The sequence below is a fragment of the Allobosea spartocytisi genome (assembly GCF_014764685.1).
In the GTDB taxonomy this organism is placed as follows: Bacteria; Pseudomonadota; Alphaproteobacteria; order Rhizobiales; family Beijerinckiaceae; genus Allobosea; species Allobosea spartocytisi.
In genome coordinates this window covers 280,132-322,911 of record NZ_JACXWY010000006.1, presented here as the reverse complement: position 1 = coordinate 322,911, position 42,780 = coordinate 280,132, and the positions used below count along the sequence as shown (strand labels likewise).

At 66.9% G+C, this 42,780-nt stretch carries 37 protein-coding genes (1 of these 37 only partly in view); 18 read left to right on the top strand and 19 right to left on the bottom strand.

The annotated features are described in order from the left end of the window. A partial coding sequence (locus tag IED13_RS12930) for an integrase core domain-containing protein (RefSeq protein WP_191124392.1) occupies window positions 1–260 on the top strand: 260 nt, incomplete at its 5' end. 51 nt (window positions 261–311) lie between these two features. On the opposite strand, the gene IED13_RS12925 is transcribed toward IED13_RS12930, so the two are convergent. Then, the gene (locus tag IED13_RS12925; RefSeq protein WP_191124391.1) at window positions 312–752 is read right to left on the bottom strand and encodes a hypothetical protein; all 441 of its coding nucleotides are present in this window, start codon (window positions 750–752) and stop codon (window positions 312–314) included. A 222-nt stretch (window positions 753–974) separates the two neighbouring features. Continuing rightward, window positions 975–1,142, bottom strand: a complete 168-nt coding sequence (locus tag IED13_RS12920) for a hypothetical protein (protein WP_156116009.1) — start codon at window positions 1,140–1,142, stop codon at window positions 975–977. A gap of 322 nt (window positions 1,143–1,464) precedes the next feature. Between IED13_RS12920 and parE the strand changes: the two genes are divergently transcribed. The 3 genes from parE (at window position 1,465) to IED13_RS12905 (ending at window position 5,026) form a co-directional block, all read left to right on the top strand. Further along, a complete protein-coding gene (parE, locus tag IED13_RS12915) occupies window positions 1,465–3,546 on the top strand; it encodes a DNA topoisomerase IV subunit B (protein WP_112762265.1) in 2,082 nt (693 codons plus the stop codon). Window positions 3,547–3,711: 165 nt separating this feature from the next. Next, the gene (locus IED13_RS12910; RefSeq protein WP_191124390.1) at window positions 3,712–4,665 is read left to right on the top strand and encodes a LysR family transcriptional regulator; all 954 of its coding nucleotides are present in this window, start codon (window positions 3,712–3,714) and stop codon (window positions 4,663–4,665) included. 100 nt (window positions 4,666–4,765) lie between these two features. Continuing rightward, entirely contained in the window at window positions 4,766–5,026 is a 261-nt protein-coding gene (locus IED13_RS12905) for a hypothetical protein (RefSeq protein WP_112762267.1), read from the top strand. 2 nt (window positions 5,027–5,028) lie between these two features. Here IED13_RS12905 and IED13_RS12900 read toward each other — a convergent pair whose 3' ends face one another. Further along, window positions 5,029–5,724: an alpha/beta fold hydrolase gene (locus IED13_RS12900; protein WP_191124389.1), complete on the bottom strand. Its 696-nt coding sequence runs from the start codon at window positions 5,722–5,724 to the stop codon at window positions 5,029–5,031. Between the two features lie 161 nt (window positions 5,725–5,885). On the opposite strand from IED13_RS12900, the gene IED13_RS12895 reads away from it, so the two are divergent. Together IED13_RS12895 and IED13_RS12890 are read left to right on the top strand one after the other, a co-directional pair. Beyond that, the gene (locus IED13_RS12895; RefSeq protein WP_191124388.1) at window positions 5,886–7,370 is read left to right on the top strand and encodes a DEAD/DEAH box helicase; all 1,485 of its coding nucleotides are present in this window, start codon (window positions 5,886–5,888) and stop codon (window positions 7,368–7,370) included. Between the two features lie 182 nt (window positions 7,371–7,552). Then, window positions 7,553–8,605: a GGDEF domain-containing protein gene (locus IED13_RS12890; protein ID WP_038365768.1), complete on the top strand. Its 1,053-nt coding sequence runs from the start codon at window positions 7,553–7,555 to the stop codon at window positions 8,603–8,605. Between the two features lie 6 nt (window positions 8,606–8,611). Here the strand turns inward: IED13_RS12890 and IED13_RS12885 are convergent, their stop codons facing one another. Beyond that, window positions 8,612–9,001, bottom strand: coding sequence for a HesB/IscA family protein (locus IED13_RS12885; RefSeq protein ID WP_113252285.1), 390 nt, complete (start codon window positions 8,999–9,001; stop codon window positions 8,612–8,614). A 205-nt stretch (window positions 9,002–9,206) separates the two neighbouring features. On the opposite strand from IED13_RS12885, the gene IED13_RS12880 reads away from it, so the two are divergent. Together IED13_RS12880 and IED13_RS12875 are read left to right on the top strand one after the other, a co-directional pair. Continuing rightward, a complete protein-coding gene (locus IED13_RS12880; RefSeq protein WP_185747843.1) occupies window positions 9,207–10,274 on the top strand; it encodes a malate/lactate/ureidoglycolate dehydrogenase in 1,068 nt (355 codons plus the stop codon). Between the two features lie 7 nt (window positions 10,275–10,281). Then, window positions 10,282–10,638 carry an MmcQ/YjbR family DNA-binding protein gene (locus IED13_RS12875; RefSeq protein WP_133564315.1) on the top strand — a complete coding sequence of 119 codons (357 nt, stop codon included), beginning with the start codon at window positions 10,282–10,284 and terminating at the stop codon, window positions 10,636–10,638. On the opposite strand, the gene IED13_RS12870 is transcribed toward IED13_RS12875, so the two are convergent. From IED13_RS12870 to IED13_RS12835, 8 genes are all read right to left on the bottom strand, one after another. Further along, on the bottom strand, window positions 10,633–11,523 hold the full coding sequence (locus IED13_RS12870; protein WP_191124387.1) for a PhzF family phenazine biosynthesis protein: 891 nt from the start codon (window positions 11,521–11,523) through the stop codon (window positions 10,633–10,635). The two genes, IED13_RS12875 and IED13_RS12870, sit on opposite strands and share 6 nt — an antisense overlap. Window positions 11,524–11,626: 103 nt before the next feature. Beyond that, entirely contained in the window at window positions 11,627–11,932 is a 306-nt protein-coding gene (locus IED13_RS12865; protein ID WP_370955734.1) for an SUF system Fe-S cluster assembly protein, read from the bottom strand. Window positions 11,933–12,042: 110 nt separating this feature from the next. Continuing rightward, on the bottom strand, window positions 12,043–13,296 hold the full coding sequence (locus IED13_RS12860) for a cysteine desulfurase (RefSeq protein ID WP_133564319.1): 1,254 nt from the start codon (window positions 13,294–13,296) through the stop codon (window positions 12,043–12,045). 4 nt (window positions 13,297–13,300) lie between these two features. Then, the gene (locus IED13_RS12855) at window positions 13,301–13,507 is read right to left on the bottom strand and encodes a tautomerase family protein (RefSeq protein WP_038365758.1); all 207 of its coding nucleotides are present in this window, start codon (window positions 13,505–13,507) and stop codon (window positions 13,301–13,303) included. After that, a complete protein-coding gene (gene sufD, locus IED13_RS12850) occupies window positions 13,507–14,856 on the bottom strand; it encodes a Fe-S cluster assembly protein SufD (RefSeq protein ID WP_191124386.1) in 1,350 nt (449 codons plus the stop codon). The genes IED13_RS12855 and sufD overlap by 1 nt, the downstream gene beginning before the upstream one ends. Further along, window positions 14,856–15,608: a Fe-S cluster assembly ATPase SufC gene (gene sufC / locus IED13_RS12845; RefSeq protein ID WP_038365755.1), complete on the bottom strand. Its 753-nt coding sequence runs from the start codon at window positions 15,606–15,608 to the stop codon at window positions 14,856–14,858. Before sufC ends, sufD begins: the two co-directional genes overlap by 1 nt. Window positions 15,609–15,718: 110 nt before the next feature. Continuing rightward, window positions 15,719–17,191, bottom strand: a complete 1,473-nt coding sequence (sufB, locus tag IED13_RS12840; protein WP_038365754.1) for a Fe-S cluster assembly protein SufB — start codon at window positions 17,189–17,191, stop codon at window positions 15,719–15,721. Between the two features lie 62 nt (window positions 17,192–17,253). Beyond that, complete coding sequence (locus IED13_RS12835) at window positions 17,254–18,456, bottom strand: cysteine desulfurase family protein (RefSeq protein WP_191124385.1); 1,203 nt, start codon at window positions 18,454–18,456, stop codon at window positions 17,254–17,256. Window positions 18,457–18,767: 311 nt separating this feature from the next. On the opposite strand from IED13_RS12835, the gene IED13_RS12830 reads away from it, so the two are divergent. Further along, on the top strand, window positions 18,768–19,439 hold the full coding sequence (locus IED13_RS12830; RefSeq protein ID WP_038365751.1) for an alpha/beta hydrolase: 672 nt from the start codon (window positions 18,768–18,770) through the stop codon (window positions 19,437–19,439). Between the two features lie 9 nt (window positions 19,440–19,448). Here the strand turns inward: IED13_RS12830 and gcvA are convergent, their stop codons facing one another. Beyond that, window positions 19,449–20,405, bottom strand: a complete 957-nt coding sequence (gene gcvA, locus IED13_RS12825; RefSeq protein ID WP_191124384.1) for a transcriptional regulator GcvA — start codon at window positions 20,403–20,405, stop codon at window positions 19,449–19,451. A gap of 121 nt (window positions 20,406–20,526) precedes the next feature. On the opposite strand from gcvA, the gene IED13_RS12820 reads away from it, so the two are divergent. Next, a complete protein-coding gene (locus tag IED13_RS12820; RefSeq protein WP_038365749.1) occupies window positions 20,527–20,754 on the top strand; it encodes a DUF1127 domain-containing protein in 228 nt (75 codons plus the stop codon). Between the two features lie 95 nt (window positions 20,755–20,849). After that, window positions 20,850–22,103, top strand: coding sequence for a tyrosine--tRNA ligase (gene tyrS, locus IED13_RS12815; RefSeq protein WP_142021000.1), 1,254 nt, complete (start codon window positions 20,850–20,852; stop codon window positions 22,101–22,103). 181 nt (window positions 22,104–22,284) lie between these two features. Here the strand turns inward: tyrS and IED13_RS12810 are convergent, their stop codons facing one another. Continuing rightward, the gene (locus tag IED13_RS12810) at window positions 22,285–25,740 is read right to left on the bottom strand and encodes a YhdP family protein (protein WP_191124383.1); all 3,456 of its coding nucleotides are present in this window, start codon (window positions 25,738–25,740) and stop codon (window positions 22,285–22,287) included. Window positions 25,741–26,028: 288 nt separating this feature from the next. On the opposite strand from IED13_RS12810, the gene IED13_RS12805 reads away from it, so the two are divergent. Continuing rightward, window positions 26,029–26,493, top strand: coding sequence for a peroxiredoxin (locus IED13_RS12805; protein WP_038365745.1), 465 nt, complete (start codon window positions 26,029–26,031; stop codon window positions 26,491–26,493). 87 nt (window positions 26,494–26,580) lie between these two features. Then, on the top strand, window positions 26,581–27,891 hold the full coding sequence (locus IED13_RS12800; RefSeq protein WP_142021002.1) for a M23 family metallopeptidase: 1,311 nt from the start codon (window positions 26,581–26,583) through the stop codon (window positions 27,889–27,891). A 162-nt stretch (window positions 27,892–28,053) separates the two neighbouring features. Here the strand turns inward: IED13_RS12800 and prfB are convergent. From prfB to IED13_RS12785, 3 genes are all read right to left on the bottom strand, one after another. Beyond that, window positions 28,054–29,182 (bottom strand): peptide chain release factor 2 gene (gene prfB, locus IED13_RS12795; protein WP_112762279.1). Its coding sequence is split into 2 segments (ribosomal slippage): window positions 28,054–29,112 and window positions 29,114–29,182, totalling 1,128 coding nucleotides; the frame shifts between segments, so codons are not numbered across the junction. Between the two features lie 176 nt (window positions 29,183–29,358). Beyond that, window positions 29,359–31,803: a penicillin-binding protein 1A gene (locus IED13_RS12790; protein WP_038365742.1), complete on the bottom strand. Its 2,445-nt coding sequence runs from the start codon at window positions 31,801–31,803 to the stop codon at window positions 29,359–29,361. A gap of 141 nt (window positions 31,804–31,944) precedes the next feature. Further along, window positions 31,945–33,147, bottom strand: a complete 1,203-nt coding sequence (locus IED13_RS12785; RefSeq protein ID WP_191124382.1) for an N-acetylmuramoyl-L-alanine amidase — start codon at window positions 33,145–33,147, stop codon at window positions 31,945–31,947. A 718-nt stretch (window positions 33,148–33,865) separates the two neighbouring features. On the opposite strand from IED13_RS12785, the gene IED13_RS12780 reads away from it, so the two are divergent. Further along, complete coding sequence (locus tag IED13_RS12780) at window positions 33,866–36,658, top strand: ribonuclease E/G (RefSeq protein ID WP_191124381.1); 2,793 nt, start codon at window positions 33,866–33,868, stop codon at window positions 36,656–36,658. Window positions 36,659–36,795: 137 nt separating this feature from the next. Further along, the gene (locus tag IED13_RS12775) at window positions 36,796–37,149 is read left to right on the top strand and encodes a hypothetical protein (protein WP_191124380.1); all 354 of its coding nucleotides are present in this window, start codon (window positions 36,796–36,798) and stop codon (window positions 37,147–37,149) included. A 13-nt stretch (window positions 37,150–37,162) separates the two neighbouring features. Here IED13_RS12775 and IED13_RS12770 read toward each other — a convergent pair whose 3' ends face one another. Both IED13_RS12770 and IED13_RS12765 read right to left on the bottom strand, forming a co-directional pair. Then, window positions 37,163–39,466: a mechanosensitive ion channel family protein gene (locus IED13_RS12770; protein ID WP_191124379.1), complete on the bottom strand. Its 2,304-nt coding sequence runs from the start codon at window positions 39,464–39,466 to the stop codon at window positions 37,163–37,165. 83 nt (window positions 39,467–39,549) lie between these two features. After that, a complete protein-coding gene (locus IED13_RS12765; RefSeq protein WP_248312563.1) occupies window positions 39,550–40,740 on the bottom strand; it encodes a pyridoxal phosphate-dependent aminotransferase in 1,191 nt (396 codons plus the stop codon). 213 nt (window positions 40,741–40,953) lie between these two features. On the opposite strand from IED13_RS12765, the gene IED13_RS12760 reads away from it, so the two are divergent. The 3 genes from IED13_RS12760 to accC all read left to right on the top strand — a co-directional run. Further along, window positions 40,954–41,763 (top strand): DsbA family protein, encoded by an 810-nt coding sequence (locus tag IED13_RS12760; protein ID WP_191124377.1) that lies wholly within the window; start codon window positions 40,954–40,956, stop codon window positions 41,761–41,763. Between the two features lie 339 nt (window positions 41,764–42,102). After that, a complete protein-coding gene (gene accB / locus IED13_RS12755) occupies window positions 42,103–42,570 on the top strand; it encodes an acetyl-CoA carboxylase biotin carboxyl carrier protein (protein WP_038365739.1) in 468 nt (155 codons plus the stop codon). Between the two features lie 29 nt (window positions 42,571–42,599). Next, on the top strand, window positions 42,600–42,780 hold the start of the coding sequence (accC, locus tag IED13_RS12750) for an acetyl-CoA carboxylase biotin carboxylase subunit (protein ID WP_038366029.1). It continues 1,181 nt past the right edge of the window; only the first 181 of its 1,362 coding nucleotides appear in the window; its start codon is at window positions 42,600–42,602; its stop codon lies beyond the right edge, outside the window.

Sequence of the window (42,780 nt, the reverse complement as noted above, 5' to 3'; positions counted from 1 at the left end):
AGGGCAAGATCGAGCGCTGGCACCAGACCCTGAAGAACCGCATCCTGCTCGAGAATTACTACCTGCCGGAGGATCTCGAACGGCAGGTCGCAGCCTTCGTCGAGCATTACAACCAGGCCCGCTATCACGAGAGCCTCGGCAATCTGACGCCTGCCGACGTCTACTGTGGCCGCGGGCAAGCCATCCTCACCGAACGCGAAAGGATCAAGCGCCAGACCATCCAGACAAGACGCTTGCAGCACCACCTGCAAGCCGCATAGCCTTAAACCCAGATGAGCCAGAGCCTCCCTTCCTGAGGCCCGAAATCAGTCTCAAATCATCTGACGACGGACAAGGGCCTGCATCCAGGAGAACAGCCGGAAGGCGTGCCGGAAGCGCAGCATGGTGAGATGGATCTCGCTGCCGCCCTGCACGATCGCCGCGACCGCGCCGAGCCCCGCAACCGGTGCCGGCACGCCGCAGAACCAGGCGATCAGCGCACCGACGACGCAAAGGCCGCAACAGGCCAGGAATTCCGAGGTGATGGTTCCGCGCTCGGTCGCCTCGCTCTGCGCGTCGGGGCCGGGATAGAAGCGGCTGCAGGCGAAGCGAATCCACTCGAAGCAAGCGATCGCCCCGAACTGCACGACCGAGATGAACAGCGAATAGGCCGTGAACTCCGCCGCCGGCAGCCGGTGCGCGACAACGAGCAACAGCCCCAGCGCCAGAACGGCCTGGTAGATATAGGCTCCGAGCGCAGCGATCTTCGCCATCGCGGCCTCAGCCTGCGACAGTGGCGGCGACGCGGCCTGTCAGACCGGCACTGGCAATGATGGCACCGTTCACGCGCGAAACCCTCCACCGTCAGGCGTAGGGCCGAAAGGTTGATATTTCGCGTCGAGGGAGCACCGGACCGAACCACGAACCGGATGCCAGCGCCCGGGCATGGCGCCGGCACGATCCGGAAAGGGCGCTGCGCCCCCAGCCGTCAGTGATCAGGAGAAGTGCAGGACGGCGAAACCGGCGCCTGCCGCAACGGCAGCGAGCCACCAGAGCCCTCGCGAAGACGTCCAGTCCAGGCGCGGCGCTTCCGCCACGACGCGGGCATCCTCATAGCCGAAGGACTCGCCGGCCAGACGCGCAGCGCGCTGAAGCCCGGCCATTCTCGTCACAGGAAACGACTGACGCGACACCACGGCGACCTCCCCCTAGGCTGATCTTAGCGCATTGCGAATCGCCGCATAGGCCCGATCACGCACATCATCCTGGTCCGTGCCGCTTAACGCAGCCTGAATGAACCGGGTTCCAGCAGAGGTTCATGGCGATCCATGACCTGTCGATGACGGCGGGCGGCGCATGGCTCCTGACAGATGTGGAAGGCGAGGTTTTTATAGCGGCCGGCACGGTCTATAAGCGGCCGCGAAGCGCAGGACGGGTCGGAATGCGCTAGAGTTTAGCGTTGCGAATCAGGAAGCATTTGGCGCGATGGCGGAGAATGGCGATCTTTTCGGCTCGGACGCGGAGCGGCCGGTTGAGGCTGGCCCGAAGCCGGAACTGCGCGCACCCGCCGAGACTCCAAAAGCGCCGCGCAGCGGCGCGGGAGCTCCGCGCAACGGAACCCTGTCCGAGACCGGCTATGACGCCTCCGCCATCGAGGTGCTGGAGGGGCTCGAGCCCGTCCGCCGTCGGCCAGGCATGTATATCGGCGGCACCGACGAGCGCGCGCTGCACCACCTCTTCGCCGAGGTGATCGACAACGCCATGGACGAGGCCGTGGCCGGCCACGCCACCTTCATCGACGTCGAACTGTTCGAGGACGGCTCGATCGCGGTGACGGACAATGGCCGCGGTATCCCGGTCGACCCGCATCCGAAATTCCCCGGCAAGTCGGCGCTCGAAGTCATCATGACGACGCTGCATGCCGGCGGCAAATTCGACTCCAAGGCCTATGAGACCTCGGGCGGCCTGCATGGCGTCGGCGTCTCCGTCGTCAATGCGCTCTCCGACCGGCTGGAGGTCGAGGTCGCGCGTGGCAAGACGCTCTACCGGCAGGTTTTCTCGCGCGGCCTGCCGCAAGGCCCGCTTGAGACGGTCGGCGCGGTCGCCAACCGGCGCGGCACCAGGGTCCGCTTTCACCCGGATGCCCAGATCTTCGGCGAAGGCGCGCATTTCTCGCCTGCCCGCCTGTTCCGCATGGCGCGCTCCAAGGCCTATCTCTTCGGCGGCGTCGAGATCCGCTGGACCTGCGCGCCGGCGCTGCTGAAGCCGGAGGGCGATGTCGCAGCGGAAGCCGTGTTCCGCTTCCCCGGCGGCTTGCGCGACTATCTCGGTCGCGAGATCGAGGGCAAGGACCTCGTCGCCGAGCCGATCTTCTCCGGCAAGATCACGAAGGAAGGCGGCCACGGCTCGCTCGAATGGGCCATCGCCTGGCTCGCCACCGGCGAGGACGGCTTCTCCTCCTCCTATTGCAATACGATCCCGACTCCCGAAGGCGGTACCCATGAGCAGGGCCTGCGCATCGCCCTGCTGCGGGGCCTGCGCGACCATGCCGAGCGCATCGGCCAGTCGAAGCGCATGGCGCAGGTCACCTCCGACGACGTGATGGCGACCTGCGCCGCCATGCTCTCGGTCTTCATCCGCGAGCCGGAATTCCAGGGCCAGACCAAGGACAAGCTCGCGACGCTGGAAGCCTCCCGCATCGTCGAGAACGCCGTGCGCGACGCCTTCGACCACTGGCTTGCCGCCGCACCTCAGCAGGCGCTGCGCCTGCTCGACTGGTCGGTGGATCGCGCCGAGGAGCGGCTGCGCCGCCGCCTCGAGAAGGAGGTCTCGCGCAAGACCGCGACGCGCAAGCTGCGCCTGCCCGGCAAGCTCGCCGATTGCTCCAATGCCGGCGCGGCCGGCTCCGAGCTTTTCATCGTCGAGGGTGACTCGGCCGGCGGCTCTGCCAAGCAGGCGCGCAACCGCGCCAACCAGGCGATCCTGCCCTTGCGCGGCAAAATCCTCAACGTCGCCAACGCCACGCGCGAGAAGCTCAACCAGAACCAGCAGCTCGCCGACCTGATCCTGGCGCTCGGCTGCGGCATCGGCACGCAGTTCCGCGAGGACGACCTGCGCTACGAGAAGGTCATCGTGATGACGGACGCCGATGTCGACGGCGCCCATATCGCCTCCCTGCTCGTCACCTTCTTCTGGCGCCAGACGCCGAAGCTGATCGAGAAGGGCCATCTCTATCTCGCCGTGCCGCCGCTCTACCGGCTCCAGCACGGCGGCAAAAGCGTCTATGCCCGGAACGACGCTCACAAGGACGAGCTGATCGAGACCGTCTTCAAGGGCAAGAAGCCGGAGATCTCGCGCTTCAAGGGCCTGGGCGAGATGATGCCGCAGCAGCTCAAGGAAACCACCATGGACCCGGCCAAGCGCTTGCTGCTCAAGGTCATGGTGGACCATGAGGCGAGGGAAGAGACCTCCGATACGGTCGAGCGGCTGATGGGCAACAAGCCCGAGGCCCGCTTCATCTTCATCCAGGAGCGGGCGGCCTTCGCCGGCGAGCTGATCGACCTGTGATCGCCGGCGGCGAGCCCGGCATTTCTGCAAGGCTGCACCTCAGCGCCGCCGGGCTGCCCGCTTGCGAAAGGATTGGCAGGGTTCGCGCATGTCGAACCCCTTCCGCTTCCCGGACGATCATGATCGCAGAAGCCGCGCCCCGCTCGGCGAGCCGTCCCTGACGATATGGCCGAGCCTGCTCCACCTCCATCTCGACGCGACGGCGATCTGGCGGCGCCCGCCGGGAACGCCGCCGGGAACGCCTCCTGGGACGACATCCGGATCTTCAACGCCATCGCCAGCGGCGGGTCGATGGCCGTGGCGGCGGCGCGGCTGGGCTTAAGCGAGGCCACCGTCACGCGCAGGCTCAAGGCGCTGGAGAAGGATCTCGGCCTCCAGCTCTTCATCCGCGAGGCCAACCGCCTCGTTCCGACGGCGATCGGCATCGAGCTCGCGGCGGAAGCCGGTGAGGTCGAGGCGGCCACCCGGCGCTTCCTGTCGCGGGCGGATGCCGCTCGTCCGCTCGCCAATGCGCCGGTGCGCGTCACCGCGACGACCTCGATCAGCCTGTTCCTGACCATGCACGCCACCACGGTCTCCAGGGATGCCGGCGGCGTCGAAATCGTCATCATCAGCACGCGCGACCGGCTTAGCCTCGCCCGTGGGGAAGCCGACATCGCGCTGAGGATGAGCAACCCGCCAGCGGAACCGGGCTACTACGCGCAGAAGATCGGCCGGCTGATGCAGGCGCTCTACTGCCGCCACGATGTCGATCCGGCGACGGCGCCGATCATCTCGGTCAACCGCGAAACCTCCTCGCGCATCGACGATCATATCCTGCGTTTCGCGGCCGGCAGGCCGATTGCGGCCCGAGTCGGCGATTCCGCGGCACGCTATGAAAGCATCCGCTCGGCCGGCGCGCTGTCGATGGCGCCCTGCTTCATGGCCGATCTCGACCCAAGCCTGCGGCGCATCGCACCGCCGCCGGACGCGACCGGCGACGACATCTACCTGCTCTCGCATGACGTCTCGCGCCAGCGCGCCGGCGTCGGCGCCGTGCTGGCGGCGCTGCGCAAGCTCTTTCGCGAGCATCGGGCGCGCCTCGAAGGGCGATCGGCCGAGACCGGCCCCTCATCCTGAAAATGCCGCGCTTTCCGGAAAGATCCGGCTAACCAAGCTTTTACCGCTCTCGGTGCATGCTTGCGCCATACCCGTGCGGACACGGGACACGGAGAGCGCAATGCGCCTGATCCAACTGTTCTGGAAGAACAATCGCGGCACGGCGGCCATCGACATTGCCAAGGCCGCCGCGGCCATCGCCTTCCTGTCGGTCATCGCCGCCAATTTCGTCTCGAACCAGACGGCCGGCCTCGACAGGGACAAGCTGGCGCAGGCGAGCCTTGCCGCCGCGAAGCGCCAGCCGGTCGATCCGATGGTCACCGGCTCCATCGGCCAGACCGCGAACGCGACGAAGCTCGACCCTTGCGCCCTGCCCCGCTGATTTCAGGCCAGCCAGCGCGCCAGTTCCGCCGCCACCCGTTCCGGCTCCTCCAGCGTCGAGAGATGGCCGCAGCCCGGCAACGTCGCCAGCCTCGCCTTCGCGCCGGCAAGCCCGGCCATTTCCTGCGCCTCCGCCACCGGGGTGATCTCGTCCTCCTCGCCGACCAGCACCAATGTCGGGAGGGATAGGCCCGTCAGGACCGGTCGCGAATCCGGCCGCTGCATGATGGCCTTCTGCTGACGCACGAAACCGTCGGCTCCGATATCGTCGGCCATCCGGCGCACCAGCAGCCGCAACGGCTCGTCCGTCAGCCGGGCGGGCGCCACCAGGCGCTGCCAGAGCAGCGTCGTGACGTTGTCATAGGCCCCCTTCTCCGCGAGATCGATCATCTGGGCGCGGGGCTCATTGCTTTCGGGGGTCGCCGGCTTGGCGCTGGTGTCGAGCAGCGCCAGCCTCGTGACGCGCTCCGGTGCCCGGCGCAGCACCTCGAAGGCGACATAGCCGCCCATCGACAGCCCGCAGAGCGCAAAACGCGGCGGCGCGGCTGCCAGAAGACGCTCAGCGATGGCACCGAGGCTGTCGTCGCGGCTGTGTTCTGCGACCAGAACGAGGCGGCCATCGGCCAGCCGCGACCATTGCGGAGCATAGAGCGCGGCGGTGCAACTGAGGCCGGGGACGAGAACGAGCGGGTCCTTCATCGGGCAAAAATCGTCCTTTTCTGGCTACGTGATTGACTTTGCCGCGTTTTCTTTGCATTCCACACGGGTCCGAAGGCGCGCAGGAACTGTTGTCGCGCCAGCGTGGCGGTTGATGGACCCATCCCGCCGCGTGTCACCGACTCTGAAGAAGCGCCATACGCATGTCATTTGCCGAACTCGGCCTGAGTGAAAAGGTTCTGACGGCTGTCACGGCCGCCGGCTATAGCACACCGACTCCGATCCAGGCCCAGGCCATTCCGCATGTGCTGGCCCGCAAGGACGTTCTGGGCATCGCCCAGACCGGCACGGGCAAGACGGCGGCCTTCACCCTGCCGATGCTGACGATCCTGGAGACGGGCCGCGCCCGCGCCCGGATGCCGCGCACGCTGATCCTGGAGCCGACGCGCGAGCTTGCCGCGCAGGTCGAGGAGAACTTCACCCGCTACGGCGTCAATCAGAAGCTTTCGGTCGCGCTGCTGATCGGCGGCGTCTCCTTCGGCGATCAGGACGCCAAGATCACCCGCGGCGTCGACGTGCTGATCGCGACGCCCGGCCGCCTGCTCGACCATGTCGAGCGCGGCAAGCTGCTGCTCACCGGCGTCGAGCTTCTCGTCATCGACGAGGCCGACCGCATGCTCGACATGGGCTTCATCCCGGACATCGAGCGCGTCTGCAAGCTCGTGCCCTTCACCCGGCAAACGCTGTTCTTCACGGCGACCATGCCTCCCGAGATCACCCGGATCTCCGAGCAGTTCCTGCATAATCCGGTCCGTGTCGAGGTCTCGCGCCCCGCGACCGCAGCCACCACCATCACGCAGCGGCTGATCGCCTCCAACCCGCAGGATTTCGAGAAGCGCGAGACGCTGCGCAAGCTCATCAAGGGCGCAACCGATCTGCAGAACGCCATCGTCTTCTGCAACCGCAAGCGCGATGTCGCGACGCTGCACAAATCGCTGTTGCGCCACGGCTTCCCCGCCGTCGCCCTGCACGGCGACATGGACCAGTACGCGCGCATGGCGGCGCTCGAATCCTTCCGCACCGGCGAGAACCCGATCCTTGTCGCGAGCGACGTGGCCGCGCGCGGCCTCGACATCCCGGCCGTCAGCCACGTCTTCAACTTCGACGTGCCGACCCACGCCGAGGACTATGTCCACCGCATCGGCCGCACCGGCCGCGCCGGTCGCGAAGGCGCCTCCTTCACCATCGTCACCCGCCATGACGACAAGCTCGTCACCGCGATCGAGAAGCTGACCGGCCAGAGCATCGCCTATGAGGGAGCGGGTCTCGACGCCTTGCCGCCGGGAGCCCCCCGCGAGGAACGCCGCGGCAAGCGCGACGACAAGCGCCCGTCTTCCCGCGACCGCGGACGGGGCGAGCGCGACCGTGGACGCAGCGAACGCCGTCCGCGCGGCCATAGCGAAACGGAAGCCGCCCCCGCCGTCGTCGAGGCCGTCGAAGAGCGGCGCGACGCCGCCCGGCGCCCGCGTCCGCAGGTTGAAGCCGAGCAGCCCATCCGCCCCGGAACCCCGGAGCGCAAGGAGCGCGACGGGCGGCGGCGCAATCGCGACGACGATGACGGCCCGCAGGTGAAAGGCCTCGGCGATCATGTGCCGGCCTTCCTGCTGCGGCCGGTTCGCATCGGTTGACGCAGCGGCATAAACCCGATTTTAACGGCCTTTACTTGATATCTCCGTCGTCGCGGTGCGAAAGTCTCGCGATGGACGGGCGCATGCCGCCGTATATGCGGACAGGATGTCCCGCTTCGATTGAATGATCGAAGTCGACGTGGCCGAAAGCCGCGACCCGCTTCGCACGGGAATGGCATGATATGGACGAAGCCCCGGTTTCCGCCCATCACGACCTGGCCGAGCGCGTCGTCGCCGCCATGCGGCAGCATGATTCACCGAGCTATCCGCGCGCCTTCGAGGTCTGGTATGCCCATCTGAGCGGCGAGATGCCCGCGGTCAGCCTGGCACTGAACGCCATCCTCGCCGGCAGCGACGGCAAGGTCACGGCCGCCGATATCGACAGCCTCTATGAGCGCTTCATCAATACCGAGCGCTTCTCGCGGCAGGCGGAGCGCACCAGCCTGCAGGTGCTGGGCGAGATCGACAGCATGATGGCGCTGATCGACAAGGCGCTCGGCTCCAGCGAGCTCTATCACGGTAGGCTGGCGGCGATGTCGGAAGATGTCCCACCGATGACTGACCGGCAGAAGCTGCGCGAATGGGTCGAGGCGCTGGTCATGTCGACCCGCGAGGAAGTGACGCGCAAGACCCAGCTCGAAGCGGAGCTGCGCAACAGCTCTAACGAGATCCGCAACCTGCGCGAGGCGCTGGAATCGACGCGCGCCGAAGCCCTGACGGATCCGTTGACCGGCCTCGCCAACCGCCGCCATTTCGAGGAGATGCTGCAGAAGTCGATCGACCAGGCCACGCTTCGGCGCGAGCCCTTCGCGCTGGTGATGGCCGATATCGACTTCTTCAAGCGCTTCAACGACGCCCATGGACACCTGACGGGCGATCAGGTGCTGCGCCTCGTCGCACGCACGATGAAGGACAAGTTCAAGGACAAGGCGGTCATCAGCCGCTTCGGCGGCGAGGAGTTCGCGATCATCCTGCCGGAGGCCGACCTGATCGCCGGAAAGTTCGGCGCCGAGACGGTGCGCCAGGCCCTGCTCACCCGCGAGCTGATCAAGCGCTCGACCAACGAGAACCTTGGCCGCATCACGATCTCGCTCGGCGTCGCCATGTATCGCCGCGGCGACACCGCCGGCTCCCTCGTCGACCGGGCCGATCAGGCGATGATGCGGGCCAAGCGCGACGGCCGCAACCGCACCGTCACCGAGGAAGCTGTGGAACTCGCGAGCCGCGTCGCCTGACGCCGCTCAGGACGCCGCGAGCGCGCTCTCGCCACGCGGCTTGATCTCGACCGATTCGCCGCAACCGCAGGCCGAGACCTGGTTGGGATTGTTGAAGACGAAGGTCGAGGAAAAGCGATCGGTCCTGAAGTCGAGCTCTGTGCCGAGCAGGAACAACACCGCCTTGGCATCGACGATCACGGTCGCGTCCTTCTCGGAAACGACCTCGTCACCCTTATTGATCTCGCGGGCGATCTCGAAGGTGTACTCCATGCCGGCGCAGCCGCCCTTCTTCACGCCGACCCTGAGGCCGAGCGCCGGCGCGGCATCGCCCGCGCTCTGCGCCATGATCTCGCGGATGCGGGCAGCGGCTGCATCGGTCAGGGAGATGACCTTCAGCCCGGGTATCGAAAACATTGTTGTCCCTCCTCGACCGGGTTCAAGGCCCGGTGAAGCAAGATGATGAACCTAACATAGGGATTGCAGGCGCTTCCGTCGAGGTGCGGCGCGACACAACTGGCGCGCCATGCGTTCATGCGCCGGCATCCTCGCGCGCGATGCATTGCGGTTCGCCCTCCGGCATGCACTCTGGAGCGCCTTCGATCCCAGCGTCAGGGAAGCCATGCCTCAACGCCTGCACCGCCCCGAAGCCCTCCGCTCCCTCGTCCGCGACATGGTCACCAGGGCCGGCTGGAGCGCGCAGGAGGCCGAGGAGACCGCCGACCACCTCGTCCTCGCCAATCTGAGCGGCCATGACAGCCACGGCGTCGGGATGATACCGCTGTATTTCCAGTCCCTTGCCGACGGAAACCTCAAACCCGAATCGAAGGGCGAGATCCGCCTCGACGCGGCGCCCTTCCTGATCGTCGACGGCAACATCGCCATCGGCCAACCCACCGCGCGCAACGCCGTCGACCGCGCCGTCGAGATGGCCAGGACCGGTGGCGTCGCCATCGTCAACCTGCTCGATTCGCACCATATCGGCCGCATCGGCCACTATGCCGAGGTTGCGGCGGCGGCCGGGCTGATCTCCTTCTTCTGGGTCAATGTCGCCGGCCGGCCGCCGATCGTCGCACCCTTCGCTGCCAAGGAAGCACGCTTCGGCACGAACCCGCATGCGATCGGCATTCCCGTCCCCGGCGGCGATCCGCTGATCCTCGATTTCGCGACGAGCCGCATGGCGCATGGCAAGGCCCGCGTCGCGCTCAACAAGGGCGAGCAGGTGCCGCCCGGCTACATCATCGACGGCGAGGGCCGCCCCACGACCGACCCTTCCCATGTCTTCGCCAGCCCGGACCGGCCGCTCGGCGCGCTGCTGCCCTTCGGCGACCATAAGGGCGCCGGCCTTTCGCTGATCGCCGAATTGCTCTCGGCGGGGCTGATGGGTGCGGCGCGCATCGACCAGAAGCCGCAAAAGAGCTGGACCATCAATTCGCTCTTCGGCGTGCTGATCGACCCTGCCCGGCTCGAGCCCGATGCCGGGCTGCGCAAGAGCCGCATCGACAGCTACCTCGCCTTCGTGCGCGCCGCCAAGCCGCAGGATCCGGCCAACCCCGTCCTGGCGCCGGGCGACAAGGAGCGGAAGGTCCGGATCGAGCGCGCCGCCGCCGGCATCCCGCTCGACGACGAGACCTGGTCGCAGATCAAGGCCGCCGCCGCCCGCTACGGCATCGACGCCGACAGCTATTGAGCCCCTCATGCTGCAAGTGGCCTACAACGCCTTCTGCGCCGCCCTGCCGGCGACCAGCCATGTCGTCCAATGGGGCGGCGCGGATGTCTGGAAGGTCGGCGGTAAGGTCTTCGCCATCGCGCGGCCGCAGGAGGACGGCGAGATGGCGGTGAGCTTCAAATGCTCGCCGCTGGCTTTCGACATTCTGAGGGAGCAGCCGGGCCTGAGGCCCGCGCCCTACCTCGCCTCGCGTGGCATGAAATGGATCCAGTGGCTGTCGCCCGAGAGCATGCCGGACGACGCCTTGCAGGATTATCTGCGCGAAAGCCACCGCCTCGCCGCCGCAGGGCTGACGAAGCGGGTGCGCGCCGAACTGGGCCTATAGGAGCGCTTCGCCCCGGAACATCTGCGCGCAGGAGCCGCCGACGGTGGCGCGGATGCCGTCCTCGCCGCGGCGCGCGGTCAGGTGCAGAAGGCTGGGCCGGCCCATCTCGACGCCCTGCGTCAGCGTGAAGCTCGCATCGTCCTGGCTACCGAGGGAGAGAAGCAGGGCGGCAACCGTGGCGCTGGCGCTGCCGGTCGCCGGATCCTCCCATGTGCCGCTGATCGGCGCGAACATCCGGGCGCGGATATCGCTGGCGCCATCCCGCGCATAGAGGAACAGCGAGAAGCGGCCCTCCAGGCCTGGCGTGCTGTCCCGGACGGCCCGGAACCGGCTGAGGTCCGGCGTGGCGCGCGAAAGCGCCTCCAGCGTCACCTCCGCGAGAACGAAGAAGACGCCGACCGAGGCCCGCACCGGCCGGTGGTTCGTCACGACGATATCTGAAGGCGAAAGACCGGCGCAGGCGGCGATCGCGTCGGCCGGCAATTCGATGCTCTTCGTCAGGGCCTGCGGGGCGGCAATCGTCGCGCCGGTGACGGTGCCTGCGGCATCGCGCGCGACCTTCACCTCGACCAGCCCGGCAATTTCCTCGAAGCGCAGCACGCCGCCACGGTCGCGACCGTGGCGTGCGAGCACGAAGGCCGTTCCGACATTGGGGTGGCCGGCGAACGGCATTTCATGCGCGCGCGTGAAGATCCGGACCCTGGCATCGTGGGCCGGATCGTCCGGCGGCAGGACGAAGGTCGTCTCGCTATAGTTCATCTCGGCCGCAAGCGACTGCATCTGCGCGTCCGAGAGCCCGCGCGCATCGGTGAAGACGGCGAGTTGGTTGCCGCCGAAGGGGCGGTCGGTGAAGACGTCGACGGTCTCGTAGGGAAAGCTGGGCATGGCAAGCTCCGGGAGCGGATGACGCGCCTATTCCTGCCAGCGGAGCGGGCTCAGCACCAATGAAGCCATGAGATGCGATCCATCAACGCGACCGGTGTCGCGCTCACCACATGTCGAGCGCGACGCGGGCCTCGTCGGACATGCGCGACTGATCCCAGGGCGGATCGAAGGTCATGTTGACCGTGACACCCGCGATGCCGTTGACGGTGCTGACCGCATTCTCGACCCAGCCCGGCATCTCTCCCGCGACCGGGCAACCCGGCGCGGTCAGCGTCATATCGATGGTGACCTGCCGGTCATCGGCGATGTCGACACGGTAGATCAGGCCGAGTTCGTAGATGTCGGCTGGGATCTCGGGATCGTAGACCGTCTTCAGCGCCGCGACGATATCGTCCGTCAGCCGGTCGATCTCCTCAGGCGGAAGCGACGCGGCGGAGCCGACCTGCGGCTCGTTCGGCTTGAAGCCGTCTTCCTTCAGCGCGATGGGTTCGGACGTGGCCAAGGCTCGTATCCTCGATATCATGCGAACAGGTTTTCGGCCTTCCGCAGGGCTTCCACCAGCTTGTCGACCTCTTCCAGCGTATTGTAGAGGCCGAAGGAGGCGCGGCAGGTCGATGTCACCCCATATCGTGCCAAAAGCGGCATCGCGCAATGGGTACCCGCGCGAACTGCGACACCGGCGCGGTCGATCACAGTCGCGACGTCATGGGCATGGGCCCCCTTCATCTCGAAGGCGACGATCGCACCCTTCTCCCGTGCCTTGCCGAAGATGCGGATCGAATTCATCTCGCCGAGACGTTCCATCGCATAGGCGCCGAGCTTCGCCTCATGGGCGGCGATGTTCTCGCGGCCGAGCGCCATCATGTAGTCCAGCGCGACGCCCAGCCCCACAGCCTCGACGATCGCCGGCGTGCCGGCCTCGAAACGGTGCGGCGGGTCGTTATAGGTCACGGTGTCTTCCGTGACGGTCACGATCATCTCGCCGCCGCCTTCATAGGGCGGCAGCTTGTCGAGCCATTCCTTGCGGCCCCAGAGCACGCCGGAACCGGTCGGTCCATAGGTCTTGTGGCCGGTGAAAGCATAGAAGTCGCAGCCCAGCGCCTGCACGTCGACCGGCAGATGCACCGCGCCCTGGCTGCCGTCGACGACGAGCGGAATGCCATGCGCGCGGCAGATCTTCGCCACCTCGGCGATCGGCACGATGGTGCCGGTCGCGTTCGACATATGCGTCAGCGCCACGACCTTGGTACGCGGAGTGATCAGCTTCTCGAATTCCTCGATGAGGAAATTGCCGTCCTCGTCGATCGGTGCCCATTTCAGCACGGCGCCATGCCGCTCGCGCCAGTAATGCCAGGGCACGATGTTGGAGTGGTGCTCGAGGATCGAGACGATGATCTCGTCGCCCTCGCCGAGGTTCAGGTGGCGCCCGAGCGAGGACGCGACGGTGTTGAGCGCGCCGGTCGAGGAGCGCGTGAAGACGATCTCCTCGAGATGTTTGGCGTTGAGGAAGCGCCGCGCGCTTTCGCGCGCCGCCTCATAGGCTTCGGTCGAGGCATTGGCGAGGTAATGCAGCCCGCGATGGACGTTGGAATAGTCCTCGCGCATCAGCTTCGACATCGTATCGATCACCACGTTCGGCTTCTGGGCCGAGGCGGCATTGTCGAGATAGACGAGCGGCTTGCCATAAACCTCGCGCGACAGGATCGGGAAATCCCGCCGGATCGTCGCGACGTCATAGGGCTTCAGTACGGGCTGGCCGGTCACCGCGTTCATATGCTCACGCCTTTCCGGTACCGGGCTGCCGGTCGGCGACGAGCGCGCCGGCATGCCCCCAATCCTCCCGCTCGATCTCCTGGATCACGATATGAGTGTTCTGCGGGTTCTTGCCGAGCACCTTCACCAGGGTCTCGGTGAACTCCTTGACGATCTGCGCCTTCTGTTCGCGCGTCGCGCCCTTCGTGATCTGGAGATTGATGTAGGGCATCAGACGGTGCTCACCTCGGAGGCGGCCTCGCGGGCCTGGAGCCAGGACTCGACCTCGTGCATGACGAGCTCGCGCACATTCTCGTCGCCGATGAACTCGGCCGCCTCTCCGGCGAAGGCCTGCAGCACCAGCGCCTCCGCCTGGGGCCGCGGCAGGCCGCGCGCCATCAGATAGAAGAGCTGGTCGCCATCGATCTGCGCGACGGTCGCGCCATGGCCGCAGACCACGTCGTCGGCGAAGATCTCGAGCTCCGGCTTGTTGAACATCGCCGCGCCGTCATTCAGCAGCAGCGCGTTGCTCTTCATGCTGCCATCGGTCTTCTGCGCATGCGGGCGTACGACGACCTTGCCCTGGAAGACGCCGGTCGACTCGCCGCCAGCGATCGTCTTGAACAATTCGCGGCTGGTGCCGTGCGGCACCTCATGGTCGACGATCAGCGTGACGTCGGAATGCTCCGAGCCGCGCAGCAGATTGACGCCGCGCAGGCCGATTTCGCTGTGCTCGCCGGCAAAGCGGACGAAATGCTGCTGGCGCAGCGTGCCGGCCCTGGCGACGAAGGCGAAGGAGTCGAACTTGGCCTGGGCGCCGACGGTCGCGAGCAGGCTCTGCACCTGCACGCTCGCCGCCGCCTGCCGCGTCACGATGCGGACATGCTGGATCTCGCTCTCGTCGCCGGTCTCGAAGACGATGGCGCCGTTGATCTGCTGGGCCGCCTCGCCGGCCGCCTCGCTGACTTCGACGATGGTCGCCCGGCTGCCCTGCGCCGCCAGCACGACCGAACGGTGGAACACCGCCCGCTCCTCATGGCCGGAAGCGAGGGAGACGATGACGATCGGCTGCTCCAGATTCCGGCCCTCGGCGATCTCGACGAAGACGCCGTCGCGCATCAATGCGGTGTTGAGCATCAGCCCGGTATCGTCGGCGCCGACCGAGGGGCCGGACAGCACGCGGGACAGGCCCTCGCGCTGAGAGACCAGTGCCTCGGACAGCGACTGCACCGAAACGCCTTCCGGAATGTCGTCGAGCGTCGAGAGGTCGGGCGCGAAGACGCCGTCGACCAGGACGAGGCGCAGGCCGTCGAGCTTCAGCGCGGCCAGGCGAGCCTTGACCGCCTCGGTGACGGCGGCGCCGTCGGCGAGCGGACGGGCCTCGCGCAACAGCGCGCGCAGGTCGGTATAGCGCCAGGATTCGAGCCGGCGATGCGGCAGGCCCTTGGCCTCGAAGCCGGTGAAGGCGTCCTCGCGCAACTTGCGCACGGCCGGGCCGCCCGGCAGCTCGGCCTTGCTGTCAGCGAACTGCTGGATCAGCGTCTGCTCGGCCGCCGTCTTCAGCGGGGTGACGATGGCCATCAGGCGGCCTCCCCATAGGACGCGTAACCCGACTTCTCGAGCTCGAGCGCCAGCTCCTTGCCGCCGGTCTTCACGATCTTGCCCTTCGACATGACGTGGACGGTGTCCGGCACGATATGGTCGAGCAGGCGCTGATAGTGGGTGATGACGAGGAAGCCGCGATTCTTGTCGCGGAGCGCATTGACGCCCTCGGCGACGATGCGCAGCGCGTCGATGTCGAGGCCGGAATCGGTCTCGTCGAGGATGCACATGGACGGCGAAAGCAGCGCCATCTGAAGGATTTCCATGCGCTTCTTCTCACCGCCGGAGAAGCCGACATTGAGCGGACGGCGCAGCATGTCCTTGGCGATGCCGAGCTTGTCAGCGGCGGCGTTGACCTGCTTGATGAAGTCCGGCGTCAGAAGCTCGTCCTGCCCGCGCGCCTTGCGCTGCGCGTTCATCGCGGCCTTCAGGAAGGTCATGGTGGCGACGCCGGGAATCTCCAGCGGGTACTGGAAGGCCAGGAAGATGCCAGCCGCAGCGCGCTGGTCGGCTTCCATCTCCAGCACATTCTCGCCATTGAGCAGGATTTCGCCGTCGAGGACCTCATAGTCCTCCTTGCCGGCGATGACATAGGACAAGGTCGACTTGCCGGAGCCGTTCGGCCCCATGATCGCGGCGACCTCGCCATCGTTCACGGTGAGGTTGAGGCCATTGAGGATCTGCTTGTCCTCGTCGGCGATCTTGACGACCAGATTGCGAATTTCGAGCATTGTTCAGAGTTCCATCTTGCAGGAGATGGTCGGGTCGGGCCCGACCATGACGCGCTTGGTCTCGGCGTCATGCCCGGGCTTGCCCCGGGCATCTCGGAAACGATCGGGCGTCAGCCCACGGAGCCTTCAAGGGAAATGGTGATCAGCTTCTGCGCCTCGACGGCGAATTCCATCGGGAGCTGCTGCAGCACCTCCTTGACGAAGCCGTTGACGATCAGCGCCACCGCCTCCTCCTCGGAGAGGCCGCGCTGCTGGCAGTAGAAGAGCTGGTCCTCGCCAATCTTCGAGGTCGTCGCCTCATGCTCGAAGATCGCGGTCGCGGTCTTGGCCTCGATATAGGGGATGGTGTGCGCGCCGCACTGGTCGCCGATCAGCAGCGAGTCGCAGTTGGTGAAGTTGCGCGCGCCCGTCGCCTTGCGATGGGCCGACACCATGCCGCGATAGGTCGAGTCGGACTTGCCGGCCGCGATGCCCTTGGCGATGATCTTCGAGGTCGTGTTCTTGCCGAGATGCAGCATCTTGGTGCCGCTATCGACCTGCTGCGCTCCGTTCGACACGGCGATCGAGTAGAACTCGCCGCGCGAACCGTCGCCGCGCAGGATGCAGGACGGGTATTTCCAGGTGATCGCCGATCCCGTTTCGACCTGCGTCCACGAGATCTTCGAGTTCTTGCCGCGGCAATCGCCGCGCTTGGTCACGAAGTTGTAGATGCCGCCCTTGCCCTCGGCATCGCCCGGATACCAGTTCTGCACGGTCGAGTACTTGATCTCGGCATCGTCGAGCGCAATCAGCTCGACCACCGCCGCGTGGAGCTGGTTCTCGTCGCGCTTGGGTGCCGTGCAGCCTTCGAGATAGCTGACATAAGCGCCCTCGTCGGCGATGATCAGCGTGCGCTCGAACTGGCCGGTGTTCTGCTCGTTGATGCGGAAATAGGTCGACAGCTCCATCGGGCAGCGCACGCCCTTCGGCACATAGACGAAGGAGCCGTCGGTGAAGACCGCGCTGTTCAGCGTGGCGAAATAATTGTCCGTCACCGGCACCACGGTGGCGAGATACTTCTTCACCAGCTCGGGGTGTTCCTGGATCGCTTCCGAGATCGAGCAGAAGATCACGCCAGCCTGCGCCAGCTCCTTCTTAAAGGTCGTGACCACCGAAACGGAATCGAACACCGCATCGACCGCGACGCGGTTCTCCGGCGCGACGCCGGCGAGAATCTCCTGCTCGCGCAGCGGGATGCCGAGCTTCTTGTAGGTCTCCAGGATCGCCGGATCGACCTCGTCGAGGGACTTCGGCGAAGCGCCCTTCTTCGGCGCCGCATAATAATAGAGGTCCTGGTAGTCGATCGGCGGATAGTTCACGCGCGACCAGGTCGGCTCGGTCATGGTCTTCCAGCGACGGAAGGCGTCGAGCCGCCATTCGAGCATCCATTCGGGCTCGTTCTTGCGCGCAGAGATGTAGCGCACGGTGTCTTCGGTCAGGCCCTTGGCCGGCTTGTCGACCTCGAGCTCCGTGACGAAGCCGTATTTGTATTCGGTCACGTCGATCGACTTGACCTGATCGATGGTCTCCTGGACCGCTGCCATTTCTCAGTCTCCAGTGCGGGTTCAAGGCCCGCCGGTTCAATTTCTTCGTGTTGCGGAGCGCGTCAGGCGGCAGCCCGGGCGCCCCGATCGGCTTGCGCAGCCACGAGCTCTTCGTAGGCCGCGAGGAAAAGATCGATGTCCGCCTCGCAGGTGGTCCATCCGAGCGAGGCCCGCAAGGCCCCTGCGCTCATGGCAGGGTCGATTTTCATCGCATCGAGCACATGCGAACGCTTGACCTTCCCCGAGGAGCAGGCCGAGCCGGAGGACAGCGCCGCGCCCATCAGGTCGAGCTTGATCAGAAGCGTCTCGGCCTTCAGGCCGGGCGTCGCGAAGGCGCTGGTATTGGGCAGGCGTTCCACCGGGCGGCCGAAGATCGCGGTCTCCGGCGCAAGCGCCAGCAAGCCGGCTTCGAGCCTGTCGCGCAACACGGCAAGCCGGGCCGCCTCCTCGCCCAGAGCCTTGCGCGCGGTCTCAGCTGCAGCGCCGAAGCCAATGATTCCCGGCAAGTTTTCAGTTCCAGCCCGCCAGCCGCGCTCCTGACCACCGCCAAGCATCGGCTTGTCCGCGAGTTCGAGCGCGCCGGTGCGGAAGACGATAGCACCGATCCCCTTCGGCCCACCGATCTTATGGGCCGACAGCGTCAGCGCATCGGCACCGAGCGCCACGATATCGACCGGTATCTTGCCGGCAGCCTGCACGGCATCGCTGTGCAAAAGCCCGCCATGACGGTGAACGATGACAGCGGCCTCGGCGACCGGCTGGATCACACCGGTCTCGTTATTGGCGAGATGGATCGAGACCAGCGCCCGCGCGCCAGGCATCTCGGCGGCGAAGCGCGCGAGCCGCGCCTCCAGCCAGACGAGATCGACGAGCCCGTCGCCATCGACAGGGATTTCCTCGGCGGAACCGGCGGCGAAGCGATGTCCATCGCGCACGCAGGCATGTTCGCTCGCGCTGTGAAGCAGGAGCGACGCCGGGACTCGCACACAATCGCGGCCGCCATCGCAATCCATCAGTCCGGGCGAGAGCACGGTGACATTCGCCTCGGTGCCGCCGCTGGTGAAGACGATATTCGCGGCCTTCGCACCGACGAGCGCGGCGACCTGCTCGCGCGCCTGTTCCATCGCGCCGCGGGCCGCGCGCCCTTCACCATGAACGGAGGACGGGTTGCCGGGCAGGGTCAGCGCATGCGCAACCGCCTCCACCGCCTCCGGCCGCACCGGGGTCGTGGCATTGTGGTCGAGATAGGCGCGCCTTGCCGCCATCACCGTCCTGCCTGCTCCATCTTCGTCATCGCGGGCCGCGATCTCACGGGCTCGACACGAAATGCTTGAAATCGCACCTGTGCGCCGTGCTATAGCCGCCCGTCCGAACCGGCCAGAACGAGGTCGAACCGGTTTCCGAGAGCGGCATACCGTTTTGTTCTTCGTTCGTTCACGGCTGTTAGAACCATTCTAAGCGCTCTTTATCTAGGGCGCACGAGGTGGTGCCGTCAAGGGCGGCGGGCTTCAGGAGCGGCATTCGGCCGCCCCGGGCTCCGCCCCTGCCGGCATCGTCAACAAAAGGCGGTAAGACGATGCCAGAGGTGATTTTCAACGGTCCGGCAGGCCGGATCGAAGGGCGCTACCAGCCCGCCAAGAAGCGGGGCGCGCCGCTGGCGATCATCCTGCATCCGCACCCGCAATTCGGCGGGACGATGAACAACCAGATCGTCTACAACCTGTTCTACACCTTCGTGAACCGGGGGTTCTCGGCGCTGCGCTTCAATTTCCGTGGCGTCGGCCGCAGCCAGGGCCATTTCGACCACGGCGCCGGCGAGCTCTCGGATGCGGCTGCCGCGCTCGACTGGATGCAGGCGCTCAACCCCGAGGCCAAGAACTGCTGGATCGCGGGCGTTTCCTTCGGCGCCTGGATCGGCATGCAGTTGCTGATGCGCCGCCCCGAGATCGAGGGCTTTCTCTCGATCGCGGCGATGGCGAACCGCTACGATTTCTCCTTCCTGGCGCCCTGCCCGTCTTCCGGCCTGTTCGTCCATGGCTCGGAGGATCGCGTCGCCCCGGTCAAGGAGGTGATGGCGGTGATCGAGAAGGTGAAGACCCAGAAGGGCATCCAGATCGAGCATGCCGTGGTCGAGGGCGCGAACCACTTCTTCGACGGTCGCGTCGAGCAGCTCATGGAGCAGGTCGGCGTCTATCTCGACGGCAAGGTCGGGCCGGAGATCATCAAGTCGGAGCAGGAACAGGCCTGATCCGGACGATCAGGCAGCCGGGGCGGTCGCGCTCCGGCTTCCATCGAGTACGGGCAGATTCATGGAAGCTGCCCGGGCCTCCGCCAGAATCCAGTCGCGGAACAACCTGATCTTGCGCTCGCGCTGGCGCTCCGGCGGATAGACGATCCAGTAGGAGCGGTCCCCCCGCACTGCGTGTTCAATGGCGAAGACCAGCCGCCCGGCCGCGATGTCATAGGCGAAGAGTTCCGGTGCCGCCATCGCGACGCCATGCCCGCGCAGCGCCGCCTGGATGTTCATCGCCTGCATCGATAACGCCATCGTGGCCCGTCCGCCGGGCTTCGGCGCCACGATACCGACATCGGCGAACCAGTTTGCCCACCAATCATCCGTCGGGCTGAGCAGCGGGGCCCGCAGCAGGTCCTGCGGCTCGCGCAATTGCAGCCGCTCGCGCAGTTCCGGCGTGCAGAGCGGTGCGTAGTGGCAGGCGAAGAGCTTCTCCGCGACCAGCCCGGGCCATTCGCCCATCCCGAAGCGCAAGGCCAGGTCGACCGACTCCGTCGCGAAGTTGACGAGATGCTCCGAGGTCCCGACCCGCACCTCGAATTGCGGGTTCTCGATCTGGAACTGGGCGAGGCGCGGTGAAAGCCAGGTGATCGCCATCGTCTGCAACGCCGAGATCGTCAGGACCGTCTGGTTTTCCTCGCAGAGATCGCGAAACACCGTGCCGATATCGGCGAGCGCCTTCGCCACCGGCCCGGCGAGGCGTTGCCCGATCGCCGTCAGCACGACCTGGCGGGGCTGGCGCACGAACAGCGCGGCGCCCACTCGGTCCTCCAGCAAGCGGATCTGGTAGCTCACCGCCGCCTGCGTCATGCCGAGCTCCTCGGCCGCGCGGGTGAAGTTCTGGTGGCGCGCCGCAGCCTCGAAAACGCGGACCGCGGCGAGCGGAGGAAGCTTTGGTGGCGGCGGCGGATGCGCGGGCATGCCGAACCATAAGCCCTCTTTATGGCAGGTGACAATCTTCCGCTTTGTCGTCCCGCGCCATCCGGCTCAGATTCACCTCACACCGCCAGGCGCATCGCCTGCCGCCTCCGAGGATCGGATCATGACCTGCCTACCGCAAACGGCGCCGCTCGCCCCCCGGGCCGGCGCCTCCTTCCTGCTCGGCCTGTTGGCGTCCTGGCAGCGTCATGCGGCTGCCGCCCGCACGCAGCGCCGCCTCGCCATGCTGGACGACCGCGCGCTTTGCGACCTCGGGCTCTCGCGCGATGTCGTGGACCCGCCGCATCCCAGCGACGCTGCCGGATTATGGCTCAACCGCATTCCCGGATGAAGGCCGCCGGCGCCTTCGCCGCAAAAGCGGTTTCCACTTTGGCGGAACATGCTCTAGACGACGGCGGACCCACAAACGCCAGATCGCAAGCCGCCATGACCACCTACAAATCCGATTTCCTGCGCGTACTCGACGAGCGCGGCCTCATCCACCAGGTCTCCGACCCGGCCGGCCTCGATGCTCTGTGCCGGCAGGGAACCCAGACGGCCTATGTCGGCTATGACGCGACCGCGACCTCGATCCATATCGGGAACCTGATCTCGCTGACGATGCTCTACTGGTTCCAGGAGACCGGCCACCGCCCGATCACGCTGATGGGCGGCGGCACCTCCATGGTGGGCGACCCCTCCTTCCGCGACGACCAGCGCAAGCTGCTGACCGTCGAGGAGATCGCCACCAATATCGAGAGCATCAAGCGCGTCTTCGGCCGCATCCTGCGCTATGGCGACGGCCCGACCGACGCGATGATGGCCAACAACGCCGATTGGCTGCTGAAGCTGAACTATGTCGAATTCCTGCGCGATGTCGGCCGGCATTTCTCGGTCAACCGCATGCTGTCCTTCGATTCGGTGAAGCTCCGGCTGGACCGCGAGCAGTCGCTGTCCTTCCTCGAATTCAACTACATGATCATGCAGGGCTACGACTTCGTCGAGCTCAACCGCCGCTATGGCTGCCGGCTGCAGATGGGCGGGTCCGATCAGTGGGGCAACATCATCAACGGCGTCGATCTTTCGCACCGGATGGGCGGCCCGCAGCTCTACTGCGTGACGACGCCGCTGCTGACGACCTCGTCCGGCGCCAAGATGGGCAAGACCGCCAACGGCGCGGTCTGGCTCAATGCCGACGTCTTCAGCCCCTATGATTTCTGGCAGTATTTCCGCAACACCGAGGATGCCGATGTCGGCCGCTTCCTCAAGGTGTTCACGCGCCTGCCGATGGACGAGATCGCCCGGCTCGCTGCGCTCGGCGGGGCCGAGGTCAACGAGGCGAAGAAGATCCTCGCGACCGAGATCACGGCGATCGTCCACGGCCGCGAGGCCGCCGAAGCCGCTGCCGAGACGGCGCGCAAGACCTTCGAGGAAGGCGCCCTCGCGACCGACCTGCCGAGCGTCACGATCCCCCGCGGTGAGATCGAGCCGGGCCTTGGCGTGCTCAGCGCCTTCGTCAAGGCAGGGCTCGTGCCCTCGACCGGTGAGGCGCGTCGGCAGGTCAAGGCCGGCGGCTTGCGCGTCAACGATGTCGTCGTCACGGACGAGCGCGCCACGCTCGGCCTCGCCGACCTGACCTCGGATGGGGCGGTCAAGCTCTCCTTCGGCAAGAAGAAGCACGTCCTGCTGCGGCCGGAATAGGCACAGGCCCGATCCGGCAAAAACAGCTTCGGCAAGAACAGCAACCTCATCGGTCGCGCCGTCATTCCCGGGCTAAGTGAGGCGCAGTCCGGGAATGTCTCGCCGTGAGAGGCGCCGTTCCTCCACGAGACGCTCGGGGCAGGCCCGAGCGTGACGGCAAATCTCGCCTCGTCAGTATCGCTCAGGGCCGTGGCGGCGCCTGCCCCGGCTGGACCGGCCGCTGCTCGGGCGCCCCGCCGAGCGGATCGACGAAGCGGCGCAGGATGCCCGGCGCAAGCGCGGAGAGCGGGTTGATCGTCATGTTCGGCGCGCTGGCCGGGCCGGAAATGCGGAAATTCACCGCGAAGAGCCCGCCATACTGGCTGCCGCCGCCGAGCAGCGCCCCCACCACCGGCACCTGCGCGAAGGCGTTGTTGAAGGCATAGCCCGGCACGAAGGTGCCGCCGATGTCGACGCGGTCGCGGCCATAATCGACATGGCCCTGAAGGGTGAAGCCGACCTGCTGGCCCCAGATCACCATGTCCGAGACGTCGAGCCGACTGGCGGAGCGGGTGAACTCGGCGCGCAGCTTGGTGAAGGCGACTTCGCTGACGTCGATGCGGACGTCCGGTGGGTCGCCTCCGGTACGCTCGCCCGTGAAGGCGCTGCTCGACGAGGTGCCGACGACGCGTCGCAGCGCCGGCTCGTTGCGCACGAGGAAGTTGCGGAACAGCAGGTCGCCGCTCTGGTTCTCGCCTGTCCCCATGGTCAGGATGAGGTCGCCGCCATAGGCCTTGTTGTAGAGATCGAGGAAGCGCAGCAGCGAGCCGCCATTCTCCGTCTGCACGACGAGCTTGCCGCCCTCGCTCTGGCGCTGCCTGACAGTCACGTCGGCCTTGCCGATGCGCCCCTGGAAATTGACCATGCGCAGATCGCCGCCGCGTTTGGAGAATTTCAGCGTGCCGTTGGTGATCGCCTCGTTGTTGAAGCCGGTCAGGATCGGCACGTCGAGATCGACGTCGTAGTCGCCGCCCTTCTGCTGCGCCGAGCGATCGCCACGCGGCGCCTGGGCCGGGCTCTGAACGTCCTTGATGAAGGGCCGCAGATCGGCCACCGCGCCGCGGACAATGACTTTGGTGACGCCGCCGTCCCGCTTGATGTCGAGCTTGAGGTTGTCACCCGGCGAGAGACGGAACTGCGTCAGGCTCGCGCTCTCCAGCCCGTTCTGCTTGTTGAGCTCGACGCGCCCCCTGATCTGCGCACTGCCTGCATCGAACGAGAAATCGTCGAGATCGGGCCCGTCGGTATCGAGGATGTAGTTGAAGCTGACCTTGCCCGGCCGTCCGGCCGGCTTGCTCAGGCCCGGTATCGTTCCGTCGAGCCCGACCTTGGTCAGGTCGATCTCGACCCGCGGTGGCGTGTTCAGCTGGCCCTTGCTGAAGCTTTTCACCACCTTGACCGGCAGCGCGCCGGAAATACCGGAATCCGGTCCGATGCCTCGTCTTTGCCGTGCCGCCGCATCGAGGGAGAGCAGCAGTGTCGCATCGCCCTGCCCCTTCGCATTCTGCTTGATCTCGATTTGCGTCTTGTCGCCGCCGACCTTCGCGTCGCCACGCAGCGCCAGGCCGTTGCGATCGAAATTCATCGTGAAGGAGCCGGCGTCGAGCTTCTCGGTTCCCAGCATCGTGTCGGATGCGACATTGGACAGGATGCCGTTGCCGCTGATCGACACCTCCTCCGTCTTCAGGTCGTTCGCCAGCGGCAGGGTGAGCGCGACCTTGAGGTCGCTCGCGCCCTTGATCGCAGCGGGGTCGATCTGGCCCGGGGTGAAGTCCTTCAGCGCCGGAAAGCCCAGCAGAGCGGTCAGCGAATCCATCGAGCCGGCAATCCGAAACGCGATAGTCGCCGGAGCGCGATGTATCCAGTAGTCCGGCATCGCGAAGCTGGCGTCGCTCAGCCGCATGCTGCGGCCATTGCCGAGATCGGCCGTCGCCTGGCCGATCGCAAGTTGCACCGTGCGCCCCGTGACCTTGCCCGCAACCACCGCATCCGTAAGGGGCGGCAGGCCGGGGTCGGGCAGATATCGCACCTGATCGGCGTCGATGACGACGAGCAAGGCGCCGTCGGGCATGCCGCCGCCATGGATGAGCTTGGCGTGATCCTCCGCCGGCAGGTCGAGATCGACGGTCAACGACTTCATGTGTCCGGCCGCGAGTTGCCGCTCCAGCGTGTTGTGCACGTCCGGGGAGGTGAACTTCGGCCAGATCGCCAGAAGTGCCCGCGGATCGGAATCCATCGCCTTGACATGGAAGCGCTGCAGCGGGGAACTGCCGACGCGCTGGACGAAGGCGGTCATGTCGACCTTGGCCTTGGGACCGCGGATGCTGAGCTCATCCACTCCGACCGCACCGTTGGCGGGATCGATTTTGAGATTGGCCTTCAGGCCGTCCATCTGCACCGCCGGGTCGCCATCGAGCCCGGCGAGCTGTCCCTTGGCGTCGAGTTCGAGACGCCAGCCGCCATTATCCTCGCGCAGCGAACCGGAGGAGACGAAATGCGTCGCGCCGGCATCGATCTCGGCCCGCACGATGTTGAGCTGGGTCAGATCGGGGCCGCTGGCCACCTCCAAATGGGCCGAAGCGAGCTTGACGGTCGGCATCGGGCTCTCCGGGAAGCGGATCGAACCGGATTGGACGTCGATCTTGGCCGTGATCGACTGCTTGCCGTCGGGCGTCTGCCGCAGCGTCGCCTTGCCCTGAAGGGGGAGGCCCTCCAGCTCCATCCCGCCCGTCCCGAAGGCCAGCGCGACGGCCTCGGCCGGCTCGAAGCGCTGGATATCGATATCGGCGCGCTGGGTTCCGTCGGCTTCGGTGGTGAGATCGACCGCCATCTCCTTCCAGCGTTGCCCCGTGCGGCCCTTCATCGTCAGGCGCGTGCCGCGCTCGCCGATCCGCGACAGCCGGATCTCGACATCCTCGAAGCCGGCCTTCTGGCGCCCCTCGGGATCGACCAGCGAAAGACGGGCGCCGTTGATGCCGGCGGTCTCCAGTGCGCCGAGCAGCCCGTCGCCGCGTGCCAGCGTCGAGATCGCGCTCATGATGCCGGTGAAGGCATTCCACTGCGCGGCATCGGGAACCGTCGCGGGCGGCGGCGTCTCTACGGGAGCCGAATCGGCGTTCACGACGAGCGCGCCGTTTTTGTCGACGCCGAGCCGGACGTTGACGCCGCGCAAATCGATCGAGACCAGGCGGATATCGCCCTTGAGCAGCGCCATCGGCTCATAGCCGAGGATCGCCTCCGGCGCCCGGATGACGGCGCCGCTCGAGTGACGGAACGAGACTTGCCTGACCCTGAGCTGAGAATGCCCGTCGATGCGGCCGAGCTCGGCCGAGGCGGCCTCCACCTTCCAGTCGGGGCCCAGCCGCTCCTCGATCGCGGACGAGATTCGCCCTTCGAGACCGGAGAGCGGAATGATCCCGGTGACGAGCAGCGTCACGGCCGCGCCGGCCAGCACCACGGCAGCGACCACGATCGCGACACAGATCGTGATCAAGCCGGCCCTGGCGCGCTTCTTCACGACCTCCGCATCGCAGGCCGCGCCCTGCGGCGCCGGCTCGCCCTGCCCGGCAAGCGCAACCTTTGCTTCCTGCTCCGCCAAAATGCGCGTGGTCCTCTCGGGCGTCGGTGCCGCTTCCGACAAGGTGCAGCAAAAGCGCCCCTTGCCGCAATCTCGGGAGACGGCATGGATGTCGATGTGACCTGACGATGCGATTCGGCAACCCGTAACCGGCGGCTGCCTCGTCTTTCGCCAGATCGCGCCGCTCCCCGGCCAGTGAGGGACGGGTTTCGTCGGGCACACGAACCCGATCGGAGAACCGATCCTACTCAAATCTAGCGGCTGCGGCGGTCCATGCCCCCCGAAGGCGACAAAAGGAAGGCGGAAACGATGGTTTTGCAGGAAGGTGATGCGGCACCGGATTTCCGTCTGCCGCGCGATGGCGGTGGCGAGGTCACGCTGGCCGGCTTTCGGGGGCGCAAACTGGTGCTCTACGCCTACCCCAAGGACGACACGACCGGCTGCACGCGAGAGGCGATCGACTTCAACCGGCTCCGTCCTGATTTCGCCGCCTGCGGCACCGAGATCGTCGGCGTCTCGCCTGACCCGGCCACGCGGCACGATCGCTTCAAGCAGAAATACGAGCTCGACCTGACGCTCTTGGCCGATGAGGGCCAGGCTCTCGCCAACGCCTATGGCATCTGGGTCGAGAAGAGCATGTATGGCCGAAAGTTCATGGGCATCGAGCGGGCCACGTTCCTGATCGACGCCGACGGACGGATCGCGCGGATCTGGCGCAAGGTGAAGGTCGCCGGCCATGCCGAGGCGGTTCTGGCCGCGGCGCGAGCCTTGTAGAGCCTCGACATCGGCGCGGTCTTTGCGAAAGATTAACCCTAACAATCCCTAATGACGGTATCGGCAGCGTTTCCCCCGGTACCGCGTATGCATGCACAGCCTCACACAGCCCCGTCCCTCCCGGTCAGCGGGCTCGTCGTCCACAAGACCTACACCATCCGCCGTTCGACGATGCTCATGGGTTTGGGCTGGCTCGCGCTGATGACGGCGTGCAGCGGCACCGCCGGCTGGTACATCCTCAGCAAGGACGACCTCGCCGCCCGCATGATCGCCCGCGAGACGACGCGGCAATACGCCTATGAGGACCGCATCGCCGCCCTGCGTGCGGATGTCGACCGTTATGCCAGCCGCGCCTTACTCGACCAGGACGGTGTCGAGTCACGCGTCGACGAGCTGGCAACCCGCCAGGCCGAGCTCGAATCGCGGCAGTCGCTCGTGACGGCGATGACCGATGCATTGCAATCCAACGGCGTCCTGCCGGCCAACAGGCTTCCCCTGCGCCCACGCGTGGCCAAGCCCGAGGAAGCGATTCGGGCCTCGGGCGTGACGAGCTTCGCGCCGATCATGCCGAGCAAGCCGACCCCTGCCCCCGAGACGCCAGCGCTGCGCGGCGCCGAGGCCAACGCCCAGAATGGCTGGCAGTCGGGCGAGGTCGCCCCGCCCGAGCCCCCCGCCAAGCGGGTCGAGGCGAGCCTGGAGAAGCTCGACAAGGCCATGGCCCGAACCTCCGACGCGCAGCTCGACGCCCTCAAGGAGATGGACCAGAAGGTCGCGGAGGCGCAGAAGAAGCTGCGCAGCGCGCTCGCGGAAACCGGGCTCGACACCGACCGCATGGCTGCCCCGGCCATCGTCGATGGCGGCGTCGGCGGCCCGCTGGTACCGGTGAAGCTCGATCCCTCGGCCGGCCCCTTCGAGGCGACCCTGACCGCGCTGCAGCCGCGTCTGACCTCTCTCATCCGCCTGCGCGGCCTCGCCGAGCAGATGCCGCTCGGCCGGCCGATGACAGGCGATCACGACTTCACCTCGAATTTCGGCTACCGCACCGATCCCTTCACGCGCGGGCTGGCAATGCATACCGGCGTCGATTTCCGCGCCGCGCCGGGCTCCCCGATCCTCGCCACCGCGCCCGGAAAAGTCGTGGCGGCCGAATATAACGGCGGCTACGGCAACATGGTCGAGGTCGAGCACGCCAACGGGCTGAGCACGCGCTATGCCCATATGTCGGCGATCTCCGTCTCGGTCGGCCAGATGGTGAAGGCCGGCACGGTGGTCGGCAAGGTCGGCACGACCGGCCGCTCGACCGGCCCGCATCTGCATTACGAAACCCGCATCAACGAGGAGCCGGTCGATCCAACCCGCTTCCTCAATGCCGGCAGCAAGCTGGCGAACATTCTCTGATGCGCAGAGCCCCTTTGTCATTCCCGGGCATTGCGCAGCAATGAGTCCGGAGCCCATGAACACGGCGCAGCAAAAAGGGCGGCATGATTGCCGCCCTTTTTCAATTTCCGCGCTCATGGGCTCCGAACCGTGCCCTTGCGCGCCGGAATGGCGATGTCGGGCCTAGTCGATATCCTCGACCTCGACCTGGGTGCCGTAAACGCGCTGGGCCAACGACGCCTCCATGAACGCGTCCAGATCGCCGTCGAGCACGTCGGCAGGCGCTGTCGAGCTCACGCCGGTGCGCAGATCCTTCACGAGCTGATAGGGCTGCAGCACATAGGAGCGGATCTGATGGCCCCAGCCGATATCGGTCTTGGAGGCCTGCTCGGCATTGGCCTTTTCCTCGCGCTTCTTCAGCTCGACCTCGTAGAGGCGCGCGCGCAGCATGTCCCAGGCCTTGGCCCGGTTCTTGTGCTGCGAGCGCTCCTGCTGGCAGGACACCGCGATGCCGGTCGGGATATGCGTGATGCGCACCGCCGAATCCGTGGTGTTGATGTGCTGGCCGCCGGCGCCCTGGGCACGATAGGTGTCGATGCGGCAGTCCGATTCGTTGATGTCGATGACGATGCGGTCGTCGACGACGGGATAAACCCAGATCGATGCGAACGAGGTCTGCCGCCGGGCATTCGAATCGAAGGGCGAGATGCGCACGAGGCGGTGCACACCCGATTCGGTCTTCAGCCAGCCATAGGCGTTGTGGCCCTTGAACTGCAGCGTCGCCGATTTGATGCCGGCCGTGTCGCCGTCCTGGTATTCGAGCGTCTCGACCTTGAACTTTCGCCGCTCGCCCCAGCGCCGATACATGCGCAGCAGCATCTCGGCCCAGTCCTGGCTTTCGGTGCCGCCCGCGCCGGGATGGATTTCGACATAGGTATCGAGCATGTCGGCTTCGCCCGAGAGCAAGGTCTCGACCTGCAGCCGCGCCGCTTCGTCCTGAACGGCCTTGATCGCCTGCTCGCCCTCGGTGACGGTGGCGTCGTCGCCCTCCATCTCACCGAGTTCGATCAGCGTCAGAGCGTCGTCGAGCTCGCGCTCGAGCTTCCCGATGCCCTCGATCTGGGTCTCGAGCCCGGTGCGCTCGCGCATCAGCTTCTGCGCGGCTTCGGCATCGTTCCAGAAATCGGGCCCCTCCGAGAGGGCGTTGAGTTCCGCTAGGCGGCGCTGGGCTTCATCCCAGTCAAAGATGCCTCCTCAGCAGTCCGATCGACTGCTTGGCGTTATCGAGTTGCGTCTGGATTTCGGGGCGCATGATCGTCGTCAGATCTTCCGTTGTCGGTCTTGGATTCGTAGCGCTGAGATAGGGGCGAAAGACCGCGCTGTAAACGCCCGCCTCACATCTTGCCGGGCCCCGGGGCGTTCACCCTCACCGGCAAAGACAGGGCCCGGATGCGTATCCGGGCCTTGCTGCATCGTGAAAAGCGCTGGTCAGTAGAGGCCGCCGGTGCCCGAGCCGACCGCGCGCCCGCCCCCCGCCGGCGCGGCGAACGGGGCGCTGCCGTCGCCCGAGCCGACGACGGAATAGCTGTCGGGCGGCGCAGTGCCGGGCTTGAAGGCCTCGAGGATGCCGCCCTCGCCGCCGGCACGCATGCCGGTGCGTGGATCGACGCGGATCAGCTTGATGCCGGCCGGCACACGGAACGGCGTCGCGGGCTTGTCCTTGAGCGCCACCGTCATGAAATCGCGGAAGATCGGCGCGGCATACTGGCCCGCCGTCGCGGAGGTGCCGAGCGACTTCGGCTTGTCGAAGCCCATATAGACGCCGACGGCGAGGTCCGGCGAGAAGCCGACGAACCAGACGTCCTTGGCATCGTTGGTCGTGCCCGTCTTGCCGGCGAGCGGCTTGCCGACGGACTTCACCACGGTCGCCGTACCGGCATTGACCACGCCTTCCAGGATCGAGACCATCTGGTAGGCCGTCAGCGGGTCGATGACCTGCTCGCGGTTGTCGATGAGGCGCGGCTCGGTCTGGTTCGCCCATTTATCGGCATTGCAGCCCTCGCAGACGCGCTGGTCGTGCCGGAAGATGGTGGAGCCGGTGCGGTCCTGGATGCGGTCGATCAGCGTCGGCCGGATGCGCTTGCCGCCATTGACGAGCATCGAATAGGCCGCCGTCATCCGCATCACCGTCGTCTCGCCGGCGCCGAGCGCCATCGAGAGCACGGGCTGGAGATCGTCATAGATGCCGAAGCGGCGGGCATATTCCGCGATCAGCGGCATGCCGACATCCTTGGCCAGGCGCACCGTCATCAGGTTCTTCGAGAACTGGATGCCGTAGCGCAGCGTGCGCGGCCCCACCGACTTGCCGTCGAAGTTCTCGGGCCGCCACATGCCCAGCCCCGGCCCCTGGTCGATCTCGATCGGCGCATCGAGGATGATGCTGGACGGGGTGTAGCCATTGTCCAGCGCCGTCGAATAGACGAAGGGCTTGAAGGACGAGCCCGGCTGGCGCATCGCCTGGGTGGCGCGGTTGAACTCCGACTGGTCGTGCGAGAAGCCGCCGACCATGCCGAGCACGCGGCCGGAGAACGGGTCCATCACGACAATGGCGCCATTGACCTCCGGCAGCTGACGCAGGCGGGCATAGCCCGGCCGGTTCTCGATTGGTTCGACATAGACGACATCGCCGGCCGAAACCACCTGCGAGACACGGCCACGGCGGGTCCATTTGATTCCGTCCGCAGCTAGCGTGACCGTTTCGCGGCGGGTGTTGAGGTTGCCGGCATTGTCGCGCAACGGATGCAGGCCGAGCCTGGCGCTGTCGCCGTTGGCGTCGAGCACCACGGCGAGCCGCCAGGGCGCCACATCGCCCAGCACCGGCAATTCGCCGAGCGCCTTGCCCCAGTCCTGCCCGGCGATATCGAGCTTCTGGATGGCGCCACGCCAGCCGCGCGCCTCGTCGAACCGCACGAGACCGTCGACCAGCGCCTTGCGCGCCGTCAGCTGGATCTTGGGATCGACCGTGGCACGGACCGACAGGCCGCCTTCGAGCAGCTTCTTCTCGCCATAGCGATCCTGCAATTCGCGGCGGATTTCCTCGGCGAAATAGCCGGCGGCGATGTTGTTCGGCGAGACCTGGCGCGGATTGACACCGAGCGGCTGCTTCTTGGCGGCTTCGGCGACGTCGCGCTTGACGTAACCGTTCTCGACCATGCGGTCGATCACGTAGTTACGGCGCTCGATCGCGCGATCGGTATTGCGGAAGGGCTGCAGATCGCTCGGCGCCTTCGGCAGCGCCGCGAGATAGGCGGCCTCCTGCAGGTTCAGCTCATGCACCGACTTGCCGAAATAGTTCAGCGCCGCCGCGGCGATGCCGTAGCTGCCGAGCCCAGGCGCCGGCGCGCCGAGATAGATCTCGTTGAGATAGAGCTCGAGGATCTTGTCCTTCGAGTAGGTCGATTCGAGCTTCAGCGCGACGAGCGCCTCGCGGATCTTGCGCTCCAGCGACTGCTCCGAGCCGACGAGGAAGTTCTTCGCCACCTGCTGGGTGATGGTCGAGGCGCCCTGCGGCCTGCGATTGGCGCCGCGGTTGCGGAAGTTATAGATCGCGGCGCGGGCGAGGCCCTCGGGATCGACGCCCATATGCTTGTAGAAATTCTTGTCCTCGGCCGAGATATAGGCATCGACGACGAGCTTCGGCACCGCCTGGATCGGGATGTAGAGCCGGCGCTCGCGGGCATATTCGGCGATCAGGCTGCCGTCGCCCGCATGGACGCGGGTCATCACCGGCGGCTCGTAGTTCCGCAGCTGCGCATAATCCGGCAGGTCCCTGGAATAATGCCAGATCAGGCCGCCGAGCACGGCCGCGCCGATCACGAAAGCGATCGTGCCGGCAGCGAACAACCATCCGAAGATTCGCAGGATAAACCGCATCTCAGGTCCCGGACCCCATCTCTGCCACCCGGCGCGCGCCGAAACGGGGCGCTTTGCAACGGCAAGCTATAACATGACCGTGATGGCGGAACCGTGGCTTCGCGACCACAATTCGTGTCAACTTGACACCATCTCGCGAACTTAAGGCGCGTGCCGGTTCTCGGCTGCCTGCCCGACAGAGGCACGCTCCCGGGCAAAGTACTCGTCCACCGCCGCACCGACGGCACCAACCGCTTTTCCGCGCCATTCGGCGGAAGTCAACAGCTCGGCATCCTTCGGGCTCGACATGTAGCCGAGCTCGATCAGCACCGAAGGCACGTCCGGCGCGCTCAGCACCCAGAACCGCGCGGAGCGCAGCGGGATCTTGTGCATCCGGACCGAGGCCCCCATCTTTTCGACCAGATTGCGGGCGAAGACCCCGGAGAAGGTCCGCGTCTCGCGTCGCGCCAGATCGATCAGGATGCCGGCGACGTCCTGCACCTCCTCGCTGGTTTCCAGCCCCGCCACGGCATCTGCCTGGTTCTCTTTGGCGGCGAGCCTGGCAGCCTCGGCGTCGGTCGCCCGTTCGGAGCGCGTATAGACGGTGGCACCCCGGACATCCTGGGCCTGCGTCAGCGAATCGGCATGGATCGAGATGAACAGGTCCGCCTTTTCGTCCTGCCCGATCTTCACCCGGTCGCCGAGCGACACGAAGCGGTCGTCGTCACGGGTCATCACCACGCGATAGCGGCCGGAGGCTTCGAGCTGCTGCTTCAGCGCAAGGCCGAAATTCAGCACCACCGATTTCTCGGCAATCGAGGCGACGAGCGTACCGGGGTCGATGCCGCCATGACCGGGATCGATGACGATCGTGCGGCGCGCCTCTCCCGTGGGCTTCGCCGGCGTCGGCAGGGCGGCCGTGACGTTCGGCTTCCTCGCCTTGGCGGCCTCGGCCAGGAATTCGGCGCGACCAGTCTTCCGGAGCTCGATCACCAGTTCGCCGAGCCCGCCCCGAAGGGCACGAACCTCGGCCTTCGCGATCGCCGCGGGCTGCGAAAGGTCGATGATGATTCGGGCCTTGTCGGCCGTGAACAGCCCGTAGCGATAGGCGCCGATGAAGCCGGCGGTCTTGCGGGCGCCGGGCTGAATCTGGAAATTCGTCGATGGCATTTCGACGATGACGCGGTCGGGCGCGGCCTGCACCCAGGACTCGACGTCGATGACGGTCGAGAGCGCCATGGTCAGCTTGACGATGTCGCCTTGCTGCTCGAGCCGCGCATCAGTCGCGACGGGAAATTCGCTCTGCGACCTGCCCGGCTCGCCGAACGCCGGAACGGCGCCGAGAAGGACGCACAGCCCCACCATCGGCCAGACACCGGCCCACGCGCGCGAAACCGCCCTCCAGCGCCCCACAGCCCGGAAAAAGCCCGATTCGACCTGGCGGATGCGTGAAAACAGCTCAAAAATCCCGCTTGTCGTCACCAAGACTTAACCATAGCGACCCGAATTCCTAACAGGCCGTTACCACGACATCATCGCGCGATGAACCGCGCCGCCATGCGTTCCGCGCGATCCGGTTGCGATGTGACTTGCAAATCACTGTGACCTATCTGTAATGGAACATGGTTGCCCGCCAACCTGCCCATAGGACACATCCGGATCGAACCATCCGTCGGCGTCCGGAGCAGGTTGGGCCTCCGCCCATCCGGGTGGTGGCAGCAGGTCGACCGTAATGGATCGTCCGCAGAGGGCGGGCCGGGATCGCGAGTTCAGCGCCCTGCCCTGTCTCGCGAGCGTGCAAACGCGGAGCGTCCTGTCGAGAGACGGGCGCGCCGCAGGTCAGGGCAGATGACGGGGCAAGCGACGCCGCACGTATCATCGGTGAAGCATTCAAACCTGCGGGATTGCGCTGGGCGTTTCGTTCGCTCTGCCTTCCCCAGCCGCCTTCCTGTCTCGACCGACTTCTCCCTCCTGCAACATGCCGGCTCGCGCCGGCCCTTCAGCGGCGCCCTGGCTCGCGGCAGCGGATTCTTGTCCGCAGCCTCGCGGGTCTTGCCAGCGGCCGCGCCCATGGAAATTTCTGATGGCCAACAAAATGCTGATCGATGCCACCCACCCGGAAGAGACCCGGGTCGTGGTGGTGCGCGGATCCCGCGTCGAAGAGTTTGATTTCGAATCCGCCAGCCGCAAGCCGCTCCGCGGCAACATCTATCTCGCCAAGGTGACCCGCGTGGAGCCGTCGCTCCAGGCGGCCTTCGTGGAATATGGCGGCAATCGGCACGGCTTCCTCGCCTTCTCCGAGATCCACCCGGACTACTACCAGATCCCTGTCGCCGACCGGCAGGCGCTCATCGAGGACGAGGCGCGCGCCGAGCGTGACGAAGAGCGCGACGAGGAGCGCCGCGAGAAGCGCGGCCGCCGCGACCGCGGGCGCCGTGGCGACCGCGATCACCGCGCCAAGAAGGCCGCCGCCGACGAGACCGTCTCGGCCGAGATCGAGACGGCCGGCGAGAGCGCTGGCGAACATGTCGAGACCGACGGCAAGCAGGCCGCCATGGTCAATGAGGGCGCGCCGGCTTTCGGCGAGTCCTTCGCGCCGGCCATTGCCGAATCGGCGACTGAGGACGCCGTCGAAAACGCCGCGCCGCTGACCTTCGAGACGACGGAAGCGGTCGCATCGGCCGACGAGGCCGCCTCGTCCGAGAATCAGGCCGAGGCCCGCAAGCCTTCCGACCACGAGGACGGCGACGACGAGGATCATGGTGACGAGGCCGAAGAGGCTCCCGAGCAGATCGGCGGCGGCGACGCCCTCGACGACATGCCCGAGCGGCCGCACCGCCAGTCGCGCCGCCAGTACAAGATCCAGGAGGTGATCAAGCGCCGCCAGATCATCCTGGTCCAGGTCGTCAAGGAGGAGCGCGGCAACAAGGGCGCAGCGCTGACCACCTATCTCTCGCTCGCCGGCCGCTACTCGGTGCTGATGCCGAACACCGGCAAGGGCGGCGGCATCTCGCGCAAGATCACCAATGCCGAGGACCGCAAGCGCCTCAAGGAGATCGCCCAGGAGCTGGAGGTGCCGGAGGGCATGGGCCTGATCCTGCGCACGGCCGGCGCCTCGCGCACCAAGGTCGAGATCCGGCGCGACTACGAATATCTGATGCGGATGTGGGAGAGCGTGCGCGAGCTGACGCTGGCCTCCGTCGCCCCGGCGCTGGTCTATGAGGAGGGCAACCTCGTCAAGCGCTCGATCCGCGACCTCTACAACAAGGACATCGACGAGGTTCACGTCGCTGGCGAGGAGGCCTATCGCGAGGCCAAGGACTTCATGCGCATGCTCATGCCGAGCCATGCCAAGAGCGTGAAGCCCTATCGCGACCAGACCCCGCTCTTCGCCGCCTTCGGCGTCGAGAGCCAGCTCGACGCAATGTTCTCGAACACGGTGACGCTGAAGTCCGGCGGCTACCTCGTCATCAACCAGACCGAAGCGCTGGTCGCGATCGACATCAACTCGGGCCGTTCGACCCGCGAGCACAATATCGAGGACACCGCCCTCAAGACCAATCTCGAAGCGGCCGAGGAAATCTCCCGCCAGCTCAGGCTGCGCGACCTCGCCGGCCTCGTCGTGATCGACTTCATCGACATGGAGGAGAACCGGAACAACCGGGCCGTCGAGAAGAAGCTGAAGGAATGCCTCAAGGACGACCGTGCCCGCATCCAGCTCGGGCGCATCTCGGCCTTCGGCCTGCTCGAGATGTCGCGCCAGCGCATCCGCACCGGCGTGCTCGAGAGCTCCTCGATCCCCTGCCCGCACTGCGCCGGCGCCGGCATGATCCGCTCGACGCCCTCCGTCGCGCTGCAGATCCTGCGCGCGCTGGAGGAGACGCTGATCAAGAGCGCCTCGCACAACCTCACCATCCGCACCCGGCCGGAGGTCGCGCTCTACGTCCTCAACCAGAAGCGCGCGCATCTGGCCGATCTCGAAAACCGCTTCGCCATCGCGATCACGATCTCGACCGATGTGAACCTGCTCGGCACCCGCTATTTCGAGCTGGAGCGCGGCGAGTTCGTCGGCAATGAGGGCCGGGTCGTACCTTCGCCCTTCAAGGCCGAGGCAGTCGCCTCCGATGTCGATGACGAGGCACTCGACGCCGCCGCCGAGGCCGCCGCACTCGACGCCGAGACCGGCGACAGCGAGACGGCCGCCGGCGACGCGCAGGAGGAGCGCAGCGAAGGCGAGGCCGAGAGCCGAGAGAACCGCCGCCGCCGCCGGCGCCGGCGTCGTCGGCGGGGTGGCGAGCGCGACCAGCAGGACATGCAGGGCGAAGGCACCGCGAGCGAGGACGGCGATGATGACGAGGGCGAGGAATCGGCAAGCGCCGAGACCGTCGTCGAGAGCGCGACCGAGGCTCCGGCAATCGAGGCGGTAGCCGCCGAGGAAGCCGCGTCTCCGGCCGAGGAGCCCAAGCCGAAGCGCAGCCGCGCCCGCAAGCCGAAGGTGACGAAGGAGGCCGAGGCGGCCAAGGAGGTCGCGGCCGATACCGTCGTCGCGGAAGCCGCGCCAGTCGAAGCCGAAAAGCCGAAGCGTAGCCGCTCGCGGAAGAAGGTCGTTCCGATCACCGAGGGAGGTGCTGCCGGGTCTGCGCCCGCGCCGGTGGAGCCCGAGGCGCCTGCCCGTGCCGAGAAGCCGGCCAAGGCTGCTGTGGAGCCCGCTGCGGAGGCCGAGCCCAGCGCCGCCGCCGCGCCGCCTGCCCCGGAACCCGAGCCGGCTCCCGCTCCGCGCCCCGTCGAAGAGCCCGTCGCGGTCGTCCTGACCGAGCCGGATCCGACACGGCCGAAGCGCGGTGGTTGGTGGAACAAGCTCGCCGGCCGTTCCTGAGCCGAGAGAACATCGCAAGATCGAAAGGCCCGCTGCTCCGCAGCGGGCCTTTTTCATGATCCGACCTCGCCAGCCATTGGCCGCAGCCGCGAAGCGGGGCATCATCGGCAGGCTCGCAAGCCATCCGAGGGGCAAGCATGCCGCCACCGCGCAGCACGGAGCATGTCGTCCTGAGCGTCCTGTCGGCGGCGGCCTTGGCCGCGCTCGCCATTCTCGCATGGCGCGCCGTCGGCTGGTTGGGCGTCGGCGTGCTCGGCCTGCTCGTCCTGTTCATCGCCGTCAGGGTCGAACTCGAAGGCAATCGCCCGATGGGCCCGCAGATGACGCCCGGCCTCTATGCCGACCAGTATCGCAGCGAGGTGGAGGCCGAGCCGGCTGCGCGTGCTGGCCGCCGCGCGGAACGCCTGTCGGTCATCGGCGCCGCCCGGCTCGCCCGCCTGTTCGGTGCCGTGCTCGCGGTGACGGGCTTCGGGCTGTTCCTGTTGCTCTGACGCTTGAGCGCCATCAGCCCGCCGCAGGCGCGAGCGGGGTCGGCGGCGGCACGGTCGAGATCGCCGCGGCCGCCCCGGCCTGCGTGCCCTGGTCGCCGCCGCGCACCGTGACCGCGTTCGAGGCGAAGGGGATCCTGGCCTCGTTCAGCACCCGGTAGACCCGCTTCAGCGCCTCGCGCTGCAACGCCGAGGCCTGGTTCGGCTTGGCCGTGAATTTCAGCCGGATCACGATGGCGCTGTCGGTGATGTCGGCGACGCCCTGCATCTTGAGCGGGGCGATGAAATGCGGACCGAATTCCGGATCCTCGAGCAAGGCGAGCCCGGTCTTCTTGATCGCCTTGCGCGCCTGCTCGATATCGGCCGAATGGTCGAGGCGGACATTGAACTTCACCGTCGCCCAGTCGCGGCTCGCATTGGTCAGCGACGAAATCTGGCCGAACGGCACGGTGTGGATCTGGCCGCTCTGGTGGCGCAACTGGATCGAGCGCAGCGAGATCTTCTCCACCGTGCCCTTGAGCCGGCCGGTATCGACATATTCGCCGACGCGGAAGGCGTCCTCGATCATGAAGAACATGCCCGAGACGATGTCGCGCACGAGCGTCTGCGAACCGAAGGAAAAGGCGAGGCCGAGAATGCCGAAACCGGCAAGCAGCGGGCCGATATCGACGCCGAGGCGGGAGAGCACGACGAGGATGGTCAGGCCGACCACCGCGCCGAGAATGACGCCGCGCAGGACCGGCAGAACCGTGGCGAGACGGGTCGGAACGGCATCGTCATGGGCGGCCTCCTCATCGGCGGGACCGACGACGAGGCGCTTCGGCGCATAGGCATCGAAGAATGCGCGCAGGAAGACCAGCGCCACCCAGCCGGCGAAGGCGAAGACGACCACGCCGGCCGCCTGGCGGGAAAAGACCACGAACTGGTCCGAGCTCATCCCGAGCAGCAAGGCGGCCCAGAGCCGCGCCAGCACGAAGAGGCCGGCGGCCCAGATCACACCGACCGCGGCGGCCCGCAGCGCCGCGCCGCCGGCCTGAGACAGAGGCGTCGCCCCCTGCGTCGTCTGGCGATGCATGGCCCGGCAATGCATCAGGCTGGAGATGCCCACGACGAGAATCGGCAGGATCACGATGGCGGTCTGCGTCAGCGCCCCGGCCTCGGCCCAGCGCCCGCCATTCGTCATCATCGCCGCCCCGGCCTCGACGAGCCAGAGCAGGATGCTCGCCGCCATGTAGAACCAGGCAGCCCCGGCCGCCACCATGCGCCGCACCACGCCCGGCGACGAGGCCCCGGACAGCACCAGCGCCGCGAGGTCATGGCGCATGTCGTAGAACCACCAGAGCTTGAACAGCGTCACCGCGAAACCGGTCAGCGCGATGAGACCGGCAGCCGGAAGGGGATCATGCGCGACGTGGTGCGTGAGCAGGATGCTGGTGACGATCACCGGCGTCGCGATCGCATAGAGGACCAGCAGCCGGAAGTGATGGTCGGCCCGCGGCAGCGGCATGATGCGCCGCTCCGGCGCACCGGGCGCCAGCAGGAAACGGCCGACGGCGATGTAGATCGCTCCGATGGCCGCGCCGTTGGTCGCCGTCGTCAGGCTGATCGAGGCGATGTCGCTCTCCGGCAGCCAGGCGTTGCGGGCGATCCGCACGACCAGCAGCGCCAGCAGGATCGTCAGCATGTCCTCGGCGAGGCCGTAGGCGGAGGCGATCAGGCGCGGCGTGAATTCCGGCCCGGCCGGCACGCGCTTGCGGGCGAACCAGCCCACACAGGCGGCCCGCACCAGGAAGGCCACCGCCAGCGCGAGCGCCACGATCGACAGGATGCGCCAGCCGGCCGGCAAGCCGGTTTGCCCATTGGCATTGCGCTGCCAGGCAGCCTGCCAATCCGCCGGCAACCCGGCAATGCTCGGAATCGCCCTGTTGCCATAGTCGATGCCGTCGACGACCCGGTCGAGCAGCGCGTCGATCTGGCCGGAGAGCATGTCGTCCCCGGTCGATGGCATTCCGACCGGCCCGGCCTTCGCGGGCGCGGCCGGCTTCGATGCCGATTTGAGCTTCTTGTCGGTCGCGTCGGGCGCAGGCGGCGGAGCCGTTCCGGCGAGCCTGATCTCGACCCGCCGGCCGCCGGCCGACAGCGCGTTCACCGTATTGGCGATCGTCTCGGGCGTCTCGTCGCCGCGCAATGTCAGGACGACCGGGGGCTGAGCCGGCGTCTGGGCACGCGCGGCATGGTCGGCAACGAGCATGGCCAGACAGGCCAGGACCAGAGAAACGCCCCATCTCATGACAGCCGGGCCGGCCGCGCCACGATTCATGGCAGATCTCCGCTTCGCGCTCGCCACTGACAATGCTGAGCTTTGGCCGAGCCTGGCAAGGGGCTCGCGCTCAAAGCTCGTCGTCAGCGCGTCTTGAGCCAGGTTCCGAGGCGCGAAACGGCCTCCTCGCATTCAGTGAGAGAGCCCGCGAAGGAGAGCCTGACGGTGCGCGCCCCACGCCCCTCGTCGAAATCGAGCCCGGGCGTGATCGCGACCCCTGCCCTTTCGAGAGCGTCGCGGCAGAAGCTCATGGAATCGTTCGAATATCGGCCGACGTCGAGATAGATGTAGAAGGCGCCGTCGACCGGCAGGAAATCCCCCAGCCCGATCTGCGGGAGGGCCTTCAGCAGGAAGGCGCGGTTCGCGGCGTAGCCGGCCTTGATGGCTTCACATTCTTCCGTCGCGTCGAAGGCAGCCTCGCCGGCGACCTGGCTGAGATAGGGCACCGAGATCGAGAAATTCTGCTGCAGCCGCTCGATCGTCCTGACGAGACGCGGCGGTACCACCAGCCAGCCGACTCGCCAGCCGGTCATGCAGTAATATTTGGAGAAGGAGTTGACGATGATCGCGTCGGGATCGGCGGCGAGCGCCGTGGTCGCCGGCGCCTCATAGGTCAGGCCGTGATAGATCTCGTCGGAAATGTACCAGAGCCCGAGCCGACGGCAGCAGGCGGCGACCTCCGCGATGGCCTCAGGTGTCATCACCACGCCGGTCGGGTTGGCGGGGCTCATCGTCAGCACGCCGGCGAGCGGCTTTTCGCGATGGGCGCGCTCGATCAGCTCGGGTGTCAGCGCAAAACGGGTCTCCGGCCCGACCTCGATCGCGACCGGTTCCAGCCCGAGCGCGATCAGGATGTTGCGATAGGCCGGATAGCCCGGCGCCGTGATCGCGATCCGCGCACCCGGCTGGAAGCAGGCGAGGAAGGCCAGGATGAAGCCGCCCGAGGAGCCCGTCGTCACCACGACCCGCTCCGCCGCCACGTCAACGCCATAAGCCTCGCGATAATGGCGGGCGATGCGAGCCCTCAGCGAATCCGTGCCCAGCGCCTGGGTGTACCCGATCCGGCCATCCTCCAGCGCATGCGAAACGGCGGCGCGGATCGAGCGTGGCGTCGGCGCGGAGGGCTGGCCGACTTCCATATGCACGACCGAGCCGCCCTTGCGCTCGATGGCCGCCGCCTGGTTCATCACGTCCATGACGATGAATGGGGCGACGCGCTCGGCCCGTTCCGCGAGGGCGGGCAGGCCGGAAGCTGGAAAGCTGGGTTGCGGCATCGTCATGTCCGTTTGCGGCGATCTGGCCGCGGGCGTAGCCGAGGCCGCCGCCGCCTGCAACCTGCGGCAAGGGAGCCGATCGGAGCATCCGGGTCAGGCTGGGCACTCTAAGCTGTGATTTGACGCCGGCACGCCGAGCAACCACAAGCACGGGCTGAAACGCTTCCGTGCCGGCGCCCATCCTGCGGGTGCCGCAAGCGAAAGGACGACGAGATGGCTTTCCCGACCCTCACCAGCCTGGCGCGCGCCTGCCTGCGCCCTGCCGGCCTCGCGCTCGGCCTCTGGCTCGCGACGGTCGCCGCGCCCGCCCTGGCGCAGGGCCAGGCCCCGCTCACGCCCGAGCAGCGCAAGGCGATCGTCGATCTCATCCGCGAGACCATCGTCAAGAATCCCGAGATCATTCAGGACGCGCTCGTCGAGCTGGAGCGGCGCAACACCGTTGCGCAGGCCGAGGCCCAGCGTAACGCGGTCGCGGGAGAAAAGGCCAAACTTACCGACCCCGCCACCTCCATCGTCATCGGCAATCCGGAAGGCGACATCACGCTCGTCGAGTTCATGGATTACAATTGCAGCTTCTGCAAAAGGGCGATGCAGGACGTGACCGCCCTGTCCAAGGCCGACCCGAAGCTCAAGGTGGTGCTCAAGGACTTTCCGATCCTCGGCCCCGATTCGGTCGAGGCGAGCCGCGTCGCGATCGCGGTCAAGAACCAGCTCCAGGGAGCGAAATACTTCGATTTCCACAACAAGCTGATGGGCGTGAAGGGCCGCGTGAACGGCGCCAAGGCGCTCGAGATCGCCAAGGATTTCGGCGTCGATATCGATCGCGCCCGCAAGGACATGGACGCGGCCGCCACCAAGGCCTCGATCGAGGACACCGTCGCGCTGGGCGATCGTTTGGGCCTGACGGGCACGCCTGCCTTCGTGATCGGCGACGAGATCGTCTTTGGCGCCGTCGGCCAGGATGCCCTCAAGCAGAAGCTCGACTCGGTCCGTCGTTGCGGCAAGACCGACTGCGCCGGCTGATCCGCCGCCTGGATGACCGCCTTCCGTGGGCCGGCAAGGGAGCCTTGAGGCTTCCCCTGCCGGCCCGCAGCGTTTATGAGGACGGCGTCCGCCGCCTCGCGCGGTCCCTGGAATCCGCATCCTTCATGGTCGCCACGCCCACGCCGAAAGGCTCCTCCTTCGCTCTGTCGGCTCGATCCAGCAGCGGGACATCCCCTGCCATGTCCGGCCCGGCAGATCGAAAGGTCGGCGCGACCTCCGGGATGAAGCCTGCGGCTCTCGCCGCTTGAACCAAAACGAGCGGGATGGCGGCGCCGCCGCCGTCCCAACCGATTATCCGAGAAGACGGTGATATCCGCCATGGCGACCAAGAGCCCGATCGATCCAGACCTCGTCCGCGAGCTTGCCGAGCTATTGAACCAGACCGATCTCACCGAGATCGAGGTCGAGAAGGGCGATCTGCGCGTGCGCGTCGCCCGCAGCCTGGCGACCACGGTGCATGTGCCGGCAGCTCCGTATCCGGTCGCTCCCGCTCCGGCTGCCCCTGCCCCGGCGGCGCCCGCCGCCGTCGAGGTCAAGCCCGGCGCGGGCCATCCCGGTGCCGTCACCTCCCCGATGGTGGGCACCGCCTATTGCCGCCCCTCGCCCGAGGCCAAGCCCTTCGTCGAGGTCGGCAGCATCGTGAAGCAGGGCGAGCGCATCCTGCTCGTCGAGGCGATGAAGACCTTCAACGACATCGTCGCGCCGCGCGCCGGCAAGGTTACCGCGATCCTGGTCGAGGACGGCCAGCCGGTCGAATACGGTGAGCCGTTGCTGGTGATCGAGTGACGCCCAAGCGCAACGACGACGAGATCAAGATGTTCGACAAGATCCTGATCGCCAATCGCGGAGAGATCGCGCTGCGCGTGCTGCGTGCGGCGAAGGAGCTCGGCATCGCCACCGTCGCGGTGCATTCCACGGCCGACGCCAACGCCATGCATGTGCGCCTCGCCGACGAGAGCGTCTGCATCGGTCCGCCGCCGGCCCGCGAGAGCTATC

Bases quoted from the DNA above. Each gene is read 5' to 3' on its own strand.
- IED13_RS12925 (WP_191124391.1), bottom strand. From the start codon at position 752: ATGGCGAAGATCGCTGCGCTCGGAGCCTATATCTACCAGGCCGTTCTG.
- IED13_RS12920 (WP_156116009.1), bottom strand. From the start codon at position 1,142: ATGGCCGGGCTTCAGCGCGCTGCGCGTCTGGCCGGCGAGTCCTTCGGC.
- parE (WP_112762265.1), top strand. From the start codon at position 1,465: ATGGCGGAGAATGGCGATCTTTTCGGCTCGGACGCGGAGCGGCCGGTT.
- IED13_RS12910 (WP_191124390.1), top strand. From the start codon at position 3,712: ATGGCCGAGCCTGCTCCACCTCCATCTCGACGCGACGGCGATCTGGCG.
- IED13_RS12905 (WP_112762267.1), top strand. From the start codon at position 4,766: ATGCGCCTGATCCAACTGTTCTGGAAGAACAATCGCGGCACGGCGGCC.
- IED13_RS12900 (WP_191124389.1), bottom strand. From the start codon at position 5,724: ATGAAGGACCCGCTCGTTCTCGTCCCCGGCCTCAGTTGCACCGCCGCG.
- IED13_RS12895 (WP_191124388.1), top strand. From the start codon at position 5,886: ATGTCATTTGCCGAACTCGGCCTGAGTGAAAAGGTTCTGACGGCTGTC.
- IED13_RS12890 (WP_038365768.1), top strand. From the start codon at position 7,553: ATGGACGAAGCCCCGGTTTCCGCCCATCACGACCTGGCCGAGCGCGTC.
- IED13_RS12885 (WP_113252285.1), bottom strand. From the start codon at position 9,001: ATGTTTTCGATACCCGGGCTGAAGGTCATCTCCCTGACCGATGCAGCC.
- IED13_RS12880 (WP_185747843.1), top strand. From the start codon at position 9,207: ATGCCTCAACGCCTGCACCGCCCCGAAGCCCTCCGCTCCCTCGTCCGC.
- IED13_RS12875 (WP_133564315.1), top strand. From the start codon at position 10,282: ATGCTGCAAGTGGCCTACAACGCCTTCTGCGCCGCCCTGCCGGCGACC.
- IED13_RS12870 (WP_191124387.1), bottom strand. From the start codon at position 11,523: ATGCCCAGCTTTCCCTACGAGACCGTCGACGTCTTCACCGACCGCCCC.
- IED13_RS12860 (WP_133564319.1), bottom strand. From the start codon at position 13,296: ATGAACGCGGTGACCGGCCAGCCCGTACTGAAGCCCTATGACGTCGCG.
- IED13_RS12855 (WP_038365758.1), bottom strand. From the start codon at position 13,507: ATGCCCTACATCAATCTCCAGATCACGAAGGGCGCGACGCGCGAACAG.
- sufD (WP_191124386.1), bottom strand. From the start codon at position 14,856: ATGGCCATCGTCACCCCGCTGAAGACGGCGGCCGAGCAGACGCTGATC.
- sufC (WP_038365755.1), bottom strand. From the start codon at position 15,608: ATGCTCGAAATTCGCAATCTGGTCGTCAAGATCGCCGACGAGGACAAG.
- sufB (WP_038365754.1), bottom strand. From the start codon at position 17,191: ATGGCAGCGGTCCAGGAGACCATCGATCAGGTCAAGTCGATCGACGTG.
- IED13_RS12835 (WP_191124385.1), bottom strand. From the start codon at position 18,456: ATGGCGGCAAGGCGCGCCTATCTCGACCACAATGCCACGACCCCGGTG.
- IED13_RS12830 (WP_038365751.1), top strand. From the start codon at position 18,768: ATGCCAGAGGTGATTTTCAACGGTCCGGCAGGCCGGATCGAAGGGCGC.
- gcvA (WP_191124384.1), bottom strand. From the start codon at position 20,405: ATGCCCGCGCATCCGCCGCCGCCACCAAAGCTTCCTCCGCTCGCCGCG.
- IED13_RS12820 (WP_038365749.1), top strand. From the start codon at position 20,527: ATGACCTGCCTACCGCAAACGGCGCCGCTCGCCCCCCGGGCCGGCGCC.
- tyrS (WP_142021000.1), top strand. From the start codon at position 20,850: ATGACCACCTACAAATCCGATTTCCTGCGCGTACTCGACGAGCGCGGC.
- IED13_RS12805 (WP_038365745.1), top strand. From the start codon at position 26,029: ATGGTTTTGCAGGAAGGTGATGCGGCACCGGATTTCCGTCTGCCGCGC.
- IED13_RS12800 (WP_142021002.1), top strand. From the start codon at position 26,581: ATGCATGCACAGCCTCACACAGCCCCGTCCCTCCCGGTCAGCGGGCTC.
- IED13_RS12790 (WP_038365742.1), bottom strand. From the start codon at position 31,803: ATGCGGTTTATCCTGCGAATCTTCGGATGGTTGTTCGCTGCCGGCACG.
- IED13_RS12785 (WP_191124382.1), bottom strand. From the start codon at position 33,147: ATGGTGGGGCTGTGCGTCCTTCTCGGCGCCGTTCCGGCGTTCGGCGAG.
- IED13_RS12780 (WP_191124381.1), top strand. From the start codon at position 33,866: ATGGCCAACAAAATGCTGATCGATGCCACCCACCCGGAAGAGACCCGG.
- IED13_RS12775 (WP_191124380.1), top strand. From the start codon at position 36,796: ATGCCGCCACCGCGCAGCACGGAGCATGTCGTCCTGAGCGTCCTGTCG.
- IED13_RS12770 (WP_191124379.1), bottom strand. From the start codon at position 39,466: ATGAATCGTGGCGCGGCCGGCCCGGCTGTCATGAGATGGGGCGTTTCT.
- IED13_RS12765 (WP_248312563.1), bottom strand. From the start codon at position 40,740: ATGCCGCAACCCAGCTTTCCAGCTTCCGGCCTGCCCGCCCTCGCGGAA.
- IED13_RS12760 (WP_191124377.1), top strand. From the start codon at position 40,954: ATGGCTTTCCCGACCCTCACCAGCCTGGCGCGCGCCTGCCTGCGCCCT.
- accB (WP_038365739.1), top strand. From the start codon at position 42,103: ATGGCGACCAAGAGCCCGATCGATCCAGACCTCGTCCGCGAGCTTGCC.